General features: G+C 59.9%; 44 protein-coding genes, 1 tRNA gene and 1 pseudogene (1 of these 46 running past the window's edge). 16 read left to right on the plus strand and 30 right to left on the minus strand.

The window, feature by feature from the left end; all coding sequences use genetic code 11:
- Window positions 1-964, minus strand: a pseudogene (locus ACW9IR_RS12585) (hypothetical protein); the annotation flags it as partial.
- 194 nt (window positions 965-1158) lie between these two features.
- Window positions 1159-1605 carry an azurin gene (gene azu, locus ACW9IR_RS12590; protein WP_095121844.1) on the minus strand — a complete coding sequence of 149 codons (447 nt, stop codon included), beginning with the start codon at window positions 1603-1605 and terminating at the stop codon, window positions 1159-1161.
- A gap of 340 nt (window positions 1606-1945) precedes the next feature.
- Here azu and ACW9IR_RS12595 point away from each other — a divergent pair, with 340 nt between their 5' ends.
- Window positions 1946-2533 (plus strand): LOG family protein, encoded by a 588-nt coding sequence (locus tag ACW9IR_RS12595; protein ID WP_102899438.1) that lies wholly within the window; start codon window positions 1946-1948, stop codon window positions 2531-2533.
- A 68-nt stretch (window positions 2534-2601) separates the two neighbouring features.
- Window positions 2602-2790 (plus strand): hypothetical protein, encoded by a 189-nt coding sequence (locus ACW9IR_RS12600; protein WP_095121840.1) that lies wholly within the window; start codon window positions 2602-2604, stop codon window positions 2788-2790.
- A gap of 120 nt (window positions 2791-2910) precedes the next feature.
- Here ACW9IR_RS12600 and ACW9IR_RS12605 read toward each other — a convergent pair whose 3' ends face one another.
- The 4 genes from ACW9IR_RS12605 to ACW9IR_RS12620 all read right to left on the minus strand — a co-directional run bounded on the left by ACW9IR_RS12605 (window position 2911) and on the right by ACW9IR_RS12620 (window position 12497).
- Complete coding sequence (locus ACW9IR_RS12605; protein ID WP_095121837.1) at window positions 2911-3801, minus strand: transglutaminase family protein; 891 nt, start codon at window positions 3799-3801, stop codon at window positions 2911-2913.
- Window positions 3801-6287 (minus strand): circularly permuted type 2 ATP-grasp protein, encoded by a 2487-nt coding sequence (locus ACW9IR_RS12610; RefSeq protein WP_102899439.1) that lies wholly within the window; start codon window positions 6285-6287, stop codon window positions 3801-3803. The genes ACW9IR_RS12605 and ACW9IR_RS12610 overlap by 1 nt, the downstream gene beginning before the upstream one ends.
- Before the next feature lie 88 nt (window positions 6288-6375).
- On the minus strand, window positions 6376-9651 hold the full coding sequence (locus ACW9IR_RS12615; RefSeq protein WP_457463470.1) for a transglutaminase family protein: 3276 nt from the start codon (window positions 9649-9651) through the stop codon (window positions 6376-6378).
- Between the two features lie 533 nt (window positions 9652-10184).
- Window positions 10185-12497, minus strand: coding sequence for a YgiQ family radical SAM protein (locus ACW9IR_RS12620; RefSeq protein ID WP_064388640.1), 2313 nt, complete (start codon window positions 12495-12497; stop codon window positions 10185-10187).
- A 226-nt stretch (window positions 12498-12723) separates the two neighbouring features.
- Here ACW9IR_RS12620 and ACW9IR_RS12625 point away from each other — a divergent pair, with 226 nt between their 5' ends.
- Both ACW9IR_RS12625 and ACW9IR_RS12630 read left to right on the plus strand, forming a co-directional pair.
- Entirely contained in the window at window positions 12724-15336 is a 2613-nt protein-coding gene (locus tag ACW9IR_RS12625; protein WP_457463473.1) for a hypothetical protein, read from the plus strand.
- A 114-nt stretch (window positions 15337-15450) separates the two neighbouring features.
- On the plus strand, window positions 15451-19809 hold the full coding sequence (locus ACW9IR_RS12630; protein WP_457463475.1) for an NEL-type E3 ubiquitin ligase domain-containing protein: 4359 nt from the start codon (window positions 15451-15453) through the stop codon (window positions 19807-19809).
- Window positions 19810-19853: 44 nt separating this feature from the next.
- Here the strand turns inward: ACW9IR_RS12630 and dnaB are convergent, their stop codons facing one another.
- The 7 genes from dnaB to rnr form a co-directional block, all read right to left on the minus strand.
- On the minus strand, window positions 19854-21251 hold the full coding sequence (dnaB, locus tag ACW9IR_RS12635; RefSeq protein WP_007915846.1) for a replicative DNA helicase: 1398 nt from the start codon (window positions 21249-21251) through the stop codon (window positions 19854-19856).
- Window positions 21252-21370: 119 nt separating this feature from the next.
- On the minus strand, window positions 21371-21817 hold the full coding sequence (gene rplI / locus ACW9IR_RS12640) for a 50S ribosomal protein L9 (protein WP_003186385.1): 447 nt from the start codon (window positions 21815-21817) through the stop codon (window positions 21371-21373).
- Between the two features lie 19 nt (window positions 21818-21836).
- Window positions 21837-22730 carry a hypothetical protein gene (locus tag ACW9IR_RS12645; protein ID WP_016983782.1) on the minus strand — a complete coding sequence of 298 codons (894 nt, stop codon included), beginning with the start codon at window positions 22728-22730 and terminating at the stop codon, window positions 21837-21839.
- A gap of 36 nt (window positions 22731-22766) precedes the next feature.
- Window positions 22767-22997 carry a 30S ribosomal protein S18 gene (gene rpsR, locus ACW9IR_RS12650; protein ID WP_002551829.1) on the minus strand — a complete coding sequence of 77 codons (231 nt, stop codon included), beginning with the start codon at window positions 22995-22997 and terminating at the stop codon, window positions 22767-22769.
- A 28-nt stretch (window positions 22998-23025) separates the two neighbouring features.
- On the minus strand, window positions 23026-23448 hold the full coding sequence (gene rpsF / locus ACW9IR_RS12655; protein ID WP_038360383.1) for a 30S ribosomal protein S6: 423 nt from the start codon (window positions 23446-23448) through the stop codon (window positions 23026-23028).
- Between the two features lie 307 nt (window positions 23449-23755).
- The gene (gene rlmB / locus ACW9IR_RS12660; RefSeq protein WP_007915843.1) at window positions 23756-24523 is read right to left on the minus strand and encodes a 23S rRNA (guanosine(2251)-2'-O)-methyltransferase RlmB; all 768 of its coding nucleotides are present in this window, start codon (window positions 24521-24523) and stop codon (window positions 23756-23758) included.
- Complete coding sequence (gene rnr, locus ACW9IR_RS12665; RefSeq protein ID WP_457463479.1) at window positions 24520-27150, minus strand: ribonuclease R; 2631 nt, start codon at window positions 27148-27150, stop codon at window positions 24520-24522. Before rnr ends, rlmB begins: the two co-directional genes overlap by 4 nt.
- A gap of 225 nt (window positions 27151-27375) precedes the next feature.
- Here rnr and ACW9IR_RS12670 point away from each other — a divergent pair.
- The 3 genes from ACW9IR_RS12670 (at window position 27376) to ACW9IR_RS12680 (ending at window position 30229) form a co-directional block, all read left to right on the plus strand.
- Window positions 27376-27462: transfer RNA gene (locus ACW9IR_RS12670), tRNA-Leu, on the plus strand.
- A 191-nt stretch (window positions 27463-27653) separates the two neighbouring features.
- Window positions 27654-28664, plus strand: a complete 1011-nt coding sequence (locus ACW9IR_RS12675) for an extracellular solute-binding protein (RefSeq protein WP_102899446.1) — start codon at window positions 27654-27656, stop codon at window positions 28662-28664.
- Complete coding sequence (locus ACW9IR_RS12680; protein WP_457463482.1) at window positions 28664-30229, plus strand: ABC transporter permease; 1566 nt, start codon at window positions 28664-28666, stop codon at window positions 30227-30229. The genes ACW9IR_RS12675 and ACW9IR_RS12680 overlap by 1 nt, the downstream gene beginning before the upstream one ends.
- A 108-nt stretch (window positions 30230-30337) precedes the next feature.
- Here the strand turns inward: ACW9IR_RS12680 and ACW9IR_RS12685 are convergent, their stop codons facing one another.
- The 12 genes from ACW9IR_RS12685 to ACW9IR_RS12740 form a co-directional block, all read right to left on the minus strand.
- Window positions 30338-32272 carry a methyl-accepting chemotaxis protein gene (locus ACW9IR_RS12685; RefSeq protein WP_110719632.1) on the minus strand — a complete coding sequence of 645 codons (1935 nt, stop codon included), beginning with the start codon at window positions 32270-32272 and terminating at the stop codon, window positions 30338-30340.
- Between the two features lie 140 nt (window positions 32273-32412).
- Window positions 32413-33702, minus strand: a complete 1290-nt coding sequence (locus tag ACW9IR_RS12690) for an adenylosuccinate synthase (RefSeq protein ID WP_016984782.1) — start codon at window positions 33700-33702, stop codon at window positions 32413-32415.
- Between the two features lie 54 nt (window positions 33703-33756).
- Complete coding sequence (locus ACW9IR_RS12695) at window positions 33757-34944, minus strand: ATP phosphoribosyltransferase regulatory subunit (RefSeq protein ID WP_007915833.1); 1188 nt, start codon at window positions 34942-34944, stop codon at window positions 33757-33759.
- Window positions 34945-35257: 313 nt separating this feature from the next.
- A complete protein-coding gene (gene hflC / locus ACW9IR_RS12700; protein WP_007915830.1) occupies window positions 35258-36127 on the minus strand; it encodes a protease modulator HflC in 870 nt (289 codons plus the stop codon).
- Window positions 36127-37302: an FtsH protease activity modulator HflK gene (hflK, locus tag ACW9IR_RS12705; protein WP_016984785.1), complete on the minus strand. Its 1176-nt coding sequence runs from the start codon at window positions 37300-37302 to the stop codon at window positions 36127-36129. The genes hflC and hflK overlap by 1 nt, the downstream gene beginning before the upstream one ends.
- 96 nt (window positions 37303-37398) lie before the next feature.
- Complete coding sequence (gene hflX, locus ACW9IR_RS12710) at window positions 37399-38700, minus strand: ribosome rescue GTPase HflX (protein WP_095120629.1); 1302 nt, start codon at window positions 38698-38700, stop codon at window positions 37399-37401.
- A gap of 12 nt (window positions 38701-38712) precedes the next feature.
- Entirely contained in the window at window positions 38713-38973 is a 261-nt protein-coding gene (gene hfq / locus ACW9IR_RS12715; RefSeq protein WP_007902656.1) for an RNA chaperone Hfq, read from the minus strand.
- 95 nt (window positions 38974-39068) lie between these two features.
- Window positions 39069-40040, minus strand: coding sequence for a tRNA (adenosine(37)-N6)-dimethylallyltransferase MiaA (gene miaA, locus ACW9IR_RS12720; RefSeq protein ID WP_457463486.1), 972 nt, complete (start codon window positions 40038-40040; stop codon window positions 39069-39071).
- Window positions 40040-41941, minus strand: a complete 1902-nt coding sequence (gene mutL, locus ACW9IR_RS12725) for a DNA mismatch repair endonuclease MutL (RefSeq protein WP_175559558.1) — start codon at window positions 41939-41941, stop codon at window positions 40040-40042. The genes miaA and mutL overlap by 1 nt, the downstream gene beginning before the upstream one ends.
- 8 nt (window positions 41942-41949) lie before the next feature.
- The gene (locus tag ACW9IR_RS12730) at window positions 41950-43323 is read right to left on the minus strand and encodes an N-acetylmuramoyl-L-alanine amidase (RefSeq protein ID WP_401044867.1); all 1374 of its coding nucleotides are present in this window, start codon (window positions 43321-43323) and stop codon (window positions 41950-41952) included.
- Window positions 43324-43380: 57 nt separating this feature from the next.
- On the minus strand, window positions 43381-43851 hold the full coding sequence (tsaE, locus tag ACW9IR_RS12735) for a tRNA (adenosine(37)-N6)-threonylcarbamoyltransferase complex ATPase subunit type 1 TsaE (RefSeq protein ID WP_102899450.1): 471 nt from the start codon (window positions 43849-43851) through the stop codon (window positions 43381-43383).
- The gene (locus ACW9IR_RS12740; protein WP_457463489.1) at window positions 43839-45338 is read right to left on the minus strand and encodes an NAD(P)H-hydrate dehydratase; all 1500 of its coding nucleotides are present in this window, start codon (window positions 45336-45338) and stop codon (window positions 43839-43841) included. The genes tsaE and ACW9IR_RS12740 overlap by 13 nt, the downstream gene beginning before the upstream one ends.
- A 63-nt stretch (window positions 45339-45401) precedes the next feature.
- On the opposite strand from ACW9IR_RS12740, the gene queG reads away from it, so the two are divergent.
- Entirely contained in the window at window positions 45402-46481 is a 1080-nt protein-coding gene (gene queG / locus ACW9IR_RS12745) for a tRNA epoxyqueuosine(34) reductase QueG (RefSeq protein WP_095120634.1), read from the plus strand.
- Here the strand turns inward: queG and ACW9IR_RS12750 are convergent.
- A complete protein-coding gene (locus ACW9IR_RS12750) occupies window positions 46463-47074 on the minus strand; it encodes a trimeric intracellular cation channel family protein (protein WP_095120635.1) in 612 nt (203 codons plus the stop codon). The genes queG and ACW9IR_RS12750 overlap by 19 nt on opposite strands.
- A gap of 92 nt (window positions 47075-47166) precedes the next feature.
- On the minus strand, window positions 47167-47709 hold the full coding sequence (gene orn, locus ACW9IR_RS12755) for an oligoribonuclease (RefSeq protein ID WP_034151653.1): 543 nt from the start codon (window positions 47707-47709) through the stop codon (window positions 47167-47169).
- Window positions 47710-47816: 107 nt separating this feature from the next.
- Here orn and rsgA point away from each other — a divergent pair, with 107 nt between their 5' ends.
- From rsgA to ACW9IR_RS12775, 4 genes are all read left to right on the plus strand, one after another.
- Window positions 47817-48848, plus strand: coding sequence for a small ribosomal subunit biogenesis GTPase RsgA (gene rsgA, locus ACW9IR_RS12760; RefSeq protein WP_034151654.1), 1032 nt, complete (start codon window positions 47817-47819; stop codon window positions 48846-48848).
- A 211-nt stretch (window positions 48849-49059) separates the two neighbouring features.
- Window positions 49060-49467 (plus strand): TIR domain-containing protein, encoded by a 408-nt coding sequence (locus ACW9IR_RS12765; RefSeq protein ID WP_095120637.1) that lies wholly within the window; start codon window positions 49060-49062, stop codon window positions 49465-49467.
- Window positions 49468-49469: 2 nt separating this feature from the next.
- Entirely contained in the window at window positions 49470-50429 is a 960-nt protein-coding gene (locus tag ACW9IR_RS12770) for a caspase family protein (RefSeq protein WP_457463493.1), read from the plus strand.
- On the plus strand, window positions 50429-50914 hold the full coding sequence (locus tag ACW9IR_RS12775) for a toll/interleukin-1 receptor domain-containing protein (protein WP_095120639.1): 486 nt from the start codon (window positions 50429-50431) through the stop codon (window positions 50912-50914). Before ACW9IR_RS12770 ends, ACW9IR_RS12775 begins: the two co-directional genes overlap by 1 nt.
- A 60-nt stretch (window positions 50915-50974) precedes the next feature.
- Here ACW9IR_RS12775 and ACW9IR_RS12780 read toward each other — a convergent pair whose 3' ends face one another.
- The 3 genes from ACW9IR_RS12780 to motA all read right to left on the minus strand — a co-directional run bounded on the left by ACW9IR_RS12780 (window position 50975) and on the right by motA (window position 54131).
- Entirely contained in the window at window positions 50975-52108 is a 1134-nt protein-coding gene (locus tag ACW9IR_RS12780; protein WP_095120640.1) for a sterol desaturase family protein, read from the minus strand.
- Window positions 52109-52199: 91 nt separating this feature from the next.
- Window positions 52200-53276, minus strand: coding sequence for a flagellar motor protein MotB (gene motB / locus ACW9IR_RS12785; RefSeq protein ID WP_457463496.1), 1077 nt, complete (start codon window positions 53274-53276; stop codon window positions 52200-52202).
- Window positions 53277-53279: 3 nt separating this feature from the next.
- Window positions 53280-54131, minus strand: a complete 852-nt coding sequence (gene motA, locus ACW9IR_RS12790; protein ID WP_007915795.1) for a flagellar motor stator protein MotA — start codon at window positions 54129-54131, stop codon at window positions 53280-53282.
- A gap of 166 nt (window positions 54132-54297) precedes the next feature.
- On the opposite strand from motA, the gene ACW9IR_RS12795 reads away from it, so the two are divergent.
- From ACW9IR_RS12795 to ACW9IR_RS12810, 4 genes are all read left to right on the plus strand, one after another.
- Window positions 54298-55836 carry an HDOD domain-containing protein gene (locus tag ACW9IR_RS12795; protein WP_457463498.1) on the plus strand — a complete coding sequence of 513 codons (1539 nt, stop codon included), beginning with the start codon at window positions 54298-54300 and terminating at the stop codon, window positions 55834-55836.
- Between the two features lie 42 nt (window positions 55837-55878).
- Window positions 55879-56703, plus strand: a complete 825-nt coding sequence (gene rhdA / locus ACW9IR_RS12800) for a thiosulfate sulfurtransferase (RefSeq protein WP_110719567.1) — start codon at window positions 55879-55881, stop codon at window positions 56701-56703.
- Window positions 56704-56712: 9 nt separating this feature from the next.
- Window positions 56713-57573, plus strand: coding sequence for an archaetidylserine decarboxylase (gene asd / locus ACW9IR_RS12805; RefSeq protein WP_457463501.1), 861 nt, complete (start codon window positions 56713-56715; stop codon window positions 57571-57573).
- A 67-nt stretch (window positions 57574-57640) separates the two neighbouring features.
- Window positions 57641-57671 carry the 5' end (the start) of a molecular chaperone gene (locus ACW9IR_RS12810; RefSeq protein WP_457463503.1) on the plus strand. Its footprint extends 1724 nt past the window's final position, so the window shows 31 of its 1755 coding nt (coding positions 1-31); its start codon is at window positions 57641-57643; the stop codon falls past the right edge of the window.

A 57671-nucleotide genomic window follows, 5' to 3' on the forward strand; every position in this document is an offset into this window, starting at 1 on the left:
CGGCGATCGTCAGTGTGGTGTCTGCGGTAGTCTCACCGTCTTCGATCTCGCCCCCTTCCGAATCCTTCAGCGAAGTAATCTTTACCTCGCCTTCGGACGCCTCGCTGACAGTCACGGTGTGGGTCTCGGATTTTTCGCCGTCTACGTCCTCGGCTTTCAGCACATAGGTTTTACCCGCCGTGAGCTCGATTTCGCCACCCCAAGTGCCATCCGCTGCCGTAAACGTTTTAATCGGAGTGGGGTTATCTCCATCCAGCAATTTGACCTCGCCGTCCTTCGCCGAGCCGGCGATCGTCAGTGTGGTGTCTGCGGTAGTCTCACCGTCTTCGATCTCGCCCCCCTCCGAATCCTTCAGCGAAGTAATCTTTACCTCGCCTTCGGACACTTCCCCGATGGTAACGGTATAGATGTCGGATTCGGTTCTATCATCCGCCTTGGCTTTCAGTGCATAGACCTGCCCCGTTACAAGCGTGAGACTGCCATCCCAACTGCGGTCTGGTTTCACCGTAAACGTCGCAATCGGCGCAGTGGCAGCACCGTTGAAGATCCTTATCTGGCCTGTCTTCGCCAAACCCTTGATCTTCAGATCCGTGTCTTCAGTCTGGCCTCCGTTTTCTACCTCTGCGCCGCTGGAGTCTTCCAGCATTTCAATAAAGGGCTTTGTTACTACCGAGATCATTACAAATGGATCGGTTTCGTCCTCCCCATGGGACAGCACATATTCATGTTTTCCTTCAGGCAGATTATCTATCAGGAAAAATCCGTCGCCTGCCACGTTTGTCTGGCCATAGTATTTCGACCCATCATCGATAAGGAGCTCAAGACGAGAGTCCGCAGGCCCGGTGACGGTGAAGTTGGCCCTTGAGGAGAAAGTCCTTCCGCCGCTGGCAATCTCCTCCCCACCTGAAAACACTTTAGTGATTTTCAGGTCGGCCAAGGTTGAGTTCTTGCGCTTGTCGTCCATGGGTGAATCCTCTTTGCAATCGTCTGGAATGAAGACCCATGTAATCCCGACTTCGAGGAGCGGTCTACTGTCAGAAATTACAGGTGACAGCGCTTTTCGGATGAAAGGTAGCTCAAATAAAATCCATGCCAGACGCAAAAACGCCGCTGGCGACCATCGCGCAGCGGCGTTTCTTGCGACACCTGAACCCAGTGTTACTTCAGGACGATTGTGCCTTTCATCATCGAGATGTGGCCCGGGAACGAGCAGAAGAAGCCGTATTTTTCAGCGGCATCCAGCTTCGACACATCGAAAGTCACCGAGTCGGTTTCCTTGGCGCCGATGATCTTGGTGTGAGCGATAACGCGCGCATCACCTTCCGGCAGGTAGTTCTTGTCGATACCGGCGGCCAGGCCAGCGGTAGCGATCGGCTGCATGTCAGCTTCTTTGCTGATCACCAGGTTATGGCCCATGACGTTCTTCGGCAGGTTGCCGGAGTGGGTCAGCTCGACGGTGAAGGTCTTGCAGCTCTTGTCGATCACGATTTCCTTGGTGTTGAAGGACATCTGATCGGTGGAGTCAACGGTGGTTTTGCACTCGGCAGCCATCAATTGGCTGCTGGCCAGCGCCAGCAGGGATACCGCAACAACTTTGGAAAACATGGTGAATCTCCAAGGCAGGGTTAACAAAAACACGAATGGTGGAAAGACTGCCTGAAATCTTCGCAAGTTCCTATGACTTGAGTCAAAAATTGTATACAACTTTCAGGCTATGACACTCATCGAGACAATCTAACGGCCAGATTCCCCGGTCGGCCCTATGATCGGCGCATCTACTGAGACGGAGTGTCTGTCATGTTCTTTAACGGTCTGTTGTGCAGTTTGCTCGCCGCCTACGCCTGTGGTGCCAGCGGCACCTTTGAATCGCCGGAACGCGAAGTTTAGCCCTTGGATCAAGGCGTGCCAGCCATTACCCTGTGTCGGATTGACCCAGGAGGAAGGCATGTCTCTGAAATCCGTTTGTGTATTTTGCGGTGCCAACGCCGGCACTGCTCCGGCGTACACCGCAGCCGCAGTCGCTCTTGGCCAGGCGTTGGCCGAACGTAAGCTGACTCTGGTCTATGGCGGCGGCGCCGTGGGTTTGATGGGCATCGTTGCCGATGCGGCACTGGCTGCCGGCGGCGAAGTGATCGGCATCATCCCGCAAAGCCTGATGGACAAGGAAATCGGCCACAAAAGCCTGACCCGTCTGGAAGTGGTCGACGGCATGCATGCGCGCAAGGCGCGGATGGCTGAGCTAAGCGACGCGTTCATTGCTCTGCCCGGTGGTCTGGGTACGCTGGAAGAGCTGTTCGAAGTCTGGACCTGGGGCCAGCTCGGCTACCACGGCAAGCCGCTGGGTCTGCTGGAAGTGAACGGTTTCTACAGCAAGCTCACTGCATTTCTCGACCATATCGTCGGCGAAGGCTTCGTTCGCGCGCCACACCGTGACATGCTGCAAGTGAGCGAATCGCCGCAAGCACTGCTCGATGCTCTGGATAACTGGAAGCCGACCGTCACGCCAAAATGGGTCGAGCAAAAACCCGGTTAACCCCCGGACACCGATACAGGGCAGAATATGCGCCGCTCAACCTCACCTTCGACCCAAGAGGATCGCCCATGGCCAAACCCAATTACTCCTTCGCCAAACGTCAACGAGACCTGGCAAAGGAACAGAAGAAAGAGGAAAAGCTTCAGCGCAAGAAACAAACCGCTGAAGAAGCAGCACTGAACCCTGAGGGTGAAGTGGCAACGGAAGATGATGTTGATGCAACCGAAACACCGAAAGATCAGGCGCCCGACGCCTGAACCCCACCGGGTTTGATGATCGAATCAGACCCTGCGGATTTGTGACGGGGCTGGCGGTTTCACTGCTGGCCCTCACAGCCCTCCCCGAAATACCCAATTCCCCCTACAGTTTGATCGGCGTTAATCCAGAGGCATTACGGTGACGCGCACTTCCGGATCATGATTGCCGCCGCCCAGAATCACCCCGCGCAACGGCGACACATCGGAAAAATCCCGCCCCCACGCCAATGTGATGTGCTCCAGCGCTGGCTGCACATTATTGGTCGGATCAAAATCCACCCAGCCCAGTACCGGGCAAAACACCGACACCCAGGCATGCGAAGCATCGGCGCCGATCAAGCGCGGCTGCCCCGGTGGTGGCTGCGTCAGCAAATAACCACTGATGTAGCGCGCTGCCAGCCCTCGCGAGCGCACGCACGCCAGCATCAAGTGCGCGAAGTCCTGACAGACCCCGCGTCGTCGCTCCAGCACTTCCACCAGCGGCGTCGCCACCTGGGTCGCCTCGGCATCGAAGGTGAATTCGCTGAAGATCTTCTGCATCAAGTCCCGCACGCCCAACAGCAACGGCCTGCCCGGCGCAAAACAACTCTGAGAGAACTCGACGAAGCGGCTTTTCAAATGCACGTACGGTGACTGGAACCGGTAGCGACAGGCTTCGAGCAACTCAGCGGACAACGGCTGGCTGCTGTAGGTGAGTGCATCGCGGGTCAATTCCCAGGCCGGTGACTGATTGAAATCCAGCGCCGGCCGCGCCAGCACCTCAACGGTGAGCCGGGCATTGACCTGCAATTCATCGTGAGGACGCTCGAAGGCCAGCCGGGTCAGCGGATTGCCAAACACGTCGAGCTCATCGCGGCGTGCTGTCGGGTCCGGGCTGATCAGCAGCTGCTGTTCAGTGCAGCGCTGCCAGGCGCATTCACGTGGCCACAAGTGCGCCAGTTGCTGGGCCAGCGACACCGGGCTGTCGTAGTGGTAACAGGTGTCGTGGAGGATCTGGTAGCGAGCATTCATCAGACGGACACCGTGCGCTGGCTAACATCATCGACATGGGCGAAATGGCGCAGGGCCAGACGATCCGACACCTGCCCGCTGGCCTCGGCAATCTCTTGCAGCAGATCCGCCAGACCATTCAGAGCGGCTCGTACACTGGACTCACCGAATAATGGATTCTCCAGACATCCCAGATCGAAGCGCGCCAGACGCTCGACCAATTGCGGCAGTCCGGCCTCCCTTGGCGCAGCGAAATCGTCGTTCAAACGTTTCAAGGTGCGGGTCACCAGTTTCAACTGGAACAACACCGCGTGCGGGTTCTGCTCATCGAGCAGCAACAGGTCGAGCACCGGAATCAATTGCGCCACCGCCAGATAACGTGAGCGATAGGTGATGCTGCTGTTGCCCAGTTCCAGCAACCACTCCAGGCCCGCCTGATCGAACGCCCCAGCGCCACGCAGAAACGCCGCCAGACTGCTGCTGAGAAATTGCAGACGCTCGATACGCCGGCCGATCATCAGAAAGCGCCAGCCTTCGTCGCGGGTCATGTCGTCCAGGGCAAACCCGGACAGCGCCGCCAGCGACATCACCAGCCGGTTGAGAAAATCCAGCAACTCGCCGAAATCCGGCTCATCGGTGTCCAGCTCCGTCGCTTCGCGTTGCAGCTCCACCAGCGCCTGCCAGTTTTCTCGAGAAAGTTTGCCACGCACTTGTGAGGCCGCCCACTGCAAACGCTGCAGGTTGGAACGCAGACTGAACGACCAGTCCTCACCCAGCAGTGCCGCCAGCAGACGCTCCGGCAGTTCACCCTCGTCCGGCAGCAGCGTCAGTCGCTCGCCGAGGTCGACAGCGGCCTGCAACGCTTGCGGGTCGTCGCCGTCGACGTAACGCGCGAGCATGATGCGCAGTAACCGCGCACTGTCATCACAGCGCTCGCAGTAACGGCCGAACCAGAACAGGTTTTCCACCACCCGTGACGGCAGGTACGGATCGCGCCGCACCAGATCATGGACCCCAACGTTGCGCTGACTCTTCCATTGCTCACCGCTGGGAGGGCGATCACCCAGTACCCAAGTGTCTTTGCTCGCCCCACCACGCTGCATCGACACCACTTCGGCATCGGCCTCGGCCGCCACCCGGGTGAGACCACCCGGAAGCACGCGATAATCGTCAGCACCGGCCACGGCGTACATGCGCATACCGATCGCCCGTGGTTGCAGTTGAGCGTTTTCCGCCTGCCAGATCGGCGCCTGGGACAGCTGAGCCAATTCTTGCGCGACATAGGCATAAGGACGCGCCTGCATGCGTTCGGCAAGCGCCTGACGCTGTTTTTCACTCAGATCACGGCCAAATACCGGCGCGAAGCTCTGCGAAGGAAACGCCGGTTTGATCAGCAGTTCGGGAAGTTTTTCCAAGGCTTGGGCCAACACTGGCGCCTCACCACACCACCACGTCGCGATCGAGGGCAAAATCAGCTCTTCACCAAACAGGTATTGGTTGATCTTCGGCAGGAAGCCCAGCAACCCCGGCGACTCCAGCACGCCGCTACCCAGCGCATTGGCGACCAGGACTCGACCTTGGCGCACCGCCTCAAGCAACCCGGGAACGCCGAGTGCCGAGTCAGTACGCAGTTCCAGCGGGTCGCAAAAATCATCATCGAGCCTGCGCATGACTGCGTGCACCCGACGCAGGCCACTGAGGGTTTTCAGGTAGACCGTGGCATCGCGCACTGTCAGATCACCGCCCTCGACCAGCGGATAACCGAGCTGGCGAGCCAGATACAGATGTTCAAAATAACTTTCGTTGAAGCGCCCCGGTGTGAGCAGCACCACCAGCGGCGCGTCATCGTCACACGGCGCCTGTCGCGCGAGGGTTTCCTGCAATGTGCGGAAGAACCCGGCCAGATGCTGCACCTTCAGATCCCGGTACAACTCGGGAAACGCGCGCGACACGATTGTGCGGTTTTCCAAGGCATAACCGGCGCCCGACGGGGCTTGGGTGCGATCGGCGGTCACCCACCAACGCCCGTCCGGCGTGCGCGCCAGATCGACGGCATACAGGTGCAGAAACGACGCTTCCGGCGGCGCGACATGCTGACACGGCCAGAGAAAATTGTTGTGACCGAAAACCAGCTCTGCCGGCAACAGGCCTTCGCTGATCAGCCGTTGCGGCCCATACAAATCAGCCAGCACAGCATTGAGCAGTCGCGCACGCTGGGCGATACCTGCCGACAGTTGCTGCCATTCATCCGCAGCAATCACATGCGGCAGCAGATCCAGCTCCCACGGCCGATCCGCGCCTTTGGGATCGGCATAGACGTTATACGTGACACCGTTTTCCTGAATCTGCCGCGCCAGCAATGCCTGCCGCTGCATCAGTTGCGCCGGGGTGCTGCGTTGCAACTGATCAAACAGCCGCCGCCAGTGCGGGCGCACCGCGCCACTGCCGTCGAGCAGTTCGTGATAAGTGCCCGCCGTAAGCGGGTAGCGGTCTAGCAGGTCAGGCATGGAAAGCTCGGCAGACAGCAAGGAACGGTCAGACTAACGCAGGCACATGACGCCCGGATATACGAAAAATCCGCGTGTCGCGTAGGCCTTAGAAACGTCGTAAATCGATTGTCATCGGTAGCTCGTCACTGATTTCTACATTCGGTATAGGAAGTTTCCCCGGCGTGTGTCCGATGCGGAAGAATCGCGCCATCCGCCGGCTCTCCGCTTCGTTGGCGTTGACCGGCAACGTCTCGTAATTGCGCCCGCCCGGATGGGCAACGTGGTACTGACAACCGCCCAGGGAACGCCCCATCCAGGTGTCGAGGAGGTCGAACACCAGCGGTGCGTGCACGGGTATTGTCGGTTGCAAACAGTTGGCGGGTTGCCACGCTCGGTAACGCACACCCGCGACGAACTCGCCCACGCGTCCGGTCGGGTGCAACGGCACCGCGATGCCGTTACACGTCAGCAGATAACGCTGCGGCGGCAAGCCTTTGAGCTTGACCTGCAGGCGCTCCAGCGATGAGTCGACGTAACGCACCGTGCCGCCTGCCGCGCCCTCCTCGCCCAGCACATGCCACGGTTCCAGCGCCTGCCGCAGTTCCAGTTCGATGCCGTTGACGGCGTAATCGCCGACCTTGGGAAAACGAAATTCCAGATGCGCGGCAAACCATTCCGCGCGCAGCGGATAACCGGCGTTGTTCAGTTCGACAATGACGTCGGCAAAATCCTGCTCGATAAAGTGCGGCAGCAGGAAACGATCGTGCAGTTCGGTGCCCCAGCGCGCCAGTTTCGGCGGCGCATAAGGTTCGCGCCAGAACCGTGCGACCAGTGCCCGCAGCAACAACTGCTGGGCCAGGCTCATGCGCGCATGGGGCGGCATTTCGAACGCACGCAATTCCAGCAAACCGAGACGCCCGGTGGCGCCATCAGGCGAATACAGTTTGTCGATGCAGAACTCGGCACGGTGCGTGTTGCCGGTGACGTCGATCAGCAAATTGCGCAGCAGTCGATCGACCAGCCACGGCGCGCATTCCTCGCCCGGTTCGGGCATCTGCGCGAAGGCAATTTCCAGTTCGTACAGCGCGTCATTGCGCGCCTCATCGACACGCGGCGCCTGAGACGTCGGGCCGATGAACAGTCCAGAGAACAGATACGACAATGACGGATGGTTATGCCAGTAACTGATCAGGCTGCGCAGCAGATCGGGGCGACGCAGGAACGGCGAATCCGCCGGTGTCGCCCCACCGAGAACGAAATGGTTGCCGCCGCCGGTGCCAGTGTGACGGCCGTCGATCATGAATTTTTCGGTGGTCAGGCGGGTCTGGCGCGCCTCTTCATACAGAAACTCGGTGCGCTCGACCAATTCGTCCCACGTGGCCGAGGGTTGCACGTTGACCTCGATCACGCCCGGATCCGGGGTGATGCGGAAATTGCTCAGACGCGGATCGCTCGGTGGCTCGTAGCCTTCCAGCAGCACCGGGCAATGCAATTCTTCGGCGGTCGCTTCGATGGCGGCCACCAATTCCAGATAATCCTCGACCCGCTCCAGCGGCGGCATGAACAGGTACAACCGCCCCTCCCGCGCCTCGGCGCAGAATGCGGTGCGGGTCAGCCAGTCAGCAGATTCGTCGATCTTCGGCACGCGTTCGTCAGCCGCTGCCGGTTCGCCTGGACTATTGAGCAGCGCAGTTTGCGGCAACTCGGGGAAATCCTGATTCGGGTCCTGTGGATGAATAAACGGATACTCCGCGGCCTTCACCCACGGCTGCGACCCCAACGGCAGGCGATAGCCCAACGGCGAATCCCCCGGCACCAGTCGGCAATGCTCGTCACGCAGGTACCAGCGCCCGCTCTGCCATTGATCACCCTTGGCCGTGCGCGCCAGCGGCAACACCTGGCCGATTACCTTGTTCAGGCCCTGACTGAAGACCTTGCGCAGGCGTGCACGCTCAAGAGGTTCCTCAAGACGTGAATCTTCGGCGCTGACATTGCTCGGCAACGTGCCCTCGCGCCAGAGGTAGTAGAAATTGTCTTCGTAGGCCGGAAACACAAAGCGCGTAGGCAATTTCAGGCGCTCGGCGACACTGGCGAGGAAGCGCCCGGCCAATTCGCCATTGGCGCCGTAATCCTGTTGCTCGTCGGCGATCAAAGCGTCGTTGTGCCAGATCGGCACGCTGTCGCGGCGCCAGTAGCAATTGAGCGACCAGCGCGGCAGTTGCTCGCCGGGATACCACTTGCCCTGACCGAAATGCACCAAGCCTTTCGGTGCGTAGTGTTTGCGCATGCGCTGGAACAGTTCGGCGGAGAGCCGGCGCTTGTCCGCGCCCAATGCGGCGGTGTTCCACTCGGCGCCATCCGGGTCATCGATGGACACGAAGGTCGGCTCGCCGCCCATGGTCAGGCGCACGTCATCCGCCAGCAGGTCGGCATCGATCTGCCGGCCGAGCGCCTGAATCGCCAGCCATTGCTCATCGGTGTAGGGCTTGGTGACGCGGGGCGCCTCCCAGATCCGCTCCACCGACATTTCGTGGCTGAACACACATTCGCACGGCTCGACCAGGCCACTGATCGGTGCCGCCGAGGACGGATCGGGACTGCAGGCCAACGGGATATGCCCTTCGCCGGCGAACAGCCCGGAAGTCGCATCGAGGCCGATCCAGCCCGCGCCCGGCAAATACACCTCGCACCAGGCGTGCAGGTCGGTGAAATCCACTTCAGTGCCGGATGGGCCGTCGAGACTTTTCACGTCGGCCGTCAGTTGAATCAGATAACCGGAGACAAATCGCGCCGCCAACCCGAGGTTACGCAGCAATTGCACCAGCAGCCACGCCGAATCCCGACAGGAGCCGGAGGCATGTTCGAGGGTGTGCTCCGGGGTTTGCACGCCCGGTTCCATGCGAATCAGGTAACCGATGTCTTCGCTCAAGCGCTGGTTGAGCGCCACGAGGAAGTCCACCGCCGGCAGCGGCGTGCGGTCGATGGCGTCCAGATAGGCTTTGAACTTCGGCGTCAGTGGCAGGGTTTCGAGGTACGGCGCCAGCTCCTTGCGCTCATCGGCGGCGTAGGCGAAAGGGATTTTCTCGGCGTAGGGTTCGAGGAAGAAATCGAATGGATTGAACACGGCCATTTCGGCGAGCAGATCAACTTCGATGCGCAGTTCATTGGTTTTCTCGGGGAACACCAGGCGCGCGAGGTAGTTGCCCTGCGGGTCTTGCTGCCAATTGATGAAATGCTGCTCGGGCGAGACTTTCAGTGCATACGACAAAATCCGCGTGCGGCTGTGGGCAGCCGGGCGCAGGCGCACGATCTGCGGGCCGAGTTCGACAGCGCGGTCGTAGCGGTAATGCGTGACGTGATGCAATGCGACATGAATCGACACGGCGTGCCTCCTGCGAGCCTAAGCGTATTCGAAAGCGCGCAAGACTTATGCCATGCAGAGGGCTTGGGCGCTTTCCCGGAATGCTTAGGGCAGTACAGCACCAAAATCGGGCGATGCGGGGAAATGGTTTGGGCTCATTGCACGTAAATGTTGCGAAGAGCCCCTCACCCTAGCCCTCTCCCAGAGGGAGAGGGGACTGACCGAGGTGAATGTTAGAGATACGCCGACTTGAAAGTCTTGAGTCGAACCCGGATTTTGAAAAGCAAGGAGATCTGTTGCGAAGAGCCCCTCACCCTAACCCTCTCCCCGAGGGAGAGGGGACTGACCGCGTTGGATGTTCGAGATACGCCGACTTGAAAGTATTGAGTCGAACTCAGGTTTGAAAGGCACAGAGATCTGCTCCCTTCCCCCTCGCCCCCCATGGGGGAGAGGGCTGGGGTGAGGGGGATGGATCTTGCGGCCTGCATAAATCCAACGGCAGAAACGCAAAACGCCAACCCGAAGGTTGGCGTTCTGTTCAGCTCAAGCGATGTTTAGCGCGGCACGACCGGCTTGCGCGTCGGCTTCGGCCCTTTGCCTTTCGCGGCGTCCTTGCGTTCCTTGGCCGCCTGCTGGTTGCGGGCGAACGCCGCCGCCTTGGCCTGTTCACGCTTGTCCCAAGGATTACCACCATCACTGGCACGCGGCGGCAAGCCGGTGTGCTGAGTGAGAATCTTGGTGGTCTTCTCTTTGCCTTCCTTCGCCACTTTATGGCTGCCGGCCGGCGTCGAGTTCTTGCGACGGGCGCTCTGGTAGCTGTCGGTAGCCGGTTGATGGGTCGGGATCAGTTGATCCTTACCCGGGCCAATCAGATCGCCACGGCCCATGCGGATCAGCGCTTCACGCAGCATCGGCCAGCCTTTCGGGTCGTGATAACGCAAGAACGCCTTGTGCAGACGACGCTGCTCTTCGCTCTTGACGATGGTCACGCCGTCGCTCTTGTAAGTGACCTTGCGCAGCGGGTTCTTGCCCGAGTGGTACATCGCGGTGGCGGTGGCCATCGGCGACGGGTAGAACGCCTGCACCTGGTCAGCGCGGAAACCGTTGCCCTTGAGCCACAGCGCGAGGTTCATCATGTCTTCGTCGGTGGTGCCCGGGTGGGCGGCGATGAAGTACGGAATCAGGTACTGCTCTTTGCCCGCTTCCTTGGTGTACTTCTCGAACATGCGCTTGAACTTGTCATAGCTGCCAATGCCCGGTTTCATCATCTGGTTGAGCGGACCTTCCTCGGTGTGTTCCGGGGCGATCTTCAGGTAACCACCGACGTGGTGGGTCACCAGCTCTTTGACGTATTCCGGCGACTCGACCGCGAGGTCATAACGCAGACCGGAGGCGATCAGGATCTTCTTCACACCCGGCAACGCACGAGCGCTGCGGTACAGCTGAATCAACGACGAATGGTCGGTGTTCAGGTTCGGGCAGATGCCCGGGAACACGCAGGAAGGCTTGCGGCACGCCGATTCGATTTCCGGTGTTTTGCAGGCGATGCGGTACATGTTCGCAGTCGGGCCGCCGAGGTCGGAAATGACGCCGGTGAAGCCTGGCACCTTGTCGCGGATCTCTTCGATTTCGCGAATGATCGACTCTTCGGAACGGTTCTGGATGATCCGGCCTTCGTGCTCGGTGATCGAGCAGAAGGTGCAGCCACCGAAGCAGCCACGCATGATGTTCACCGAGAAACGGATCATGTCGTAGGCCGGGATCTTCTCCTTGCCGTACGCCGGGTGCGGAACACGTGCGTAAGGCATGCCGAACACGTAGTCCATTTCTTCAGTGGTCATCGGAATCGGCGGCGGGTTGAACCAGACGTCGACTTCGCCATGCTTCTGCACCAGCGCACGGGCGTTGCCCGGGTTGGTTTCCAGGTGCAGCACGCGGTTGGCGTGAGCATACAGAACGGCGTCGCCACGCACCTTTTCAACCGATGGCAGGCGAATCACGGTCTTGTCGCGGGTCATGCGCGGGCTGGCCAGGATCTGCACGACCTTGGCTTCCTGCGGATCTTCGACCGGACCTTTTTCCTGCTCGATGGCGCAGGCCTGGGTGTCCTGAGTGTTCACGTACGGGTTGATGATCTTGTCGACCTTGCCCGGACGGTCGATACGCGTGGAGTCGACTTCGTACCAGTCTTTCGGCGTATCGCGACGGATGAACGCGGTGCCGCGCACGTCGGTGATGTCTTCGATCTTGTGGCCGTAGGACAGACGCTGGGCGACTTCGACAATCGCGCGCTCGGCGTTGCCGTACAGCAGAATGTCGGCGCTGGCGTCGATCAGGATCGAGTTACGCACGCGATCCTGCCAGTAGTCGTAGTGGGCGATGCGGCGCAGGGAGGCTTCGATGCCGCCAAGGACGATCGGCACGTGCTTGTAGGCCTCTTTGCAGCGCTGACTGTAAACCAGGCTCGCGCGGTCCGGACGCTTGCCGGCCATGCCGCCTGGCGTGTAGGCATCGTCGGAACGGATTTTCTTGTCCGCGGTGTAGCGGTTGATCATCGAGTCCATGTTGCCCGCCGCAACCCCGAAGAACAGGTTCGGCTCGCCGAGCTTCATGAAGTCGTCTTTGGACTGCCAGTTCGGCTGGGCAATGATCCCGACGCGGAAGCCCTGGGACTCCAGCAGCCGGCCAATGATCGCCATGCCGAACGACGGGTGATCGACGTAGGCATCACCGGTAACAATGATGATGTCGCACGAATCCCAGCCAAGCTGATCCATCTCCTCCCTGCTCATCGGCAGGAATGGCGCTGGCCCGAAACATTCGGCCCAATATTTTGGATAGTCAAATAACGGCTTGGCTGCTTGCATGTCGACGACCGGTGTTGAAGTGAAAAATCGCGGGCGCGGAATATAGCACAAATTTTGACCAATTCCGACGGCAATGGTCGGTTTCTAACGACAACCCGCTCTGCGCACTTCGAGCAGAAAATCTCCGGTGACTTTCAACCCGCCAGACAGCGGCAATGACGCTGAATGCCTTGCAATACTCGATGAACGGGTGCTGCAGCCGCCACTTTTTCAAGGATGAAGAAACATGGCAGTAAAACCGCCTCGCAATGGCACCGCCTACGTGGACGTGGACGTCCATATCCGCTCGAATCGACCGGTGGACGGCGACACAAGGACGCCAGATACGCCGGCCCGCAAAGGCCTCGATCCGTGGCTTCATGGCGAAACTCCGAAACCGCGGACCCCGCCACCCGGCGTCGAAGATCCCGATGCGATCCTGCCAGCAGCGACTGTCATGATTCGCCCGACCCCAGCCCCCGCTGAAGTTCGTCTCGTCACCGATCAGCCGCTAAAGCATTACTGGGTCAGTACCACGGCAAAACTGCCGCCTGCCGACAGCGAAGGATTCAGGGTGTACAACAAACGGCTGTACGTCGACGTCCCCGATGGCGGCATCGTTCTGGTCGCAGTGCAGCCGGACACGGGACTGTACCGGGCCCGGCTATCGAGCGAACTGCACCCCTCTGGGCCGCTGCTTTTACGCGACGTCGACAGTGGCGTCTGGCACCCACTCTATGATGTTGACGCCGGCAACGTCCCGCCCACCGACGCAAGCCTTCAGCCGTTTCGCACTGATCTGGATTTGCGCACAGCCGAGCCCGGCAGCGATGGTTTGTTTCGCCACGACGGCAAGCTCTACGTGATCATCCACAACCACGCGTATCAGGTGATGCAAGATCTCGATGCGTCGAGCCCGGCGTACAAGGTGTGGCGTATCGTTAACCCCAGGGATCCGGTGGCCACCGACAGCGCGAACATCTACCGCGCCAGTCGCAGCGGCGAAACCCGGGCGATCACTCGCAACGAGGCAAACGTCTGGGTTTCTGTACTTACGGGGCTGAGGGGTGGCATGCCCCGCAATGACTCGACGCAGGCCAAAATGGCCCTCCTGATGCAACGCTATGAACCCTTCCAGAATGCCCACACCGCCCTGATCGAATCATCCACGCAGTACGACACCCTCTGGAGCCGGGCCCGACAACAGGCGGATGGCCCTGCCAGGACCGCGGCCCTGGTCGCCGTTGAGGTGCATTTGCTCAAGCACATCAGAAAGCAAACGGCCTTTGTTCAGTCGCTCGTCGACAACAAGGACTGGATGACCATCCTCAAGGCAGGCGGGCTATTCAAGGAAGAACTGCATACTTTCCGGATAGAACGCGTCGAATACCTCAACAGGCTCATGGCCGTCATGGACCTCAGAACCAGGCCTGAGGTGACAGACATGAGTGCCGACAATTGCAGGAAAATCATCACTCACCTGAACAAGAAACTAAAGATTCTCGACGAGCGCCAGGTGGTGATGGAACAGATCAGAAAAGCGTCTCCCGGAGCGGCCGCGCAACTGACTGAACTTGGCCGGCAGGTACCCGCAGCGGATCGCATCAACTTCAACAAACTGGCTCTTTATGTGCACCTGTTTGCCGGCACTCCCGACCAGCCGCCAGACACGACCATGCCCTCGCTATCAGCCCTCGACTTGATTACCGGGGATCTGGGCAATGTTCCAGAGCGCGAGCATCCCATGGCGCTGCTGCTGGCTATTGATCAGTTGAAAGGAGACCGTAGCCGCTTTGAAATGCTGCTGAGCTCGCAAAGCCCGAGGAGCCAATACCTTGAGGAGATCATTGCTCTGATCGATCCGATCGAAAAGAAAATCGAAGGCAAACTGACTGAAATTCTTGACGTTTCGATGCGCCGATCCGATCTGCCGAGCCTCGATCAGGACATTGATTTCGACTTCATTCCGACGCAACCGGTCTACGCCGATACAAGCCGTCCCGCCCCCGCCAAGAAGATGTTCCGAACCCGTCAGCACGGCACTTACAGGGTACTGGTCGGGGAGACTGAAACCGCCCCGGACGGGAGCATCATCATCAAGGTTCCCGACCCGTTGCGGCCAGACTCACCGCCCAGGCGCTACGAAAAAAGACAAGACGAATGGCTGCCGGTGCTCCCGCCGATTGTCCGCGTACCACGCTCGCAACTGGTCGCCGAGGCAATCCGGTTACTGGCCAGCCATGAGCATCACATGCTCGATGCGAGCGCCCAAGAAGCCAGAAAAACCAACCCGACAGAGATCATCGAAAGTCTGGGCAAGGAAAGCGATTTGCTCAACGAGCAGGCCAGACGGCTGGAGGACCACGCAAGCGAGGGCGAAGATAGAGGGATCATCGATTTGGCCGCACGCCTGCGAACCGCAGCCGACTCATTGACCAGCCGAGGGCAAGAGATTCTGGTGCGGATGTACAAGAACAAAGACGTGCTGGACATCATGCGCCTGAATTATCTGCTGGATCGCGCCGAGCTCAATGTGAGCAAGACCGTTGATCGCAAGGCGTTGGGCAAAGGCAAGGACAAGTCATTCCTCGACGTTTACGCCATCTCTGATCGCGCTGACGGCGGACCGTTGTGGCAAGCCCACTTCCACTATGACAAGCAGGACAGCCACCCGCTGAACTTCACTATCAAGGGCAGCCACCTGAAAACCCTGGAACAGAGCAAACGCGGGATCGAGTCGCAACGCCGCGATGAACTGGCCGGTCTGGTGCATGTGCCGATCTGGCGAGAGAGGTTCGATGGCAAAACAGCGCACAAAATATTCACATTGGCAGACAACGCTGCGGCGCTTGCCGAGTAAAGGACCACGCCCGAGCGCCGCGCTTGCGACCCTGTGACAACCACCAGGCAATGACGCCGAACGCTGTCGGCGCCCGTTCGCGGGCCCTGATAGCAAACCTGCAAGGAAGAAAAAATGTCACCACGACTGCCTCTCAAAGGCACCGTTGAAAGCCCCGTACGACCGACCCGGCAAGGATCGGAAACAGCAAGGCCCGAGACACCACCGCATGTCGATTTCGGCCCATCGAGCTCACGAGGAACGCTGAACCGTGAGGGGCTCGGCAGACCCGCGAGCGACGCCAGCCTCGATAGCATCGCGCCAATACCGGCGGTAACGATCAGTGAGTCAGCGCCACCAATAGCCGCGATCACGCGTGAGCAATGGCCACTGGAACATTACTGGATTGCCACCCCCGCTGACCTGCAAGGTCCAAACGCTGAGGGTTTCCGGGTGCACAGGGGGCGACGTTACGTCGATGTCCCCAACGGCGGCACGGTGCTTGTCGGAGTCGACACGCAGACCCGACAGTATCGAGCCCGCTTATCAACCGATCTGGAAGCGCTCGGCCCGGTGCTGCTGCGTGACACCGAAAGCGGGCTCTGGCACCCACAGGAACGCCCCCAACCAGCCCCGTCTACGTCGGCCACGCCAAGCAATCGTGGATTGCCCCGGCCCGGTGGCGGGCACGTACGCCCTGCTCATCGACAATTGGCAGACCGGGTTGCCGCCATCATCAATCGGCTGCGCAGTCCACACGCTCGCGCAAAGAGGCTGTTCCGCGCCATGAGTGAGGAACAGATTGGCGCTTACATCCGCTCGCTGGGCAGCGACATCGAAGGCGGGTTGAGTCGACGCGAAACCGAATACAAAACGCTCAAGCATCAACTGACGCTCTGGAGCAAAGAATCATCTTCGACGCCAGCAATAGCAAAAGACTGGGCAGAACACGTCACCCACGAAATAAAACGCTGCTTTCGCCGAGAGACCGGGACGTCATTGAAGCTTGAGCCTGGCAGCGGCCCACTGCCGGCATTGCAGGCTGATTTCAGCCATGTCCGGGAACTGGCTCTGGACTCCATCACCTGGACGCCCGCAGCCGACACTTTTCTCAGCGGATTCTCGCGCCTGGAGCAATTGACGGTCACCCGCGCCACGCTGGATAAACTGCCGGCAGCCGTCGCGCAGATGGGCGACCTGAGAACATTGGATTTGAGTGCCAACCGGATCCGGCTGGACACACCAAGCGCCGCTGCACTCACGTCTCTCAGCAATCTTGAAACCATCAACCTGTCGAACAATCCGCTGAGCGTGACGCCCGACTTCAGCGCGCTCACCGGGTTGAAAGTGTTGAACCTGAACAATTCGCAACTGGATCAGTGGCCAACAGGTTTGCGCCACCAGACCGGTCTGCAAATCGTCGATTTGCGCAATAACCAATTGCAGGAAGTGCCCCAGACGCTGCTCGATCCCCCCGCCGCGCAGCTCGAGGCCACCGTCAGACTTAACGGCGTCACCCTTATTGAGGGCAACGCCTTTGCTCCCGGCTATTGGAAAACCCTGGAACTGTATTGGCGCCGCCTCGCTGCGGATCATCCTGCATTGTCTGGCGCTGCTCATCCACAGGGTCTCAGGCTGGTCGAAAATATTCCCCAGCTGACCGCGGTGCAGCGGATGTACCCGGGCAAGGATGTGCAAGCGGCGAAGGATTACGTTCTGCAATTGGGAGATCAGGAACTGACTCGCCGCCTGCAGGATTTCGACCTGCTTGAAACGCAGCTGGAAGATTATGTCGCCGGCCATCAATACCAAGGCTCCATCGACGCCGCCACAGCAAGACGATGGGCACCGCAACGTGTCGCCAGAATCATCAAGGCCTGCTGGCTACGGGAGTCGGGGGAAATGCTCAGACTTCCGCCCGGCAGTGGGCCACTGCCCGCCCTGACGGCGGATTTCAGTCATGTCCGGATGCTCGATCTGCAAGAAATGAACTGGTCGGATAGCGGCGACACCTTCCTGGCCAACTTTACCAATCTGGAAAGCCTGTCCATCAACCGTTCCAATCTTCAAAAGCTGCCAGCCAGCGTGAACGATATGAACAAGCTGACCCGACTGGATCTGAGCGCCAACAACCTTGAGCTGGATGCGCAAAGTGCTGCTGCACTGAGCACCCTGAGCCGGCTGCAGATCGTCAATCTTTCGCAGAACCCGCTGAAAACGTCCCCCGACTTCAGCGCCATGTCCGAGCTGACAAGCCTTGACTTGAACAGTACGGGAATCGATCAGTGGCCGACCGGCCTGCTGGGCAAAACTGCTTTGGCGGGCCTTGATTTGCGCAATAACCACTTGACGCAAGTGCCGCAGGCAAACATCAACCCCGCTCCCGAGCAGTTGGCCTCGATCGCTCGTATCAACGGCGCTACGTTACTGGAGGGCAATGATTTTCCATCGGGTTACTGGAGAAAGTTCGACGGCTACTGGCGACGTGTGCACGTTGCGCACCCGCAACTGTTGGATGCTGCGCATCCCGCTGCTTTCGATAGCGACAACTCTCGAGCGCAGCGATATCGCCGTCTCTATCCGAACAAAAGCATCAAGGTGTGCAGAGAGTATCTGTGGAACCTTGACCAAGGCACTGCCGGTACAAGGCTGGCCAGCCTCGAACGAGAATTCACCACACTGAAAACCCATCTGGACGCGTGGGTTTTTTCGGGAGGTGGCAACCGTCAGGGTTATCTTCGCGCGAATCAGGTGTTGATCAACGCCGAGACTCGCAACGATCGCACCACGGCAAGCCAGCGGATCATCAGTTGCTGGCGACGTGAAACTCCGCAAAAACTGGCCAATGACAGGACCCCCATCGGACTTGAGCTGGACCTGCGCGGTCTGAGGCTGCAAAGCCTGCCGGATATCGACGCAGACTTCAGTCACGTCGGCTCGCTCAACCTGAGCAATATGGGCCTGAGCACATCGCCGGAAGGCTTTCTGACCCGTTTTCGCCACGTACGCTGGCTGGATCTTTCACGCAATCAACTGCGCGAATTGCCGCCCGCCGCTGGAGAAATGAACGGTCTGACCCGACTGTTTCTGCAGAACAACCAGATCGTCCTGACGGACGACACCGCCCGCGCTTTGTCAGAACGCACAACACTGCGAGCATTGTGGCTGCATGACAATCCACAATTGGCCATCGCCCCGGATTTCAGCCGGATAATCGACATGCGCTCAATCAATCTGGCCAACACAGGCATCGACACCTTTCCTGCCGGCATTGCCGATCAACCCCTATTGGATACCGTTAACCTGAGCAACAACCGGATCGAGGAAATCCCCGATTCCGTCATTGCCCCGCCGGACGAGCGACTTGCACACACGGCTCGCGTCAACAACGTGACCAACATCACCGACAATCCACTGTCGGCAGAGACACGTACCCGGCTGAACCATTACAACGACCGACTGATTGAGGCAGAGATGCCGCTGACCGGCCGGAACAACCTGCTCGACACGGCGGACGGCCACGCCCCTATTGGGCGCCGGGTCACCACCGACAACCCAATGGCTCGCTGGACAGTCGGGATGCCAACCGATCTGCTGTCAACCCGAAGAGCCCAATGGCGAACACTGCGTAACCAGCAAGGCTCCGATGGGCTGTTCAATACCCTTGCCCGTCTGCTGCATGTTCCCGCCGGCCATAACGACCTTCAACAACGGGTCTGGAAACTGATCGACAGCATTACCGAAAACAACCCGCAATCCGAACGCCTGCGCAGCGAACTGTTCGAACGGTCAGGCGAGGCAGCCTGCTGCGATCGGGCAGCCTTCACGTTCGCCAATCTGGAAACCCGGATGATGATGCATAACGCTCGCAGCCTGGCTCGGGATCAGGCACAAGGCCCGCAACTTGCCGCACTGTCCAAGGCCTTGTTTCGCTTGCATGAGGTCGACAAAATCGCATCGGCGGACATTGCGCAACGAGAGGCGAGCATCCTCGAATCCAGGCAGGGCCAGGAGGCTCAGGCGCTTGCAGCCCCGCATGTCTCAGAAGAAGTCGAAATCAGGCTTTTTTATCGCCACGGTCTGAAAGACCGTTTGCAACTGCCGGGGCAGCCCGAGCGAATGGGTTTCGGGCATCTGGTCAATGTGTCAAAAGCACAGATGGATGCCGCATACGAAAAAATCATCGCACTGGATAACTCGCCCGAAGAATTTCAGGCTCTGTTATCGAGAGAGTTCTGGCAGGAGTTTGTCATCCACAAATACCAATCGCAGTTCGAAGCTCAGCGTCAGCCGTTTCAGGACCGCCAGGCGACACTCGATGAGTCTTACGCTGCCAACGAACTATCGTTTGCCGAATACGACGCGCAATCCAGAGCGCTGCAAGCGCCGCTTGCGATCGAGGAAGCCGCCTTGATCGAAACGCTGACCCGGCTGGAACTGGCCGGGCATGCGACCCGCGACAACGTCGAAGAACCCGCGGGCGAAAGCACGTAACACAGCGCAAGAGCGGGTGTTGGCCGAATGACTTCGGCCAACACTCATTCGTCGTCGTCGAAGTTGTAGCTGCCGGGCGCAAGGTTTTCGAAACGGGTGTATTTGCCGATGAACGCCAGGCGGATAAAACCGATCGGGCCGTTACGCTGCTTGCCGATGATGATTTCGGCGATGCCCTTGTGTTCGGTTTCCGGGTGATACACCTCGTCGCGGTACACGAACATGATCACGTCGGCGTCCTGCTCGATCGCTCCGGATTCCCGCAAGTCGGAGTTCACCGGACGCTTGTTGGGACGCTGTTCGAGGGAACGGTTGAGCTGCGACAGGGCGACTACCGGGCAGTTGAACTCCTTGGCCAGCGCTTTCAGGGATCGCGAGATCTCGGAAATCTCGTTGGTCCGGTTATCGCCGCTGGAACCGGGGATCTGCATCAGTTGCAGGTAGTCGATCATGATCAGGCCGACGTCGCCGTGTTCACGCACCAGGCGCCGGGTCCGCGCACGCATTTCCGACGGGCTGATACCGGCGGTGTCATCGATGAACAGCTTGCGGTCGTTGAGCAGGTTGACCGCAGAAGTCAGGCGCGGCCAGTCATCGTCTTCCAGTTGACCGGAACGCACTTTGGTCTGATCGATGCGCCCCAGCGAGGAGAGCATACGCATGATCAGCGATTCGCCTGGCATCTCGAGGGAGTACACCAGAACCGCCTTCTCGCTGCGCAACACGGCGTTTTCCACCAGGTTCATCGCGAAGGTGGTTTTACCCATCGACGGACGGCCGGCGACGATGATCAAGTCGGACGGCTGCAGGCCGCTGGTCTTCTCGTCGAGGTCGGTGTAGCCGGTGGACAAGCCAGTGATGGCGTTGTCAGTGTTGAACAAGGTGTCGATGCGGTCGATGGCCTTGGTCAGCAAGTCGTTCACACCCACCGGGCCACCGGTTTTTGGCCTGGCCTCGGCAATCTGGAAGATCTGCCGTTCGGCTTCGTCGAGGATCTCGGCGGCGGTGCGGCCTTCCGGATTGAAGGCGCTGTCGGCGATTTCGGTGCTGATGCCGATCAACTGACGCAAGGTCGCTCGTTCGCGAACGATCTGCGCATACGCCTTGATGTTGGCGACGGACGGCGTGTTTTTCGCCAGTTCGCCAAGGTAACCGAGACCACCGACTTGCGAGGTCTGACCTTCCTTGTCCAGTTGTTCGGACAGGGTCACGACGTCGATCGGCATGTTCTGATCGGCCAGCTTGGCGATCGCCCGGAAAATCAGACGGTGGTCATGTCGATAGAAATCGCCGTCGGAGACTTGATCGAGCACGCGTTCCCAGGCGTTGTTGTCCAGCATCAGACCACCGAGTACAGCCTGTTCGGCTTCGATGGAATGCGGCGGCACCTTCAGGGCAGCGGTTTGCAGATCGTATTGCTCGGGAGCGGAGATATCGTTCATGGCCACTTGTATTGTTTGGAAAAACAGGGAATTCAGAAAGACAAAGGGCACGACCTGTAAACAGGATCGTGCCCGATGTTAACCGTCTGACGGACAAGCCGCCAGCCGATCGGCGTTGCTTAAGCTGCTACCACAACAACGCGTACGGTGGCTTCAACTTCGGCGTGCAGGTGCACAGCCACGTCGAATTCACCCACGTTGCGGATGGTGCCGTTCGGCAGACGAACTTCGCTTTTCGCAACTTCAACGCCGGAGGCGGTCAGAGCGTCAGCGATGTCGTGAGTACCGATCGAACCGAACAGCTTGCCTTCGTCGCCAGCGGTGGCAGTGATGGTCACTTCCAGCTCGGCCAGTTGGGCAGCACGGCTTTCAGCCGATGCTTTACGGTCTGCGGCAGCTTTTTCCAGCTCAGCACGACGCTCTTCGAACGCAGCCAGGTTGGCAGCGGTCGCAGCGGTAGCTTTGCCGAAAGGCAGCAGGTAGTTACGGCCGTAACCGGCCTTAACGTTTACTTTGTCGCCCAGGTTGCCCAGGTTGGCGATTTTTTCCAGAAGGATCAGTTGCATGTGGAAATCCTCTTAACTTTTAACCTTCACCGTTCGCGTTATCGGTGTCTTTCGACACGTGACGACCGCGAAAATCAATCAGGCTGTCGACAATGGCCAGGACCACGAGCAACGGATAGATCAGCTGCATGAACAGCAGCAGCGTGACGTACAACCCCACCAGCCAGAAACCGGCCAGTCGCTTCTGCCCGACCAGCCCGTGAATCAGGGCAAGTCCGGCGAACACCAGCGGTACACTGCACAACGGCGTCAACATGGCCATCTGTGCACCGAGATTCGGGCCCAGAAGCATCAACGCCAGCAGTAACATCGCCGGCCCCAGCGGGATCCGGATGGCGCGAAACTCGCGACCAAAACCACCCGGGTTGTACAACAACGCCTGCCAATGCCGCCCGACAATCAGGCTCAGCACGCTGACGATTTGCAACAACGCCGCAATCAGTCCGGTCAGGACTGGTGCGATCAGGGACGCGAAACGCGCTTGCTCATCAACCGACAATTGCTTGTAGGTCTCACCGAGAAGCGCCGGCATGACCTTTATCAAGGCCTGCGCGAGCATCTCGATCTGGGCCGCAAACGCTGCCCCGAGCACCACTGAAAACACCACTCCAATCACTACGCTGACCAGCAGCGTGCGAACCCAGGACTCACTTGCGCGCAAAACCAACGCAAGTCCCGAAGACCCCAGCAGCACCAGAAGTGCCCGTGGGTCATCGGCATACAGCCACCAGATCAATGCCGGCAGCAGCCCCAGAGACAGAACACCCAGGGCGTCCGTCAGTCCGCGCCGCAGCAGCACAAGGCTCCCGGCGGCAGCGCCCAACCAATACAACAACGGCAATGTTGCACATCCGGCCACCACGAGAGTGGCCTGCATACGGCCTCGCATGATGAACTCAGCTAAGGCACGCATGCATTCAATCCTTTGCTACTTGTCGACTGCCCGGTCTCAGCGGCCGTGGCTGTCGGTGTAGGCCAGCAGGGCCAGGAAGCGGGCGCGCTTGATAGCGGTGGCCAGCTGACGCTGATAACGAGCTTTGGTACCGGTGATGCGGCTTGGAACGATTTTGCCGGTCTCGGATACGTAGGCTTTCAGAGTGTTGAGATCTTTGTAATCGATCTCTTTCACGTCTTCAGCGGTGAAGCGGCAGAATTTACGACGACGGAAGAAACGTGCCATTTGATAGGCTCCTTAAAAGGTCCGTGGATTACTCGTCAGCGTTATCGCTGTTGTCGCTGTCATCACTATCAGCGCTATCAGCGCCTTCGTGCTCAGGACGGTCGCGACGCTCACGGCGCTCACTGCGGTTTTCTTCAGCCTTGAGCATCTCGGACTGGCCAGTAACGGCTTCGTCGCGACGGATGACCAGGTTACGGATCACTGCATCGTTGTAGCGGAAGTTGTCTTCCAGCTCGGCCAGGGCCTTGCCAGTGCACTCAACGTTCAGCATCACGTAGTGAGCCTTGTGAACATTGTTGATTGCGTAGGCCAGTTGACGACGGCCCCAATCTTCCAGACGGTGGATTTTGCCGCCGTCTTCTTCGATCAGCTTGGTGTAACGCTCAACCATGCCGCCGACTTGCTCGCTTTGATCCGGGTGGACCAAAAAGATGATTTCGTAATGACGCATGAATGCTCCTTACGGGTTGTAGCCTGCCGCTCAAAAACGGTCAGACAAGGAGTGAATGACACTTATGGACTTGCTGGCGCGGGGCACATGCATGCCTGCCGTCACAGCAAGGGGCGCAATTGTAGAGAAGGGACAGAAGAGGTGCAAGGCAATTGGTGATTATTTGAACAATCACCCATTTATGCCACACCATAAAACACTGTGGGAGCGAGCTTGCTCGCGAATGCAGTTTGTCAGGCAACATTTATATCGACTGACACTCCGCTTTCGCGAGCAAGCTCGCTCCCACATTTGAACCGAGTACGACTCAGGATTTCTTCGTGGCAGCCTTGGCTTTGGCACCGCGCTGGCGCTGCGCTTCAAACAGGCACACGCCAGTTGCCACGGATACGTTCAGACTGCTGACGCTACCGGCCATCGGCAGCTTCACCAGATAGTCGCAGTGTTCGCGAGTCAGACGACGCATGCCTTTGCCTTCGGCGCCCATGATCAGGATGGTCGGGCCGGTCAGGTCCTGGTCATAAATGCTGACCTCGGCCTCACCCGCCGTACCGACAATCCATAAACCGCGCTGCTGAAGTTTTTCCAGGGTGCGAGCGAGGTTAGTCACCGCAACCAATGGAATGACTTCCGCCGCGCCGCAAGCGACTTTACGCACGACCGGGGTCAAAGTTGCCGATTTGTCTTTCGGCACGATTACCGCCAGCGCACCGGCCGCATCGGCCGAACGCAGGCAGGCACCGAGATTGTGCGGATCGGTCACGCCGTCGAGCACCAGCAACAGTGGCGCGCCTTCAGTGCGGTCGAGCAGCTCATCGAGCATTGCTTCGCCCCAGACCTGGCTCGGGCTGACTTCCGCGACTACGCCCTGATGCACGCCTTCAACCCAGGCATCCATTTCGCGACGTTCGGCTTGGCCGACCTGAACGCGATTTTCGTTGGCCAGTTCAACCAGAGTCTGCACGCGCGGATCGTTGCGGCTTTCCGCCAGCCAGATCTGCTTGACGCGTTTCGGGTGGTGACGCAGCAACGCTTCTACCGCGTGAACGCCGTAGATTTTTTCCAACTGACTCATGACTTCGCCTTCGGTTTACGTGCCCCGCCACTTTTGGCTGGAGCAGAACCCGCTTTTGGCGGGCCTTTACGGTGTTTGCTCGGTTTGGCTGGCTTGCTGCCGGAGGCCTTTTCAGGCGCCGACCGTCCGGTCTTTCCCCCGGACGCCGCTTTACCACCGTTTTTCGCGTCGGAAAGCAGCGCTTTCTTCATTTCACGGCTTTTGCGCAGCTCGGCGTTTTTCGCTACAGCGTCGCTTGGGCGATAGGCTTCGGCAGCTTTCTCTTTAGCAGGGCGACGACCAGCGGTTTTTGCTGGCGCTGCTTCGGCTTTTTCCTTCGCGGCCGGTGCGGCAGTTTCAGCACCACGCTTTTTCCGACCGATCGGCGCGCTGATGGTTTTTTCGGCCATCTCGAAGTCGATCTTGCGTTCGTCGAGGTCAACGCGCATCACGCGCACCTCAACGGTATCGCCGAGGCGGAAGCTACGACCGGTGCGCTCGCCCGCCAAGCGGTGATGCACAGGGTCGAAGTGGTAGTAATCGCCCGGCAGCGCGGTGACGTGCACCAGGCCTTCGACGTAGATATCGGTCAGCTCGACGAACAGGCCGAAACCGGTCACTGCGGTGATCACACCCGGGAACGATTCGCCCACGCGATCCTTCATGAACTCGCACTTGAGCCAGTTCACCACGTCACGGGTCGCTTCGTCGGCACGGCGTTCGCTCATCGAGCACTGCTCGCCGAGTTGCTCCAGCGCTGCTTCGTCGTACGGATAGATACGCGCTTTCGGAATGGTCATCGCACCGGCACGACGAACGTGCGGGGTGTCCTGTTTCGAATGGATCACGCTGCGGATTGCGCGGTGCGTGAGCAGGTCCGGATAACGACGGATCGGCGAGGTGAAGTGGGTATAGGCTTCGTAATTCAGGCCGAAGTGGCCCTGATTGTCAGCGCTGTACACCGCTTGGCTCAGCGAACGCAGCATGACGGTCTGGATCAGGTGGAAATCCGGACGATCCTTGATGCTGGCCAGCAGTGCCTGATAGTCCTTCGGCGACGGGCCGTCCTTGCCTTTATGCAGGGACAGACCGAGCTCGCCGAGGAAGGCGCGCAATTTTTCCAGACGCTCCGGTGGCGGGCCGTCGTGGACGCGGTACAGCGCAGGAATTTCGTGCTTCTTGAGGAATTCGGCGGTGGCCACGTTGGCCGCCAGCATGCATTCCTCGATCAGCTTGTGCGCGTCGTTACGGGTGGTCGGACGGATTTCGGCAATCTTGCGCTCGGTACCGAAGATGATTCGGGTTTCCTGCGTTTCGAAATCGATCGCGCCACGGACGTGACGAGCAGCGAGCAGAACCTTGTACAGCGCATACAGCTGCTTGAGGTGCGGCAGAACGTCGTTGTACTCACCGCGAAGCTGACGCGCCTCGGTGATTTTCGGCGTTTCCAGCATCGCGCTGACTTTGTTGTACGTCAGACGAGCGTGGGAATGGATCACCGCTTCATAGAAGCAGTAGTCAGTCATCTCGCCGGACTTGGAGATGGTCATCTCGCAAACCATGGCCAGACGATCGACGTGCGGGTTCAGCGAGCACAGGCCGTTGGACAGTTGCTCAGGCAGCATCGGCACGACGCGCTCGGGGAAGTACACCGAGTTGCCGCGCACTTGCGCTTCGTTGTCCAGCGCCGAGCCGATCTTCACGTAGCTGGAAACGTCGGCAATCGCCACGTACAACTTCCAGCCGCCAGAGAACAGGCGCAGCTTGCCCGGTTTGGCTTCGCAATAAACGGCATCGTCGAAGTCGCGGGCATCTTCGCCGTCGATGGTGACGAACGGCAGATGACGCAGGTCGATGCGCTTCTCTTTGTCTTTTTCTTCGACTTCCGGCTTGAGCTTGGCCGCTTCTTTCAGAACAGCCTCAGGCCAGACGTGCGGAATATCGTAGGTGCGCAGGGCAACGTCGATTTCCATGCCCGGCGCCATGTAGTTGCCGACCACTTCGACCACGTCGCCTTGCGGCTGGAAGCGCGGCGTCGGCCAGTGGGTGATTTTCACCTCGACGAACTGACCGATCTGCGCATTGGCGTTGCGGCCCGGGGTGACCAGCACTTCTTGCTGAATCTTCGGGTTGTCGGCAACGACAAAACCGATGCCGCCCTCTTCGAAGTAGCGACCGACGATGGTTTCGTGAGCTCGCGAAACCACTTCGACGATCACGCCTTCGCGGCGACCACGACGGTCGAGACCGGAGACGCGCGCCAATGCACGATCGCCGTCGAATACCAGACGCATTTGCGCCGGGCTCATGAACAGGTCGTCGCTGCCGTCGTCCGGCACCAGGAAGCCGAACCCGTCACGGTGACCGCTGATGCGGCCAAGGATCAGGTCGAGCTTGTCTACCGGCGCGTATGTGCCACGGCGGGTGTAGATAAGTTGAGCGTCGCGCTCCATGGCGCGAAGGCGGCGGCGCAGGGCTTCGATCTGGTCTTCTGTGGTCAGACCAAACTCTTCGACCAGTTGCTCGCGGGCAGCCGGCGAACCCCGATCGGCGAGGTGCGCCAGGATCAGTTCGCGGCTAGGAATAGGGTTTTCGTATTTTTCCGCTTCACGAGCGGCCTCGGGATCGAGGGACTGCCAATCGGCCATTAGAGAGTTTTCACCTTGTCTATATGCGGGTTAGTTTGGCATAGGCGCCATGAAACGGGAAATTTCCGACTATATAAGGCCCAACTGAGGCCTTGTAGCGAAGCTGGAAAGCCGTTTTGACCACCGCTGGTAAAAAAAATCATGTTTTTTGCTGACAGGGGTTTACAGTTAAAAAGACGCTCCGTATAGTGCGCGCCATCGACGACGCACAGCGTAGCCGATACTGCCCAGATGGTGAAATTGGTAGACACGCCAGCTTCAGGTGCTGGTGACCTTACGGTCGTGGAAGTTCGAGTCTTCTTCTGGGCACCAATTCAAATTCAAGGTTACGGCCTTGGATTTCACAGAAACCCGCGAAAGCGGGTTTTTGCGTTTCTGGCCTCCAGAAATCCATCACCACCCCGCCTATCAAAACGCCAGCCCCACCGCAAGGCGCACTTGAGAAACAATATCGTTTATCATTGTTGCAAGTTTTTGCAATGCGACAGTGAGGAACCCTGCGAATGACGTTTCGAAATACCCTGCGCCGAGGCCTGACCTTCACCCTTCTCGGCCTGGCGCTCGCCACTCCCCTCACCCAGGCTGCCGATGCGGTTTCCCTGACGCTCTATAACGGCCAGCACAAGGAAGTCGGCGACGCGATCGCCAAAGCCTTCGAAGCCAAGACCGGCATTCACGTCAACGTACGCAAAGGCAGCAGCAATCAACTCGCCAGCCAGGTCATCGAAGAAGGCGACCGCTCCCCCGCCGATGTGATCTACACCGAAGAATCGCCGCCGCTGAACAATCTTGGCGAACTGGGCTTGCTGGCCAAAACCGATGACACCACTCTGGCTGTGCTCCCGGAAAAATATGTCGCCGGTAACGGCACCTGGATCGGCGTGACTGCCCGCGTTCGTGTGGTCGCCTACAACCCGAAAATGGTCGATGAAAAAGACCTGCCGAAATCGGTGATGGAATTCTCCGATCCGCAGTGGCAAGGCAAAGTCGGTTTCGTACCGACCAGCGGCGCGTTCCAGGAACAGGCCGTGGCTATCATCAAGATGCACGGTCGCGACGCCGCCGAAGAATGGCTCACCGGCCTGCGCGCCTTCGGCAAGACCTACAGCAACAACATGGTTGCGCTCAAAGCCGTGGAAAACGGTGAAGTCGCTACCGTGCTGGTGAACAACTACTACTGGTTCGCCCTGCAACGCGAGAAAGGCAAACTGGATTCGAAACTGCATTACTTCACCGGTGGCGACGTCGGTGGCTTGATCACCGTATCGAGCGCTGCCGTGCTGAAATCCAGCAAACATCCAAAAGAAGCCCAGCAATTCCTCGCCTACATGGCCAGCGAAGAAGGCCAGCGCGTGATCACTCAGACCACCGCCGAATACCCGCTGCACAAAGGCATGGAATCGGATCGCGGACTCAAGCCATTCAGTGAACTGGAAGCGCCGAACGTAACGCCAGCCGATCTGGGCAACGCCGAAGAAGCGCTGGAACTGGAACGTGAAGTTGGCTTGAACTGATGGCCGCATCGTTATCCGCCCCCGCCGCGCGCGGGGGTTACGTGCCAAGGCGTAAACGGCCATCGATCTGGCTGGTACTGCCGGTGTTGCTGCTGGTGGTACTGAGCCTGTTGCCGCTGGCCTATGTCGGGCTCAAAGCCTGGCAGGCCGGCTGGGCCGAGGCCTTACACTTGCTGTGGCGCCCGTATGTGTTCGGCCTGCTGCGCAACACTCTGGCATTGATGGTGGGCGTGACGATCACCTGCGGCGTGATCGGTCTGTCGCTGGCCTGGCTGCTGGAGCGCAGCAACTTGCCGGGGCGACGCCTGTGGGGCGTGATTCTGTGCCTGCCGTTCGCGGTGCCCGCGTTTGTCAGCAGCTTCACCTGGGTTTCTTTGAGTGCGCAGTTCGAAGGGCTTGGCGGGGCGATTCTGGTGATGAGCCTGTCGAAGTACCCGCTGATCTTCCTGCCAGTGGCCGCAACGCTGCGCAATCTCGATCCCTCCCTTGAGGAGTCGGCTCGCACCCTCGGGCAGAATCGATGGGGCGTGTTTTTCCGTGTCACCCTGCCACTGCTCTGGCCGTCTCTGCTGGCAGGTTCGCTGCTGATTGCTTTGCACATGCTGGTGGAGTTCGGCGCACTGTCGATCATCGGCCTGCAAACCTTCACCACGGCGATCTATCAGCAATTCGAACTGGAATTCAGCAACGCCAACGCGGCGATGCTGTCGGCCGTGCTGCTGGCGCTGTGCCTGGTGTTGCTGTGGCTGGAGCTGCGTGTACGCGGCAAAGGCCGGCATGTGCGCACCGGGCAAGGCGCGGCGCGGCAGGCTGAACAGGTTCGGCTAGGGCCATGGGCAGCGGTTGGTCAGTTGTATTGCCTGATGCTGGCAGTTGTTGGCAGCGGGATTCCGCTGGGAATGCTGGCGTATTGGCTCGCGGTCGGTTCGTCGGCGGCTTTTCCGGTGGCTGCAATTACTGAAGCGCTGCTCTCGTCTTTGGCGCTTTCTCTTGGCGGTGCGGCATTGTGCCTGGTGCTGGCCGTGCCGGTCGGCTTGCTGGTGGTGCGTTACAAAGGCCAACTGGCGATCTGGGCCGAACGCTTGCCATATCTGCTGCATGCACTGCCAGGATTGGTGATTGCGTTGACGCTGGTGTATTTCGCCCTGCATTACGTGCCAGCGCTGTACCAGACTTCGGGGTTGCTGCTGATCGCTTATGCGCTGCTGTTTCTGCCATTGGCGCAGGCGCCGATTCGCACGGCACTGAACAAGGCGGCACCGCAACTGGAAGAGGCTGCGCGGACGCTGGGCGCTTCGTCATTTACGGCGTTTTGCCGGGTGACGTTGCCGATCATCTTCCCGGCATTGGGCGCGGCGTTTGCACTGGTGTTTCTGGATGCGATGAAGGAATTGACGGCGACGCTACTGTTGAGTCCGACCGGGCTGAACACGTTGGCGACCGAAGTCTGGGCGCATACCGCGAACGTCGAGTTTGCGGCAGCGGCGCCTTATGCCGCGTTGTTGATTTTGGTATCGGGGCTGCCGGTTTATTTGCTGACGACCCGGATGTATCTGAGCCGCTGATGCCGCTTTCGCGAGCAGGCTCGCTCCCACATTCTGACCGAGTCCCATCAGAGGAACGCGATCTATGTGGGAGCGAGCCTGCTCGCGAAGAGGCCCGCCCAAACAACCTCAAGCCCTGAACTGCCCCAGACTCGCCTTCAGTTGCGCCGCCAGACCATCCAGCACTTTGCCACTGGCCGTGGTTTCCACCACCGCCTGCGCCGCTTTCTCGGCCTGGGCATGAATCGTTTCGACTCGCCCACGCACAGCCTGCGCGCCCTGCGCCTGATGCGCCGCTGCCTGAGTTGCCAGACCAATCGCCGCGTGCACCTGCTCGACCGAGGCCTGCACCGATTGTTGTAAGCGCGCACTGTCACGCAACACCAGCAAGCCTTCGCTGGCCTGACGCCCGGCCTGACCGATCGCCTCGACCGCCTCACGCGCGCCCTGCTGCAACGCGACGATGTGCGCCTGAATATCGCCGGTGGAGCTTTGCGTCTTGCTCGCCAGCGCCCGCACCTCGTCGGCCACAACCGCAAAGCCGCGCCCGGTTTCGCCGGCGCGTGCCGCCTCGATAGCGGCGTTCAACGCGAGCAAGTTGGTCTGCTCGGCGATCCCGTGAATCACCGTCAACACCACTTCAATCTGCTCGCTCTGCTGCGCCAGCCGCTCGATGACTTTCGCCCCGGTATCGACCTGCCCCGCCAGCGCCTCGATCAGGCTGCCGACTTTGGCGGAGGTGCGGGTGTTTTCGTCAGTGGCCTGGCGAATATCCACCACCTGCTTCAACGCCGCTTGCATTGCATGGCTTTCCGATTGCGCCTCGTCAGCCATTTGCGACAGTGCGCGCAGGCTCTCAGCGACTTCATCACGCTGCATGCCGGCAGCCGCATCGGCACCGGCATTGCGCAGGGTCATCGCGCCAATCTCGACGCCGGTGCGCTGCGCAACATCGCCCGCCTCGCGCACGATCGGCTGCAACTTATCCACAAAGCGGTTGACCGCCGAAGCCATGTCGCCGATTTCGTCCTTGCTGTTGATCTGTACTCGCTTGGTCAGGTCGCCCTCGCCCGCAGCCAGATCATCCATCGCCGCATTGAGCATCTTCAGGCGATTGACCACGCGATGGCCGAGCACGACTGCCAGCAACAGCAGCACACCACAGCCGACCAGCGCCAGGCCCATGCCGATCCGCCAGCGCAAGGTTGCCGCTGCTTCCTGAACGGTATTGGCGGTATTGGATTTCATCTCGGTCGCGGTGGACTGCGCTGACTGCAGGCGCGACTGCATGGCTTTGGCACTGTCTGCAGCAGCGCCCTTGAGACTGTCGCCGACCAACTGATCACTGCTGGCGATCAGCGCCGAGAAGCGCTTGTCCAGTGCCGCCAGATCGGTTTCCACCGACGCCGTGGAGACGCCCATCAGCACCTTGCCGATTTCCACGCCATTGGGATTGATCGAGGCTTCAAGGTAGTAGACCGACGGATCGTTCTTCGCCGCATCCAGCACTTTATCCAGCGCACGCTCACCCTGGCCTTTTTCCAGCAAAGCCTTGTTGATCGGGTTTTCGCGGTTGAGATAACGGGTCAGGTGCTGGCCGGTGGCGTCGTCGTAGACCACGAATAGAACGTTGGGATTACGCTGGGCACGGCGGGCGAACTCGGACAGGGTCGGTACGTCGCTGTCCCACATGGCACGCGGGGCGACGGAGGCCAGTAACTGCGCCATGTCATTGGCCGAATCTTTCAGATCCTTTTCCAGCGTCGCACGCAATTGCGCCTGCTCGTCTTTCAGTCGCGAAGACAGACCGGCAGTAAGCCGCTGACGGGTACTGGCGGACAAGGCATCGAGGCTTGAGGTGACTTCACGCCCGGCCTGCTCCAGCTCGCCGGAGAGTTTCTGGCTGTCGGCACCCAGACGCACCGCCAGATCAGCTTCCAGCGCCGTGACGGTGCTCCGCGTCAGGGCAACGGCCACCAACACTTGCACCAAAAGGGCGATACCAAGGGTAACGAACACGGGACGCAACAAACGGCTTTGTAACAGTGAGAGAACGGCCGACACTGTGAATACCTCTACTTCTGACGCCATTAATTTGATGGCACTCTTGTAGACAGATTCACAGCAAAGGTCATGCCGTCCAACAGGCATAAACGACAAAGGCCCCGATGAAGGGGCCTTTGTGTTTTTACATCAACGACTTATCAAGCAAACGGATGACGCAGAACGATGGTTTCGTTGCGGTCCGGGCCCGTCGAAATAATGTCGATCGGCGCGCCGATCAGCTCTTCAACGCGCTTGATGTAGGCACGAGCGTTAGCTGGCAGCTCTTCCAGGGTCTTGGCGCCCACGGTCGATTCGGTCCAGCCCGGCACTTCTTCGTACACAGGCTGCAGGCCTACGTAGCTGTCAGCGTCAGTCGGAGCAACGGCATTGCCTTCAGCATCTTTGTAGCCAACGCAGATGTTGATGGTTTCCAGACCGTCGAGTACGTCCAGCTTGGTCAGGCAGATGCCCGAGATGCTGTTCACATCGATCGCGCGACGCAGGATAACAGCGTCAAACCAGCCGCAACGACGGGCACGGCCGGTGGTTGCGCCGAACTCGTGACCTTGCTTGGCCAGGTGTGCACCGACTTCGTCGAACAGCTCAGTCGGGAACGGGCCCGAACCAACGCGAGTGGTGTAAGCCTTGGTGATGCCCAGGATGTAATCCAGAAACATCGGGCCAACGCCAGAACCGGTCGCCACGCCACCAGCGGTGGTGTTGGAGCTGGTCACGTACGGGTAGGTACCGTGGTCGATGTCGAGCAACGAACCCTGGGCGCCTTCGAACATGATGTCTTTGCCGGCGCGACGCAGGTCGTGCAGCTCGGCAGTCACGTCGAGCATCAGCGGCTTCAGCAGCTCAGCGTATTCCTTGCACTCGGCCAGGGTCTTTTCGAACTCGATGGCCGGCTCTTTGTAGTAACCGACCAGCATGAAGTTGTGGTAATCCACCAGTTCACGCAGCTTGTCTTCGAAGCGCGGCATGTTCAGCAGGTCGCCAACACGCAGGCCACGACGCGCAACCTTGTCTTCGTACGCCGGGCCGATGCCGCGACCGGTAGTACCGATCTTCAGCTCGCCACGGGCCTTTTCACGGGCCTGGTCCAGCGCCACGTGGAAGGACAGGATCAGCGGGCAGGACGGGCTGATACGCAGACGCTCGCGCACCGGTACGCCTTTCTCTTCCAGCTTGGTGATCTCGCGCAGCAGGGCGTCAGGTGCAACCACCACGCCGTTGCCGATCAGGCACTGCACGCCTTCGCGCAGCACGCCCGACGGAATCAGGTGCAGGACGGTTTTTTCGCCGTCGATCACCAGTGTGTGGCCAGCGTTGTGGCCACCTTGGTAGCGCACTACGGCGGCAGCATGTTCGGTCAGCAGATCAACGATCTTGCCTTTGCCCTCATCACCCCATTGGGTGCCCAGGACTACGACATTCTTACCCATAACACTTGTCCTCATTCGCGCAAACTTGGTGCCGGCGATGGCCGGCAGGAAAACTCAAGAAGCCAGTGGCGATACTTGCCAAAGCCCGTTCTGCTGAATCAATTGCCGGTCGCAGTCCGCATCACGGGCGGCGGCCAAAGGTTGCCCAGGCAAAGCCTGAACGACACGCTGACCCTCACTGCGCAACTGGCAAACCTGCTGCCAGAGTGCCGCATCCGTACTGTCAGGCATCCAGATACCGCCAGACGGTAGCTCGATCTCAGCACGCCCCAGGGTCACCAGGGTTTTCAAATCGGTGGAGAAGCCTGTCGCCGGACGGGCGCGGCCGAAATCAGCGCCGATGTCGTCGTAACGACCGCCCTGAGCGATGGACTGGCCAACGCCCGGCACGAACACGGCGAACACCACACCGGTGTGGTAGTGGTAGCCACGCAGCTCGCCAAGGTCGAAGTACAACGGCAATTCCGGGAAACGCGCCGACAAACGCTCGGCGATCGCCAGCAAATCTTCCAGTGCCGCCAGAACCGGCGCCGGCGCATTGGCCAGACGCTCGCGGGCAGCGCTCAACACTTCACGACCGCCACACAGGTCAACCAGCGCCCGCAGCATGCCGGACAAGTCGGCCGGCAAGCCTTCGGTCAAGGTAATGACCTCGTCGATGGCCTTGCGTTGCAATGCATCGAACAACTGCTGCTCGACTTCACCGGACAGACCGGCGGCACGTGCCAGACCACGGTAGATGCCGACATGACCGAGGTCCATGTGCACGTCCGGCACATCGGCCAGTTGCAACATGGCCAGCATCAGGCTGATCACTTCAACGTCGCTGCTCGGGCTGGCATCGCCGTACAACTCGGCGCCCAACTGAATCGGGCTGCGCGAGGACGACAGTGCACGCGGCTGCGCGTGCAGCACGCTGCCGGCGTAGCACAGACGGCTCGGGCCTTCGCGACGCAGGGTGTGCGCATCGATGCGCGCCACTTGCGGCGTGATGTCGGCACGGAAACCCATCTGCCGGCCCGACTGCGGGTCGATGACCTTGAAGGTACGCAGATCCAGGTCCTGGCCCGCGCCGGTCAGCAGGGATTCCAGGTACTCGATATGGGGAGTCACGACAAACTCGTAACCCCAGCTCTGGAACAGATCCAACACCTGACGACGCGCGACTTCAATGCGCGCCGCTTCCGGTGGCAGTACTTCTTCGATGCCATCTGGCAGCAGCCAGCGGTCTACCGTTGCCATTACGCCATTCCCCTTTGATCCGGGCGGCCAGCCTGCGGGCGAGCCTTGAGTGAAGCAGAAAATGACTGAACCGTTCAAAACGCACGCGCATGAACGACGCGGCGAAAGGCCTGTTACTGGCTTCGCCCATCACTTTCCTCGAAATACTCTCGGGCCATTCAACCCGATGCCTGCAACAAAAAACAGCAATCAAACGTGCAGACGCAAAAAAGCCGGGAATTTCCCGGCTGCCGCATCATACACACGTTTTCCCAAAGGATCACCCCGCCCGAGGTTTTAGCCGCCGGGCGGAATGATTCAGGTCAACGGCGTATCAAGGCTTGGCCTTTTCCAGGTAGTGGAAAAAGTCGCTGCTTGGGTCGAGGACCAATACGTCGGATTTGTTCGCGAAGCTTTCACGGTAGGCGCGCAGGCTACGGTAGAAACTGTAGAACTCCTGATCCTGACCGTAGGCCTTGGAGTAGATCGCAGCGGCCTGGGCATCACCGTCACCGCGAACCTCTTCGGATTCACGATAGGCTTCAGCCAGCAGCACGCGGCGTTGACGATCGGCGTCAGCACGGATGCCTTCAGCCAGTTCGTTACCCTTGGCGCGGTGCTCGCGAGCTTCACGCTCACGCTCGGTACTCATACGTTCGAACACGCTGCGGTTTACTTCTTTCGGCAGATCGATGGTCTTGACCCGGACATCGACCACTTCGATACCCAGCTCTTTTTCCGCCATTTTGTTTAGCGATGCGGTGATGTCAGCCATCAGTGCATCACGCTCACCCGACACCACTTCGTGCAGGGTGCGCTTACCGAACTGGTCACGCAGGCCGGATTCCAGACGACGGGACAGACGCTCGTCGGCGATTTGCTTCAGACCGGAAGTCGCGGTGTAGAAGCGCTCGGCATCTTTCACGCGCCACTTGGCATAAGCGTCGACCATCACGGCTTTCTTTTCCAGGGTCAGGAAACGCTGTGTCGGTGCATCCAGCGTCATCAGACGTGCGTCGAATTTACGCACCTGGTTAACGTAAGGCACTTTCACATGCAGGCCCGGCTGAACATCGGCCTGAACCACACGACCGAATTGCAGCAGCACCGCACGCTCGGTCTGAGCGACGATGTAGAAGCAGTTCCAGCCCACCAGGACCACAACGACGCCAACGATCAGGGCGATCAGCGATTTATTGCTCATCAGCGGGTCTCCCTTGTACGCGACTGCGGCAGGTCAGTGACATGCGGCGTGACGTCCGTGTTGTTGCTGGCGGCAGCCGAACCGGTGACCGGTGCATTGCTGCCCGAACTGTTCTGAATCATCTTGTCCAACGGCAGGTAAAGCAGGTTGCTCTGGCCGTTTTTGTTACCGGTCACGAGTACCTTGCTGGTGTTGCTGAAGACTTCCTGCATGGTGTCCAGGTACAGACGCTGGCGGGTGACTTCAGGTGCCTTGCGATACTCGGCGACCAGCTTGGTAAAGCGATCAGCCTCACCCTTGGCGCGCGAGACCGTTTCGTCACGGTAACCGTTGGCATCTTCAAGGATGCGCTGGGCCTGACCACGGGCTTCCGGCACGACGCCGTTGGCGTAGGTTTCAGCCTGGTTGCGCGAACGCTGCTCGTCTTCACGGGCGCGAATCACGTCATCGAAGGCTTCCTGCACTTCACGCGGTGCCGCTGCGCTCTGCACGTTGACCTGAGTAACGGTGATACCGGTGCGATAGGTATCGAGGAAGCGTTGCAGACGCTCCTTGATTTCGCTGGCCATCAACTCACGACCTTCAGTCAGCACCTGGTCCATGGCGGTGGAACCCACCACGTGGCGCAGGGCACTGTCGGTCGCATGCTGCAGGCTGATTTCCGGCTGATCGACGTTCAGCACGAAGTCCTGCAGGTTGCTGATCTTGTACTGCACGGTCAGCGGCACTTCGACGATGTTCTCGTCTTCGGTCAGCATCTGGCCCTGCTTGGTGTAGGCACGCTCACGCGTGACGTTTTCCATGTACTTTTTGTCGATCGGCGGGAAGTAGATGTTCAGGCCCGGGCCGACAGTCTCGTAGTACTTGCCGAAGCGCAGCACCACAGCCTGCTCCTGCTCGTCGACCACGTAGACCGCGCTGTACAGCCAGACAGCCGCCAGCACAACGAGGCCGATGCCGAGCAGGCCGCCGAAGCCACCACCACTCCTGCCCGAACCACCGCCGTCATCACCACCGCGTTTCTTACCACCACCGAACAACCCGTTCAGGCTTTCCTGCAGCTTTCGGAAGGCCTCGTCGAGATCTGGTGGCCCCTTGCGGTCGCCGTTATTGCGGCGCTTGCCACCCCAAGGATCCTGATTATTCGAGTTGCCACCCGGCTCATTCCAAGCCATAGCGCTCTCCATCTGATAAAGCAAAGACGCACCCACGGCGCGCCGACCAATGCTACAGAATGCCTGCCGTTGCGGCACAACCGCTTTGTCAGGCTTTTATTGCAAAGTGTGTTGCTCGATGAACTCCATCGGCTGCAATCCTTCGCGGCTTACCAGTCGATTCAACTCGACCCGGGGCAAACGAACGGCCAGCAAACTGATGCCTTCTTCGTCGTGTTCTTCTTTCTGTACCGCGCCGAGCTCGAAAAACTGCGCACGCAGTCGGGCGAATCGTTGCGGCAAACGCAGGGTACCGACAAACAAATCACTGCCAAGTAATTCGGCAATGGCTTGTTCAAGCAACTCCAGACCACTGCCATCTCGCGCCGACAGCCAGACCCGCTGGGGCTTGCCGTTTTCGTCGCGCTGGATTTGTGGCTCAACGCCTTCAAGCAAATCGAGTTTGTTATAGACCTCGAGGATCGGCAAGTCCTGGGCACCAATCTCGCCCAGTACCACCATCACCTGCTCGATCTGCAACATGCGATCCGGCTCCGCCGCGTCAATCACGTGCAACAACAGGTCAGAGTTGGCCGACTCTTCGAGGGTAGACCGAAATGCTTCGACCAGCTTGTGCGGCAAGTGACGAATGAAGCCCACCGTGTCCGCCAGGACAATCGGCCCCAGGTCGTCCAGATCCAGACGACGCAGGGTCGGGTCCAGTGTGGCGAACAATTGGTCGGCCGCGTAGACGTCGGATTTCGTCACGTTGTTGAAGAGAGTGGATTTGCCGGCGTTGGTGTATCCCACCAGAGAAACGGTAGGAATATCCGCGCGGGAACGGCCGCGTCGCGATTGCTCGCGCTGACTGCGCACTTTCTCCAGGCGGCCCTTGATCTGACGCAGGCGCACCCGCAGCAAACGGCGGTCGGTTTCCAGTTGGGTTTCACCTGGACCGCGCATGCCGATACCGCCACCCTGACGCTCAAGGTGAGTCCAGCCGCGAACCAGCCGGGTGCTCATGTGGTCAAGCTGGGCCAGTTCGACCTGGAGCTTGCCTTCATGGGTACGCGCGCGTTGGGCAAAAATATCGAGAATCAGACCGGTACGGTCGATCACGCGACACTCGAAAACACGTTCGAGGTTACGTTCCTGACTGGGCGTGAGGATGTGATTGAAAATCACCAGATCGGCTTCTTCAGCCTTGACCAGGTCGCGCAACTCCTCGACCTTGCCGCTGCCGATCAGAAATTTGGCGGTTGGCCGATGACGCGGCACGTTAAAAAACGCAACGGTCTCGGCGCCGGCCGAATTAGCCAATTCCTGAAACTCCTGCGGATCTTCGCGCGCCTCAGGGTCCTGTCCATCCAAGTGAACGAGGATCACTCGTTCACCACCACCGTGGCGCTCAAAGAACAAAGGAGACTCCTATCAGGCGTTACCTGGCTCAGCGTCACCTGCTTCGGATTCGGTTGCGCTAGGCAGACGAATTGGACGAACCGGCACTACTGTCGAGATAGCGTGTTTGTAAACCATCTGGCTTACGGTGTTTTTCAGCAGGATCACGAACTGGTCGAACGACTCGATCGTGCCTTGCAGTTTGATACCGTTGACCAGGTAGATGGAAACCCCAACTTTCTCTTTACGTAAAGTATTCAAGTAAGGGTCTTGTAGCGAATGCCCTTTTGACATGTGCCGCACTCCTTTAAGGATTCAATAATAAAAAATAGGTAATTCAGATGGCTTTGGCCGCCACACCCCCAAGGATAGACGGCAATTGCAAGGACTCAGCTCAATATGGAGATGGTCCCAAGGTATTTCAAGGCGCGTGGCAGATTGTCGCAATCAAGACTGTCCAGCCAGTGTAGATCTTCCCAGCTGCGCAGCCAGGTGAACTGGCGTTTGGCCAACTGGCGCGTGGCGATGATGCCGCGCTCCTGCATTTCGGCTAACGTCAGCTTGCCATCCAGGTAGTCCCAGACTTGGCGGTAGCCTACCGCACGTATAGACGGCAACCCTGAATGCAGGTCACTTCTTTTACGCAGGGCTACGACCTCGTCGATGAACCCCTGTTCCAACATATTTGTGAATCTTTGTTTAATGCGCTCGTGCAGTACCTGACGATTTGCCGGGGCAATGGCCAAGTTCGCGACAGTATAGGGCAATTGTTGCAGTCCCGAAGCGGCTGCTTCAGTACTTTGCGCAGATTGTTGCTGGCGCAGGGCGGTCATGCTCTGACCGCTGACTCGATAAACTTCCAGCGCTCGACTCAGGCGCTGCGGATCGTTCGGGTGAATTCGCGCCGCTGATACCGGATCGATGACCGCCAATTGGTCGTGCAGGGCTTGCCAGCCAAGGCGTGCAGCCTCTTCTTCGATCTGCGCGCGAACCTCGGGGTCGGCCGCTGGCATATCGGCCAGACCTTCGACCAAAGCCTTGTAATAGAGCATCGTACCGCCGACCAGCAGCGGAATTTTTCCGCGCGCGGTGATCTCGGCCATGGCTTGCAGGGCATCGCGACGGAAATCCGCAGCCGAATAAGCCTCAGCCGGGTCGAGAATATCGATCAGACGGTGCGGATATTCGGCCAGCAGTTCTTTCGAAGGCTTGGCCGTGCCAATGTCCATGCCGCGATAGACCAGCGCCGAATCGACACTGATCAACTCGCACGGCAGCACCTTGGTCAGCTCGATAGCCAGATCGGTCTTGCCCGCAGCGGTCGGGCCCATCAGGAAAATCGCTGGAGGAAGCTGGCTCATCAACGACCGCGCAGGAACAGTTTGTCCAGATCGTCCAGGCCCAATTGGGTCCAGGTCGGTCGGCCATGGTTGCATTGACCGCTGCGCTCGGTGTTTTCCATGTCACGCAGCAGACCGTTCATTTCTGGCAGGGCCAAGCGCCGGTTGGCGCGGATCGCGCCGTGGCAGGCCATGGTGCCGAGCAATTCGTTGAGGTGTGCCTGAATCCGGTCACTGGTGCCGTACTCCATCAGATCCGACAGCACGTCACCGACCAGACGATTGGCTTCGGCTTGCTTGAGCAACGCCGGAATCTGACGAATCGCCAGGGTTTCCGGGCCTAGGCGCTGCAATTCGAAGCCCAGACGCTGGAACCATGCGGCGTGCTCTTCAGCGCAGTCGGCCTCGCGCTGGCTAACTGCCAGGGATTCCGGCACCAACAACGGCTGACCGCTTAGGCCTTCGCTGGCCATGGCGATTTTCAGGCGTTCATACATGATCCGCTCGTGGGCGGCGTGCATGTCCACCAGCACCAGTCCTTGGGCGTTTTCGGAAAGAATGTAGATGCCTTTCAACTGCGCCAGGGCATAACCGAGCGGCGGAATATCTTCCTGACCAGCCGGCAATGCGTTGGCATTGGCCTCAGGCAACGGCGCAAAAAACTCGCGATACGCTGCTTGAGCCTCGGCAGCCGGTGGCACCGCCGATTGCGGGCGCGGCGTGTATTGATACTGATAAGCACCGCCGGCGCTGGCACCGGACGAGGTATTGAACGCCGGTTGCGCCTGCGGTTGCTCCAGCAGCGCGTTGGCCGCCAGACGCATTTCACCCTGCGGGCCGAACTCACCGGCATCAAGGCCCGTTGGCCGCACGACGGCTGTGGTCACGGAACCGGCAAGCTGATCTTCCGGTCGCACATCGCCCAACGCACGGTGCAGCGTGCCATACAGGAAGTCATGCACCATGCGCCCGTCACGGAAGCGCACTTCGTGCTTGGTCGGGTGGACGTTGACGTCGACGGCCGCCGGATCAACCTCGAAAAACAGCGCGAAGGTCGGGTGACGGCCGTTGAACAGCACGTCGCGATAGGCCTGACGCACCGCGTGGGCGACCAGTTTGTCGCGCACCGCCCGACCATTCACAAAGAAATACTGCAAATCCGCCTGGCTACGGTTGAAGGTCGGCAAACCGACCCAGCCCCACAGGTGCAAGCCGTTGCGTTCGATCTCGATCGGCAGCGCCTGCTCAAGGAAACCTGAGCCGCAGATTGCTGCCACACGCCGGGCGCGGGCCGCATCATCGTGGGCCTCGTGCAGGCTGAGGATGGTCTTGCCGTTGTGGCGCAAATGGAACGCCACGTCAAAACGTGCCAGTGCCAGACGCTTGATCACTTCTTGCAGGTGATCGAATTCGGTTTTTTCGGTCTTGAGGAATTTGCGCCGCGCCGGGGTGTTGAAGAACAGGTCGCGAACTTCCACCGAGGTGCCGACCGGATGCGCTGCCGGTTGCACCCGAGGCGCCATGTCGCGGCCTTCGGTTTCCACCTGCCACGCTTGATCCGCATCGCGCGTGCGCGAGGTCAGGGTCAGGCGCGCCACGGAGCTGATCGACGCCAGTGCTTCACCACGGAAACCGAGGCTCATCACCTGCTCAAGATCTTCCAGATTGCGGATCTTGCTGGTGGCGTGACGGGCCAGGGCCAGCGGCAGGTCATCGGCAGAGATGCCGCTGCCATCGTCGCGCACACGCAGAAGCTTGACGCCGCCCTGCTCGACGTCGACGTCAATGCGTTTGGCACCGGAGTCGAGGCTGTTTTCCAGCAACTCCTTGATCACCGAGGCCGGACGTTCAACTACCTCACCGGCGGCGATCTGGTTCGCCAGCCGAGGGCTGAGCAGTTCAATGCGGGCAGCGGCGTTCAGCACCTCGTTCATTCTTTGGACGCCAGTTCGGTGCCTGGAATGGTCAAGTGCTGACCGACTTTCAGCTCATCGCTTTTCAGGTTGTTGGCGGCACGCAGCGTGGCCGGTGACACCTGATAACGCACACCGATCATCGCCAGGGTTTCGCCCGGACCGACGCGATGGTCGCGCGGGCCTTGGGCGATCTTACCGGAATCACGCAACCAGGCGATGTACGTGCCCGGTGGCGGGTTCTGCTGGAAGAACTGGCGCACGCCGCTGCTGATCGAGCGCGCCAGCGCTTGCTGGTGGCTCGATGCCGAGAGCTTGTTGGCTTCGTTGGCGTTGGAGATAAACCCGGTTTCGACCAGGATCGACGGGATGTCCGGCGATTTCAGCACCATGAACCCGGCCTGTTCCACGCGCTGTTTGTGCAGCGGCGTGACGCGGCCGATGTTGGTCAGGACTTTCTGGCCGACGTTGAGGCTGGAGGTCAGCGAGGCGGTCATCGACAGGTCGAGCAACACACCCGCGAGCATGCGGTCCTTGTCGTCGAGGCTGACGTTGCCGGCACCACCGATCAAGTCGGAACGGTTTTCGCTGTCGGCCAGCCAACGGGCGGTCTCCGACGTTGCACCGCGATCAGACAGGGCAAACACCGAGGCACCGAAAGCTGCGGCGGATGGCGCGGCGTCGGCGTGAATAGAGACGAATAGATCCGCGCCCTTCTTGCGGGCGATTTCAGTACGTCCGCGCAACGGGATGAAGTAGTCGCCGGTACGGGTCAGCTCGGCACGGAAGCCTTTCATGCCGTTGACCTGACGCTGCAGTTCGCGGGCGATCTGCAGTACCACGTCTTTCTCACGCTGGCCACGCGAGCCGGATGCACCCGGGTCTTCGCCACCGTGGCCGGCGTCGATCACGACAATAATGTCGCGCTTGCCGGCCGGTGCTGGCGGCAGTTTGATTGCCGGTTCGGTCGGGGTTACCGGCACCGCTGGCACGGTGGCCACCTGCGGCGTTGGCGCAGGCGGCGGCGCGGCGTCGGCCGGGTTGTCGAACAGATCGACCACCAGACGGTTGCCGTACTGCGCGTTCGGCGCCAGAGAGAAGCTTTTCGGGGTGACGGCTTTCTTCAGATCGATGACCACGCGCAGATCGGTCGGCGTACGCTGGGCCGAGCGCATCGCGGTGATTGGCGTGTTCGCGGTCTGCACATTCAGCGGAGCACCGAGGGTGGCGCCGTTGATGTCGATCACCAGCCGGTCCGGCGAGGTCAGGGTGAAGACGCTGTGCTGCACCGGGCCGCTCAGGTCAAAGACCAGTCGCGTGTTGTCCGGCGCCCGCCACAGGCGCACGCTGTTGACCTTCGAATCGGCCACAGCGTTGACGGTTACTGCCATCAACAACAGTCCAGCGGCAGCCACCAACGCGCGAAAGCGCATACCTAACCCCATCATTTAATTGGATTCCAATGCCAAAGCGGCACACCAGGCCTCGCCACGCGAGCCCTGGGATAAAATTTTCAGCGAACGCCCGCTGTCTTGCGGGCTAATGGTAATGGTCAGGTCAGGCTTTGGCAAAAAGCCTGCACCTTTATTGGGCCATTCGATCAGGCACATCGCGTCGTCTTCGAAGTAGTCGCGGATGCCGAGAAACTCCAGCTCTTCCGGATCGACCAGTCGATACAGGTCGAAGTGGAAAGCGCGGATGTCACCGATCTCGTAGGGTTCGACCAAAGTAAAGGTCGGACTTTTTACCGCACCAACATGGCCCAACCCGCGAATGATGCCTCGCGACAGGGTGGTTTTGCCCATGCCCAGATTGCCTTCGAGAAAAATCAGGCCATGGCCCTGGGTCACGCGGGCGATCCGTGCGCCAAAGTCGCTCATGGCCTGTTCATCGGCCAGGTACAGGGTTACTTCAGACACGGTGCTTGCTCCTCCAACAACTGACGAATGGCTGGAATCAGATCACTGGCCGCCAGCCCACGGCCGAATTTTCCTTGTTGCCTCCCGGCATTGGCGTGCAGCCAGACCGCCAGGCAGGCAGCATCGAAGCCGTCCATGCCTTGCGCCAGCAGCGCGCCGGTCAAACCGGCCAACACGTCGCCGAGACCTGCGGTGGCCATGGCCGGATGACCCTGATGACACAACGCCAGACGTCCGTCGGGATGCGCGATCAGACTGCCCGCGCCTTTCAACACCACCACCGCTGTATATTTTTTGCTCAACGCCCGTGCTGCCGCTGGGCGATCCGCTTGCACTTGGGCAGTGCTGACCCCCAGCAAACGCGCCGCTTCGCCCGGGTGCGGGGTGATCACGCAGTCCTTGGGCAACTCGACCAGACCACTGGCCAACAGGTTCAACGCGTCGGCGTCCCAGACTTGCGGCAGTGCTGCGTTGGCTGCCGCCGACAACAGCGCCCGCCCCCAACTGGCCTGTCCCAACCCCGGACCAACCACCAGTACAGAAACTTTCTCCAGCAAACTCATCAACTGGTTGGCCGACGAGGTTCCGAGCGCCATGGCTTCCGGCACTCGCGTCAGCGCCGCCGGGACGTGTTCAGGACGGGTTGCCAGCGAAACCATGCCCGCGCCGCTGCGCAAGGCGGTTTCGGTACTGAGCAGGATCGCCCCGCCAAAACCGTGATCGCCACCGATCAGCAACACATGGCCGAAGCGGCCCTTGTGCAAAGTCGGGGCACGCGCCGCCAACCGCGGAAGATTAGCCGCGTTGAGCCGATGCGCGATGACCGGAATGTCACGATAGGTGTCGGCGCTGGCCTGCAGATCATTAAACAGTAAGGAGCCGATGTGATCCGCCGCCTCTCCAGTGAACAAGCCGAGTTTCAGCCCGATGAAAGTCACCGTCAGATCGGCTTGCACGGCGACACCCAGTACATGTCCAGTGTCAGCACATAGCCCGGAAGGGATATCAACGGCTGTCACCGGCAAACCGCTGGCGTTGATTGCTTTGATCGCCGACACGTAAGGCTCGCGCACATCCCCGCTCAAACCCGTACCGAGTAATGCATCGAGAATGACCCCGCGCAATTCACTTTGAGCCTGCCAGGCCTGCACCACGACACCTTCTGCCAACGCTGCGGCATGGGCCTGCGCGGCATCGCCCCGCAAACGCTGCGGATCGCCGACCGCCAACACCCGCACCTGCCAGCCGGCTCGCTGCGCCATGGCCGCGACCAGATAACCGTCACCGGCATTGTTGCCATGCCCGGCCAGCACCGTCAGTTCAGCTGCCGACGGCCATTGCCGCACCAACGCTCGCCACGTCGCATGGGCCGCGCGCTGCATCAATTCGAAGCCCGGCGTACCGGCGGCAATCAGCCGTGCATCGAGTTCGCGCACCTGTGCGGCGCCATACAGCGCGTCGGGTAATTGATCTTTCGTGTGCGGCATGCGTCTTCGGGCTCCGATGTCTGGCAGAATTATACGCACCTCAGCTCCGGTTTCTCTCGCCTCATGTCCGCCATCACCACAGACCTGCCCGCCCTCGCCCAATCGATCAAGGATTGGGGCCGCGAGCTGGGCTTTCAGCAAGTCGGCATCAGCGGTCTGGATCTGGCCGAGCATGAGCAGCACCTCGCACGCTGGCTCGAGGCCGGCTACCACGGCGAAATGGACTACATGGGCGCCCATGGCAGCAAACGCTCGCACCCGGAAGAACTGGTGCCGGGCACGTTGCGCGTGGTTTCGCTGCGCATGGACTACCTGCCCGGCGACACGCAAATGGCGCAAATGCTCGCGCAACCGGAAAAAGCCTACGTGTCGCGTTATGCCTTGGGCCGCGATTACCACAAATTGATCCGTAAACGTGTGCAGCAATTGGCTGACAAGATTCAGGCGCAGATCGGCCCGTTTGGTTTTCGTGCGTTTGTCGACAGTGCCCCGGTGCTGGAAAAAGCCATCGCCGAACAGGCCGGGCTGGGCTGGATCGGCAAAAACACACTGGTACTGAACCGCAAGGCTGGCAGTTATTTCTTTCTCAGTGAGCTGTTCGTCGACCTGCCATTGCCGGTGGATGAGCCGCACAGCAGCGAACATTGCGGGCGCTGCACCGCGTGTTTGGATATCTGCCCGACCAACGCTTTCGTCGGGCCGTATGTGCTGGACGCGCGACGCTGTATTTCTTATCTGACCATCGAACTGAAAAACGCGATTCCTGAAGACCTCCGCCCGCTGATCGGCAACCGCGTGTTCGGTTGCGATGACTGCCAGATCGTCTGCCCGTGGAACCGGTTCGCCAAGCCCTCCGGGGAAAGCGACTTCAAGCCACGGCACAATCTGGACAACGCCGAACTGGCTGAACTGTTCATGTGGGATGAAGACAAATTTCTCAGCAGTACCGAAGGCTCACCGTTGCGTCGGGCCGGGTATGAGCGCTGGCTGCGCAATCTGGCCGTGGGACTGGGCAATGCGCCCTCGAGCATTCCAGTACTGGAAGCATTGAAGGCGCGCCGTGACTACCCGTCAGCGCTGGTACAAGAGCACGTCGAGTGGGCGCTGAAGCAGCACGCCCAACGTCAAGGCGCGTCGTTATAAACGAACTTGGGCATTTCCCAGTGGAAACGAATTGCCAGCAGGCGCAGCAGGAAGCCGCCAAACAACGTGATCAGAATCGCCTGCTCGCTCGGTACGTTCAGGTACAGGCAAAGCATGTAACACCACGCCGCCGCGAACGAGACGCTGGCGTACAGTTCACGGCGGAAGATCAGCGGGATGTCGTTGCAGAAGATGTCGCGCAGGATGCCACCGAATACTCCGGTGATCACGCCGCTGACCGAGGCCACCAGCATGCCGTGGCCCATTTCCAGCGCGGTCATGCAACCGATCAGGGTGAAAGCCACCAGACCCACGGCGTCGAGCACCAGAAACAGCGAGCGCAGGTGGCGCATCCAGCGGGCGGTGAACACCGTGAACATCGCCGCTACCGAGGTCAGCACCAGGTATTCCGGATGTTTGACCCAGGTCAGCGGGTAATGCCCAAGCAACACGTCGCGCACCGAACCGCCGCCCAACGCCGTGACGCAGGCGATCAGCACCACGCCAAACCAGTCCATGCCGCGACGGCCGGCAGACAGCGCGCCGGTCATGGCTTCAGCGGTGATGGCAATCAGATAGAGCATCAGCAACATGGTGGCGATCCAGGCAGGAAGGCGCGCAGTCTAGCCATTTCGATGCGGCACCAAAAGGGGGCAAATGCTTTACCCGCCCCCATCGCCAAGTATCAGAACTTGATGAAGTGCTTGCGGTAATGCTGCAGCTCGGCGATCGATTCGCGGATGTCGTCCAGCGCCAGGTGCGTGCTGCCCTTCTTGAAGCTGTCACGCACGTCAGGCGCCCAGCGCGCGGCCAGTTCCTTGAGTGTGGATACGTCGAGGTTACGGTAGTGGAAGTAGCTTTCCAGCGCTTTCATGTGCGTATAAAGAAAGCGGCGATCCTGGCAGATGCTGTTGCCACAGATCGGCGATTTGCCTTTCGGCACCCATTTTTCCAGGAAGGCGATGGTTTCTGCTTCGGCTTCGGCCATGCTGATGCGGCTGTCGCGCACGCGCTGGGTCAGGCCGGAGTTGCCGTGGGTGCGAGTGTTCCACTCGTCCATGCGCGCAAGCACTTCATCGCTGTGGTGGATGGCAATTACCGGGCCTTCAGCCAGGGTGTTGAGATCACTGTCGGTAACGATGGTGGCCATCTCGATGATGACGTCGTTTTCCGGATCCAGACCGGTCATTTCCAGGTCGATCCAGATCAGATTCTGCGGGTTTGGCATATTTCGGCTCCTAGACAATGCTGCGCAGTTTAGCCTAGGCCGGTGGCCGGGCGTGCTAAACTCGCGGCCGTTTTACCTAATCGCTGCATTCTTCAGACGGAACACCCATGGCCAAACGCCAACTCAATCGTCGTCAAAACTGGCGCATCGAAAAGATTCAGGGCGAACGCGCCGCACGCGCCGCCAAACGCGAGTCCTCGGCGGTCGAAGCCCTTGAGGGCGGCGATCTGGGCCCAGAGCAAACAGGTCTGGTGATCGCCCACTTCGGTGTGCAGGTCGAGGTCGAAGCTGTTGACGGCGATCAGGCCGGCCAGGTCTTCCGCTGCCACTTGCGCGCCAACCTGCCTGCGCTGGTGACCGGCGACACAGTCGTCTGGCGCGCCGGCAATCAGGGTATTGGCGTGATCGTCGCGCAACTGCCGCGTACCACCGAACTGTGCCGCCCGGACAGCCGCGGCCAGCTCAAGCCAGTTGCGGCCAACGTCGACATGATCGTCATCGTCTTCGCGCCCCTGCCCGAGCCGCATGCCAACCTGATCGACCGTTATCTGGTTGCCGCCGAACACGCCGGCATTCGTCCGTTGTTGCTGCTGAACAAATTCGACCTGATCGACGAGCAGAACGCCCCGGCGCTCAATGCGCTGCTGGCGGTATACCGCACGCTGGGTTATCCGGTACTGGAAGTGTCGGCGCACCACGGCAACGGCATGGAACAACTGCAACAGCAGCTCGACGGCCGCATCAGCGTATTCGTCGGCCAGTCCGGTGTCGGCAAGTCGTCGCTGGTCAACAGCCTGCTGCCGGAAGTCGAAACCCGCGTCGGGCCGTTGTCCGAGTTGTCCGGCCAGGGCACGCATACGACGACCACCGCGCGACTGTTTCACTTCCCTGGCGGCGGTGAGCTGATCGACTCCCCGGGTATCCGTGAGTTCGGCCTCGGCCACGTCAGCCGCGCCGATGTCGAAGCCGGGTTCATCGAGTTCGATGATTTGCTCGGCACTTGCCGTTTCCGCGACTGCAAGCACGACCGCGAACCGGGTTGCGCGTTACTCAAGGCCCTTGAAGACGGCCGCGTGCAGCAACAGCGCATGAACAGCTACCGCTCGATCATCGCCAGCCTACCGGAAAACGGTTATTAAACAGCCGTACCGGCAGCCCTGAGACCCGGGGCTGCCGGTTGTCGGATCACGCCTGACAAATCCCTAAAACGCTTAAACATCAGACGTTTCTGTAGGCGTCCGCACACCCGTTTGCAGGACATTTCTCTTTTGCTGCCAGCACCTTGTAGGCATCACGCAGATGCCTACAGTCGGTTCCTCCTTCGCACATTCGCGACTTCCGAGGAACCCCATGCAAACCTATCATCTGTTCATCAGCCATTCGTGGAACTACTCCCACGCCCACGACAATCTGGTACGCCTGCTCGGCGCGCAACCGGGTTTCACCTTCAAGAATTTTTCCGTACCGCCGCATAACCCGATCATGGGTGCGCAAACCGACAAGCAACTGGAAGAAGCCATCGAGAACAAGATCCGCCCTTGCTCGGCGGTGCTGATCATGGCTGGCATGTACTCGACCTACAGCAAGTGGATCAACAAGGAAATCGAGATCGCCAAGCGCATGGGCAAGGTGATCATCGCGATCAAACCGTTCGGCGCCGAGCGGATTTCTACCGTGGTGCGCAATGCCGCGCATGCTGAGTGCGCGTGGAGCACCAAAAGCATCGTTAGCGCGATTCGTCTGCATACGGCGGTGTAACCATGCGCAAGGGACTGTTTATCGGCATCAATCATTACCAGCACGTGGCGCCATTGAGCGGCTGCAACAACGATGCGATGGCCATGGCGTCGGTGCTGGAACGCCACGCCAACGGGCGCCCGAACTTCAGCAGTAAAGTGCTGACCTCAGCTGAGGAAAACCTGACACTCAACACCCTGAAGCAACAGATTCAGAGTCTGTTTTCCGGTGATTGCAACGTGGCTCTGTTGTACTTCGCCGGCCATGGCCAGTTCGACACCAGCATCGACGAAGGGCTGCTGATTCCGCAGGACTTCAAACACGGCGGGGAAGGCATTCGCATCAGCGACATTCTGCTGTGGGCTGATCAGGCGTCGCAGATCAAAAACAAAATCATCATCCTCGATTGCTGCCAGGCCGGCGCGGCCGCTGCCATGCGCGGTTTGCGCGGTGGTAGCAGTGTGATTGGCGAAGGCATGACCATTCTCACCGCCTGCAAAAAAGAACAGTCAGCCCTCGAAAGTCGAGGCCACGGGGTATTCACCGATTTGTTGTTGCAAGCGCTGCACGGTGGCGCCGCCAACGTGCTCGGCAAGGTCACCCCCGGTAGCGTTTACTCTTTTGTCGACAATGCATTGGGTGCCTGGGAGCAGCGTCCGGTGTTCAAGACCAACGTTTCGCAGTTCGTGCCGCTGCGTGAAGTGGCGCCGCTGATTGCCGAAGAAACCCTGCGCAAACTCAAGGACTGGTTCCCCGAGCCGAGTTTCGTCTTCAGGCTCGATCCAAGTTACGAGCCCACAGAACCCTCGTTCGATGCGGATCACGGCGACGTCTTCAAACAATTGCAAATGTGCAACCGCCACAGCCTGATCGAACCGGTTGACGCCGAACACATGTACTACGCCGCCATCCACTCCACCGGCTGCCGCCTCACCGCCCTCGGCGCCTACTACCGCGAACTCGCCCTCAAAGGACACTTCTGATGCCCGTCTTCATCAGCTACCGCCACATGGATCGCGCCCACGCCATCGCCATCAACAGCCGCCTGATCCAGGCCAACATCAAAACCTACCTCGACGTGCTCGACCCCGAGTCGCAGACCACCGATGACATCACCGGGGTCATCACCCGCAACATCACCGAATGCACGCACCTGCTGGCAGTGGTCTCGGAAAAGACTGCGTTGTCGTGGTGGGTGCCGTTCGAAATTGGTGAGGCGACTATCAGCAATCGAAGAATCTGTTCGTTCAAGACAGGGCCGGCGGAATTGCCGTTGTACCTGGACAAGTGGCCGAAGTTGAGCACGGATAAAGATCTGAATTTCTTTATCGATGCGTATCGTGAGGAGGTGTCGAGCAAGCGTTCGATGACGCTTGATTCGAGCAATGAATCCTTTAGCGGCACCTACAAACGCAACGCAGAGGTATTCCACGACCAACTGAAAAACCGCATTCGGCGCGGTTTTTAGAGCCCATCGGCAGGCACAAAAAAGCCGCGTATCAAACGCGGCTTTCTTCAACCTCCGAACCTATTTCGGCTCAGGCTTGCGAAACGCATATAAATGCTGACGCACAATCCCGCCCGGCAATTCTTTGCCGAACACGCCGTAACGCACCGGCCACTCCTTCGGCGGCAATTTGAACGTGCCGAACAACATGTCCACCAGCGGCGTGTGGATCGCGTAGTTTTTGTAGATGTAATCCTTGTGCCGGGCGTGGTGCCAGTGGTGGTAGCGCGGCAGCACGATCAGGTAGTTCAGCCAGCCGCCGTTGATTCGCACGTTGGCGTGGGCCAGTACGGCCTGGACACCGACCAGAATCACATAGGCATTCAACGCTTGCGGGGCGAAGCCCAGCAGCATCAACGGCACCAGCACGCCGGTGCGGGTCAGCAGGATTTCGATAAAGTGCACGCGCGAGCCGGCGAGCCAGTCCATGTGCGTGCTGGAGTGATGCACCGCGTGGAGGCGCCACAGAAATGGCACCACGTGATAGAGCCGGTGCAGCCAATACTGGCCGAGATCCGCAACCAGGATTGCGAGCAGGAACTGCACCAGCAACGGCAGGCTTTGTACGCTGGTCTGCACGCTCGGCGACATCGCCCAACCGGCGATGTAACTCGACGAGGCAGTGATGAAGATCAGGATGAATTGCACCAGCATGTGGCTGACGAAGAAGTAGGTCAGGTCGGTGCGCCAGTGCGGGCGCAGGATGTTTTGCTCGGGATCCTTGGAGTAGAGCTTCTCCAGAGGAATGAACACGATGGCCGATACCAGCAGCGCCAGCACGAACCAGTCCAGACCCAACGAGTACGGGGTCTGCCCGATCGAGCTGACTTGTACGTTGGTGCCCCCAAGGAACACCGCCAGGCCCGATGCAACCAGACCGGTAATCCCCAGACGCTTGCGTTTGTTGAGCAGGATATTCAGGGTGCCGAGGCTGAACGAAACCACCAGACCGAGCAATAGCGTGGTTCGCGCGAACTGTTCATCATAGACCTTGCGCAGTTCAGCTGTGGTCAGCCACTCGGGAAACAGGAAGCAGAACACCGCCAGCAGGCTCAACAGTCCGAGGGTGGCTGATATATAGCCACTGACCCGCCCCTCGCCAAATTTGAAGGGTGCGTTGCCATGCCGTTGAAAATAGGCTTTGAGTCTTTCCATTTACTGATCTTCCGTGATTGCGAAAACTGCGACTGGTCATTGCGACGCAGGCAGATACAAAAAAGCCACGGTAACCGTGGCTTTTTGTCGGTCACTGTTTCGGCGTGGGGGCCGGCACAGTGGCTGGAGGGGCAGCAGGCGCGGGCGCCACACTCCCCGGCTCAGGCGGTTTCGGCGCAGCGTCGTCGAACAGGTTCAAGCGTTCGCGCAGCTCGTGTGCAGGCACCGGTTGCTGATCCGCTGGCAGTGCGTTCGGATCAACCGGCGTCGCTGGAGCGGCGCCGTTCTGACCTTGATCCGCTGGCTTCGCAGCGTCTGCACCTTGCGCACCTTCGATGGCCGCTTGGGCTTTCTTGGTCAGCACCACGATATCGATACGACGGTTGACCGGGTTGAACGGATTTTCCTTGTCGAACAGCGCCGACGAGGCATAACCGACGACCCGCGCCACTTGCGCATCCGGATAGCTGCCGGCGATCAAGGCACGACGCGCGGCGTTGGCACGGTTGGCCGACAATTCCCAGTTACCGAAATCACCGGTGCCGGTGTACGGCTTGGCGTCGGTGTGGCCGCTGATGCTGATCTTGTTCGGCACCGCTTTGATGGTGTCAGCCATGGCCAGCAGGATGTCTTCGAAGTACGGCTTCAGGCGTGCGGAACCCGAGTCGAACATCGGCCGGTTCTCGGCGTCCATGATCTGGATGCGCAAGCCGTTCGGGGTGATCTCGAAGAGGATCTGGTCCTTGAACTTCTGCAGTTGCGGGTTCTCGTCGACCTTGTTCTGCAGTTCTTGCAGCAGCAGTTCCAGACGTTCCTTCTCGACCTGCTCGGCCATGCCTTCAACTTGCTCGGTGTCGACCGTGACCTTGTCGGGTTGCGGCTGGGATTTCACCTCAGGGTTAAGGGTGTTTTCCGGCGCCAGGGTCGGCGTGCCGCCCAGGTCGATGATGTACGGCGTGCCGCTTTCGGAAAAGCCGACCGGGTCTTTGAAGTAACCGGCGATGGCGATCTTCTGCTCCGGCGTGGCGGTGGACAGCAGCCACAACACCAGGAAGAACGCCATCATCGCCGTGGCGAAGTCGGCGAAGGCGATTTTCCACGCCCCGCCGTGATGCCCGCCGGCTATGCGCTTGACGCGCTTGATGATAATCGGCTGATTATTTTCCATTTCTTAGCGACCGCGAACGGCTTGTTCCAGCTCGGCAAAGCTTGGACGGTGGGCCGGGTACAGCACCTTGCGACCAAACTCGACTGCCAGCGATGGCGGCATGCCGGAAGCCGAAGCCACCAACGAAGCCTTGATGGCTTCATAGACGTTCAGTTCTTCCTTGGCATCGTGGGCCAGGGAATGCGCCAGCGGGCCGAAGAAACCGTACGCCGCAAGAATACCGAAGAAGGTACCGACCAGTGCCGCACCGACGTGCAGGCCGATGGACTTCTGATCGCCTTCACCCAGCGAGGCCATGGTCACCACAATACCGAGTACCGCCGCAACGATACCGAAACCGGGCATGGCGTCGGCGATGCCGTTCACCGCGTGGGACGGGTGTTCGAGGTCTTCTTTCAGGCTGTACAGTTCCATGTCGAACAAGCCTTCCAGCTCGTGCGGGGCCATGTTGCCGGACGACATGATGCGCAGGTAATCGCAGATGAACGCGGTCATGCGTTCGTCTTTGAGCACTGCCGGGTACTTGGCGAAAATCGGGCTCGCAGCAGCATCTTCGATGTCGCCTTCGATGGCCATCATGCCTTCGCGGCGGCTCTTGTTGAGGATCTCGTAGATCAGCCCGAGCACTTCCAGATAGAACGTGTGGCTGAAGCGCGAACTGAACATGCTCAGGGATTTCTTGAGCACGTGCATCGTCATGTAGCCGGGGTTGGCCTGCAGGAATGCACCGAGTGCAGCACCACCGATGATCAACACCTCGAAAGGCTGGATCAGGGCGGCAATCTTGCCGTGGGAGAGCACGTATCCGCCGAGCACGCTCGCGAATACGACGATGATGCCGATAATTTTAGCCATAGGTAGAAAGTACTTATTTAAGTCGGGTTCAAGGTCATATTCGGAAGTTAAAAAATCTCTTCTTCTACTTATCGGCAAAACTGCGCCAGACTATAGCCAGTTCAGGCGAAAAGCCAATTTAGCCCATGCCGGGCGCGTCTACAGTCAGTGAAGATCCCCTCCAGACATGGCTAATGAAACGAACGTCCCACACGCAAAACCGACCACCCTCGACGGCTGGGTAAAGTTGCTCGATGGCGTGCGACTGCCCGTGCCGCAAGAGGCTCACGACAAAGTCTGCCGCGCGATCCGTGACAACCGCAGCTCGCTGCGCGATATCGCCGACCTGATGCAGGACAGCCCGGCACTGGCCTTGAGCATCATCCGTGAGGCGAATCGTCACACCCACGGCACCATGGCCGCGCCGGCGGAAAATCTTGAGGTGGCGATCAACCGTCTGGGCCTTGCCCGCACCGAAGAATTGCTCGCGCGCCTGCCCGCCGAACCGCAGATGCAAATCCCCAAGGCCCTGCGCCAGTTGCAGATGATCAGCCAGCACGCAACGCAACAGGCCAACGGTTTTTTCGCCAGTCGCCTGGCGCGGCTGTGGCAAGACATTCATTGGGGCAGCCTGTTGTTTCTGTCGCCGCTGTGGCCATTGGCGCTGACTTATCCGCAACTGCTTGAGGAATGGGAGCTGCGGGTTATCCACAAGGGCGAGTCGGCCCGCACCGTCGAAAAGCAATTGTTCGGCGTGCGCCTGCTGAAAATTGCCGAGGCACTGGTGCAGGCCTGGCATCTGCCGATCTGGGTGCAGCAAGGCTACAAACTGCTGCTCAGTGAACAGCGCGAACTGGTGAAAGTGCTGCGCATCGCCCGCGACAGCGAGCATCCGTTGCGCCAGCAGAATCGCCTCGACGATGACCCGACGCTGCGCTGCTGGCTTAATCAACCGGCTAATACCGTACTGCTGGCCAACGGTCTGGCGCTGTCGGCGCAACAAGCCTGGGACAGTCCGCACAGCGAACGCTGGCAGTACCTGACCAGCCTTTATCTGCAAATCTCGATGGACGAAGTGCAGCAACAGTTGCACCAACAAGCCGCCAACAGCGCGCGTTATCACGCGATGCCCGATTTGTGGCACCCGGCCGTTTCGCTGTTGTGGCCGTGGGGCACCCGTCGTTTACCCGCCGGCCTGTTGCCCGCCGCCGCGCCGACAGCTGAGGACCTGGGCCAATGGCGCAAGCAATGCGCCGAATTGCTGGCAGAACCGAGCCGCTTCACCAATGCGATGAGCCTGACCGTCGCCGCGCGCGATGCCTTGGCCGCCAGCGGCATGCGCCGGGTGATGATCCTGATGGCCGACCGCAGCCAATCCAGTCTGCGTGTGCAGCAAACCTATGGTTTGCCGAAAGAAGCCGCTGCACTGACTTTTGCCGTCAACCAAAGTAGCGTGCTGCAACGTTTACTCGCGCAACAAGCGCAGGTGCGCATCAACCCGGACAACAATGCACAGTTCTCCGCCCTGCTGCCGCCGAGCCTGCGCACGCTGTTTCGTGGCGAGCATCTGTTCCTGCGCTCACTGGTCAATAACGGCCGAGTGATCATGATCGTTGTCGCTGATCAGGGCGGCGGGCCGTTCGCCGACATCACCGTGCAAGCCTTTGGCAAAACCGCGCAGTGCATAGAAAAAGCCCTGCACAGCTTTAGCAGCCGTGGCCGATGAGGCTGCGCTACAATCCTCCCCTTTGTGCTCTGGAGACCTCACATGTCTGACTTCTCTGGCTTGCCGCTCGTCATCGAGCCGAGCGACCTGCTCCCGCGTCTCGATTCCCCTGAACTGATTCTGGTGGATCTGACCAGCGCTGCCCGCTACACCGAAGGTCATCTTCCCGGCGCACGTTTTGTCGACCCGAAGCGCACCCAGCTCGGCCAGCCGCCGGCGCCGGGCCTGCTGCCGGCCAAAGCCGATCTGGAAGCGTTGTTCGGTGAACTCGGGCATCGCCAGGACGCGGTCTACGTGGTGTATGACGATGAAGGCGGCGGCTGGGCCGGACGTTTCATCTGGCTGCTCGACGTGATCGGTCACGACAAGTACCACTATATAGACGGTGGTCTGCCGGCGTGGCTGGCAGATGGCATGCCGATGTCGATCCAGGTGCCACCCGCTGTCGGTGGCCCGCTGGCGCTGACCCTGCACGAAGAACCGACCGCCACACGCGAATACCTGCAAAGTCGTCTCGGCGCCGCCGACCTGGCAATCTGGGATGCGCGCGGGCCGCTGGAGTATTCCGGCGAGAAAGTCCTGGCCGCCAAGGCCGGGCACATCCCCGGCGCGGTCAATTTCGAATGGACCGCCGGCATGGACAAGGCCCGTCAGCTGCGTATTCGCACAGACATGCCGCAGATCCTCGAAGATCTCGGGATCACCAAGGACAAAGAAATCATTACCCACTGCCAGACCCATCACCGGTCGGGCTTCACTTATCTGGTGGCCAAGTCCCTCGGTTATCCGCGGGTCAAGGGCTACGCCGGTTCCTGGGGCGAATGGGGCAACCACCCTGACACGCCTGTCGAGATTCAAGGTTTTTAAGGACAACTAATGAAAGAGCGTCTGTTTATCCTCAGTCAGTACCTGCTGCCTCATCACCTGCTGTCGCGCTTGGCCGGCTGCGTTGCCGAGTGCCGCGTGCGCTGGTTCAAGAATGCCTTCACCCAATGGTTCGCCAAGCGCTACCAGGTGGACATGTCGCAAGCGCTGGTCGAAGACCTGACCGCTTACGAGCATTTCAACGCCTTCTTCACCCGTGCCCTGAAAGACGGCGCGCGTCCACTGGACGAAACCCCGGGCGCGATCCTCAGCCCGGCCGACGGTGCGGTCAGCCAGCTCGGCCCGATCAAGCACGGTCGCGTGTTCCAGGCCAAGGGCCACAGCTTCAGCGTGCTGGAACTGCTCGGCGGTGATGCGGCCAATGCGGCGCCGTTCATGGGCGGCGACTTTGCCACCATTTACCTGTCGCCCAAGGACTACCACCGCGTGCACATGCCGCTGGCCGGCACCCTGCGCGAAATGGTCTACATTCCGGGCCGGATCTTCTCGGTGAATCAGACCACCGCCGAAAACGTCCCGGAACTGTTCGCTCGTAACGAGCGTGTAGCGTGCATCTTCGACACCGAGCGCGGGCCGATGGCCGTGGTGCTGGTTGGCGCAATGATCGTCGCTTCGATCGAAACCGTGTGGGCCGGTCTGGTCACCCCGCCGAAGCGCGAACTGAAAACCTTCCGCTACGACGAAGCCGCCCGCGCGCCGATCCATCTGGAAAAAGGCGCTGAACTGGGTCGCTTCAAGCTGGGTTCGACCGCTATCGTGCTATTCGGCCCGGATCAGGTTAAATGGACTGAAGAACTCGCGGCCGGCTCGCCAGTACAGATGGGCCAAGGCCTGGCGCTGCCAAAAGCCTGATTGACCGTTGCGGGAGTCGCCTCAGGCGCTCCCGCAGATTGCGTTATTTGCTGCTATGGTTTTTGGCATGAGCCAGACCAACGCCTTGCCGCCCCTTC

It is taken from the genome of Pseudomonas sp. SDT291_1_S447, from assembly GCF_054070155.1.

Coding starts and splice junctions, on each gene's coding strand:
- ACW9IR_RS12690 (WP_016984782.1), bottom strand. CDS start 33,702: ATGGGTAAGAATGTCGTAGTCCTGGGCACCCAATGGGGTGATGAGGGC.
- hflC (WP_007915830.1), bottom strand. CDS start 36,127: ATGAGCAATAAATCGCTGATCGCCCTGATCGTTGGCGTCGTTGTGGTC.
- ACW9IR_RS12645 (WP_016983782.1), bottom strand. CDS start 22,730: ATGCGTGCCTTAGCTGAGTTCATCATGCGAGGCCGTATGCAGGCCACT.
- ACW9IR_RS12780 (WP_095120640.1), bottom strand. CDS start 52,108: ATGGAAAGACTCAAAGCCTATTTTCAACGGCATGGCAACGCACCCTTC.
- rsgA (WP_034151654.1), top strand. CDS start 47,817: ATGGCCAAACGCCAACTCAATCGTCGTCAAAACTGGCGCATCGAAAAG.
- ACW9IR_RS12730 (WP_401044867.1), bottom strand. CDS start 43,323: ATGGCAGTAACCGTCAACGCTGTGGCCGATTCGAAGGTCAACAGCGTG.
- ACW9IR_RS12795 (WP_457463498.1), top strand. CDS start 54,298: ATGGCTAATGAAACGAACGTCCCACACGCAAAACCGACCACCCTCGAC.
- miaA (WP_457463486.1), bottom strand. CDS start 40,040: ATGAGCCAGCTTCCTCCAGCGATTTTCCTGATGGGCCCGACCGCTGCG.
- ACW9IR_RS12675 (WP_102899446.1), top strand. CDS start 27,654: ATGACGTTTCGAAATACCCTGCGCCGAGGCCTGACCTTCACCCTTCTC.
- ACW9IR_RS12680 (WP_457463482.1), top strand. CDS start 28,664: ATGGCCGCATCGTTATCCGCCCCCGCCGCGCGCGGGGGTTACGTGCCA.
- dnaB (WP_007915846.1), bottom strand. CDS start 21,251: ATGAACGATATCTCCGCTCCCGAGCAATACGATCTGCAAACCGCTGCC.
- ACW9IR_RS12605 (WP_095121837.1), bottom strand. CDS start 3,801: ATGAATGCTCGCTACCAGATCCTCCACGACACCTGTTACCACTACGAC.
- motB (WP_457463496.1), bottom strand. CDS start 53,276: ATGGAAAATAATCAGCCGATTATCATCAAGCGCGTCAAGCGCATAGCC.
- asd (WP_457463501.1), top strand. CDS start 56,713: ATGAAAGAGCGTCTGTTTATCCTCAGTCAGTACCTGCTGCCTCATCAC.
- ACW9IR_RS12630 (WP_457463475.1), top strand. CDS start 15,451: ATGTCACCACGACTGCCTCTCAAAGGCACCGTTGAAAGCCCCGTACGA.
- ACW9IR_RS12620 (WP_064388640.1), bottom strand. CDS start 12,497: ATGCAAGCAGCCAAGCCGTTATTTGACTATCCAAAATATTGGGCCGAA.
- rpsR (WP_002551829.1), bottom strand. CDS start 22,997: ATGGCACGTTTCTTCCGTCGTCGTAAATTCTGCCGCTTCACCGCTGAA.
- queG (WP_095120634.1), top strand. CDS start 45,402: ATGTCCGCCATCACCACAGACCTGCCCGCCCTCGCCCAATCGATCAAG.
- ACW9IR_RS12625 (WP_457463473.1), top strand. CDS start 12,724: ATGGCAGTAAAACCGCCTCGCAATGGCACCGCCTACGTGGACGTGGAC.
- ACW9IR_RS12775 (WP_095120639.1), top strand. CDS start 50,429: ATGCCCGTCTTCATCAGCTACCGCCACATGGATCGCGCCCACGCCATC.
- ACW9IR_RS12750 (WP_095120635.1), bottom strand. CDS start 47,074: ATGTTGCTGATGCTCTATCTGATTGCCATCACCGCTGAAGCCATGACC.
- ACW9IR_RS12765 (WP_095120637.1), top strand. CDS start 49,060: ATGCAAACCTATCATCTGTTCATCAGCCATTCGTGGAACTACTCCCAC.
- hflK (WP_016984785.1), bottom strand. CDS start 37,302: ATGGCTTGGAATGAGCCGGGTGGCAACTCGAATAATCAGGATCCTTGG.
- ACW9IR_RS12600 (WP_095121840.1), top strand. CDS start 2,602: ATGGCCAAACCCAATTACTCCTTCGCCAAACGTCAACGAGACCTGGCA.
- ACW9IR_RS12595 (WP_102899438.1), top strand. CDS start 1,946: ATGTCTCTGAAATCCGTTTGTGTATTTTGCGGTGCCAACGCCGGCACT.
- rnr (WP_457463479.1), bottom strand. CDS start 27,150: ATGGCCGATTGGCAGTCCCTCGATCCCGAGGCCGCTCGTGAAGCGGAA.
- rlmB (WP_007915843.1), bottom strand. CDS start 24,523: ATGAGTCAGTTGGAAAAAATCTACGGCGTTCACGCGGTAGAAGCGTTG.
- azu (WP_095121844.1), bottom strand. CDS start 1,605: ATGTTTTCCAAAGTTGTTGCGGTATCCCTGCTGGCGCTGGCCAGCAGC.
- ACW9IR_RS12770 (WP_457463493.1), top strand. CDS start 49,470: ATGCGCAAGGGACTGTTTATCGGCATCAATCATTACCAGCACGTGGCG.
- rplI (WP_003186385.1), bottom strand. CDS start 21,817: ATGCAACTGATCCTTCTGGAAAAAATCGCCAACCTGGGCAACCTGGGC.
- ACW9IR_RS12610 (WP_102899439.1), bottom strand. CDS start 6,287: ATGCCTGACCTGCTAGACCGCTACCCGCTTACGGCGGGCACTTATCAC.
- orn (WP_034151653.1), bottom strand. CDS start 47,709: ATGCCAAACCCGCAGAATCTGATCTGGATCGACCTGGAAATGACCGGT.
- hfq (WP_007902656.1), bottom strand. CDS start 38,973: ATGTCAAAAGGGCATTCGCTACAAGACCCTTACTTGAATACTTTACGT.
- motA (WP_007915795.1), bottom strand. CDS start 54,131: ATGGCTAAAATTATCGGCATCATCGTCGTATTCGCGAGCGTGCTCGGC.
- rhdA (WP_110719567.1), top strand. CDS start 55,879: ATGTCTGACTTCTCTGGCTTGCCGCTCGTCATCGAGCCGAGCGACCTG.
- ACW9IR_RS12695 (WP_007915833.1), bottom strand. CDS start 34,944: ATGGCAACGGTAGACCGCTGGCTGCTGCCAGATGGCATCGAAGAAGTA.
- ACW9IR_RS12740 (WP_457463489.1), bottom strand. CDS start 45,338: ATGCCGCACACGAAAGATCAATTACCCGACGCGCTGTATGGCGCCGCA.
- rpsF (WP_038360383.1), bottom strand. CDS start 23,448: ATGCGTCATTACGAAATCATCTTTTTGGTCCACCCGGATCAAAGCGAG.